The organism is Candidatus Tisiphia endosymbiont of Nemotelus nigrinus (assembly GCF_964026475.1).
Classification (GTDB): Bacteria; Pseudomonadota; Alphaproteobacteria; order Rickettsiales; family Rickettsiaceae; genus Tisiphia.
Genome location: NZ_OZ032151.1, coordinates 1,151,948 through 1,209,618 on the forward strand (window position 1 = coordinate 1,151,948; position 57,671 = coordinate 1,209,618).

A 57,671-nucleotide genomic window follows, 5' to 3' on the forward strand; every position below is an offset into this window, starting at 1 on the left:
AATGATCTTTGCACAAGCGGATATATATACTCAAAATTATACCATCTTCTAGCATCAACAAAATACTCCCCAGACTTAATATATTCTTGAACGGAACTTAATACCTTATCCATTAACCTAAAATAATTGATTACCTTAACTTAGGATTCTAACACATATTAGCAAAGAAGTTATTATTTTTTTGTAAAAATTATTCTTTTAGCCTATCTAAAAAGCTAATTTTGTAACTATATAGCTGACACTAATAAGCCTTAAATGTCATTACGAGAAGTTACTTTACTCATTACTTTACGCATGGCATTTAAAAGTCACAGGGAAAACAGCACGGCGTCATTGCGAGAAGCCACTTTAGACACTGTTAACAAAGCTTATTTAATCGGTGAATAAAGTCTTTTTTGCTGCAAATTATAAGATTTTTTTGAAATAGGTATACTATTCCGGTAAAAATCTTATTAATTTTCGCTAAAAAATCCATTAATTCATCAATCAAATAAGCTTTGTTAACAGTGTCTAGGCGACTAAGCAATCCAAAAATTGCAACAGTATGCTGTTTTTATAGCTACGTCACTTCGTGGCTCGCGATTACGGTTGTTCGTTCTTATAACCTAGCACTACAGTTGTAGACTAAATAAATTATGGAAAATTTGAGAGCTTTCTTTATAATATGGTTTCTAGTTTTTGAAATCTACAATTGTAGTGTTAGCGATACACCGTAAGTTCAATCCTACAGCGGAAATTAACGGATTAACGATACCCCTATTACTCCTTTTAAGCAGTTTCTGCCAACTCTACCATAACTTTTAAGATGCCCTATTATCTATCGGCTCTATGGCATTCCGTTTCTTCCCAACTTCCGCAACTTTTTATAAAGCATAAGGCTGGAAAGAGCATAGATATAAGGGGCGCAGATTTTTAGGCACAACATTATTTGCTTATTTTGGATATATTTCAACCTGGTCTGCTCGCTTGAGATTGAAGGTTTTGTAAATTCTTCTTGCCTCGTTTTTCATGTTGCTTGGTAGCCTATAAAGATCACCTGTTGTTGTATGTCTTAAAATTGAAGATTGTACTCCCATTAATAACTCAACTATATTAGTTACACTGATTTTTTGCGTCAGGGCTACTTTATATTCTATTTGTTTTAGTACAGCAAAACTCATATAGCACATAGCAATATGTGCTTCAATTCGCTTGCTTGTCCAATGGAAAATTGGTCGCATTTGCAAATTATGTTTATTGATTCTAAATTGCGCTTCAATTACCCACAATCTGGCATATTTACCAATGGCTTCTTTGGCACTTATCGTTTTATCGTTGGTAATCACTCCATGCAACCCATCCCACTGTGCATCTTGCTGGATTTTATCTTCATCAAGATAACTTTTATTATTCTCACTTGAAGTATATTTTTTAACTCCACTATTTGAAATAAGCTTTTTTGTACTTCTAGATTCACCAATAGTTTTTTTGATTTTCTCCTGACTAGCTGATTTTTAAAAAATTTAAACCTTAATTATTTAAATTTTTTAAAAATCAGCCTCCATCATAAAAATAATTAATATTAAACTTTTAGTAACATACTTTTGTTTCACTATATTTCTCATCACTTCTCAGTACCGCAAATACTACTCTTGCTAATTTATTTTCCACCGCCACTACACTGGTATTATAACTTCGTCTCTCTTGTAGTTTGAACATTTAATCAGTGAATTTGCTCTTATCATCTGTTACTTTATCCAATTTCTTAGTTCTTAACACCCTAGCTGTAAAAATTGCTCGGACTCCATGGGTTAATAAATTACGTAAATATACATCGCCTCTTTTACTAATTCCTAGAAACCTTTCTTTTCCACCAGTTGAGTGCTGTTTTGGCAATAAGCCGAGCCATGCTGGTATTTCTACCATTTTCAAAATTTGCTGCCAATTGAGGCTGTTAATGCCGTTGCAGTTATTAAACCTACCCCTGGTATTGCCATTAATTTGGCATGGTTCTCATTATTTTTAGCAATCTTTCTCGAATCCGGTGAATAGACAAAACATCTCGTTCTCACAATAACATTTAGAACTTATAGCAATATTAAGAGCTTAATCAGGTTTAACTACATCCCAATTAGCATGCATCAACATAAGATACCAACTCTATTCCATCGCACCTTACTTCATCATTATGGCATTCTTGATTATATTGTTGAGTACAGCTAAGGGCATCATTAATAATATTATCTTCATGTTCAAACATTGAGCTGAAGAATTTTAGGAACTTATTCTGAAAATTACTAAATTCAGATATATTGGTATTTTTAAAATTGCCATCAGCAATTAAAGGAAGGTTCTTGGACAAAGCTACAAGCTGCGCATCATTTAATCCTTGTAAGAATACTTGTAGAAGCTCATATTCCTTAGGCGTTAATTTCATCAAACCTTCTTTTAAAGCATCAACTTGCTGTTCATTTAAGTTTATCGCTAGTTTTGCCTCAAATTCTTCTGATATTAAGCGGTTACTAACAACGCTAGAACTATCTTTACTGTTTTCAATATCACTAGTCAATGACTCACTAGAAACATCAGACTGATCAACATTAACTTCTTCTTCATGAGCTTTTAAAGCATTTTCCCTAATGGCAATATTCTCAACTAATTTTGTACATAATTTTTCAAGTGATTCTTTGTTATTTTCTATATATTTCCTACCAACCTCTTTTAATTTAGCTATATTAGACGGGGCAACATTATCTAATTTTGTACATTCTTTTGGTAGATTAAGTATAATTTCTGTAAATTGATCTTTTTCCGGCAAGTCTCGCCTAACCTCATCCGTGGCATCCTTTTCATTAGCTCTTAAAATTTTATTTACCAGATTTCCCTTAGTTAGCCAACCTATCTGACCGTCAAGTTTTTTTGATGGTATCTCTCGTACATTCGGGGATTCAAAATTAAGAGCACAAATCGTCGTATTTTTTAGCACTTCGCTTTGCTGTTCAGTATTTAACCCTTCCTTAAGCTTTTTTAGGGCTGAAGCGGCTGGGCGATTACCCCATAAACCTCCATCAACAAAACCATCAACAGCTTTAAAATAGGTAGGAGCAGCTGAGGTCCAAAGAGCGGCCAATTTCATAAAAATATCTTTGTCAACAGGATCAAAACTATCAAAAACTTTATTAGGATCATCCGCTTCACCACTTACGTCAAAAGCAGTAATAAAAAGACGAGATAAACTATCACCTAATTTATTATCACCTGCATATTTTTCTAGCATGGCTTTAAGAGGTTTTTGACTATATTGATGCTTAAATATTTTAAGGAGTCCTCCTCCAAACTTTTGTGGGAAAATATCAGCAGCACTATTTTCGAATAACTCTAAAGCTTCTGCTGCCGAAAACATCGGTTCTGTTGACCCTTTTTCTTTAGGGAGTGTCAATAAAATTGCGAGTATTCCACCGACACTAGTACCAGCAATACCACCGTTAAATAATTTGTATATAGGTTGCCCTGTAATTCTTTCAATTTCTGCAAGCACAACCAATTGAGCGATCCCTTTGACTCCACCTCCTGAGAGAGAGAGAACTGTATTTTGTGGTGTTGCCATGATAATAACTCCATAAACTTTAAATATAAGTTAACAACAAATACTATATTAAACCATTATAGCATAATACAATCTCGCTGAAAGATATCAAGTAATAACGATATATAATTGCTAATTATCAGCTACAAATGATTGTATAATAATCACTAATATTTACAAAACTTACGCTATGAGAAAAGATGTTAAATTATGTTGAGTATAATTTACAAAAGCCAAGAGGATAAAATTGCAAGCAATACCAATTAACAGGACAGATTACTGTCAATTTTTATTTGCCCGCAACTTTTAAACTGCCATTATAGCCTCTAAACCCCCTTCCTCTTCTAACCTTCGACAGTTGTGGGCTAAAACCTTCCAAAGCTGCATGTGTAGTTTTAAAGATGACTTTCAGCAAATTGCCAATTAATCATATGTTCTATATAAACTGAAACATAGTCTGGACGTTTGTTGCGGTAATCTATATAATACGCATGCTCCCAAACGTCACAGTTAAGCAAAGGTTTCATAGACTTAGTAATAGGAGTTTCAGCATTACTGGTCTTTACTATTTGTAATTTACCATTATTAGATACTAGCCATGCCCAACCGCTAGCAAATTGACTTATTGCCGCTTGCTTAAATTCAGTAGCAAAATTTTCATAACTACCAAAATCTTTATTTAATTGATCTAACATTATACCAGCAGGCTTTCCTCCACCTGAAGGCTTAATAGAATGCCAAAAGAAACTATGATTCCATATTTGTGCTGCATTATTAAATATGGCAGCTTCATCTGGCTTTATACTTGCGTAAATTATTAGCTCTTCCAAACTTTTTTTTTGTAATTCCTGATTATTTTGTAACAAATTGTTCAAGTTATTTACGTATGTTTGATGGTGTTTCTCATAATGATAGTCAAAAGTTTCAGAGGAAAAATGTGGCACAAGATTACCTTTACCATAGGGCAAATCCGGTAGAACAAAAGGATAGGATTTTTGGTTAGATTGGTTGCAATATATCATAATTTCCTCATATTAATTTTTTTATTTTATTAACAGATAACCCCGTCATTTTAGATATTGTTTCGATAGAATTACCATTAGTTAGCATCTTTTTTATTAATCCAGCTTCGCCAATTTGGATACCTTCTTCTCTATATTTTTGTTCATATTTTTTGAGAGCACTAAATTCCATACGAAACCATTTGATTTGGCCTTCATATGTTTCCCTTTCTTCCTCAGTAAAATTCATCACCTCTAACACTGTCAGAGCTTTTTTAAGACTCGCATCATTTAACTCTTTCGATAAATTGTCTTTGTTCAGCAAATCGTTTCTAGTTAAAAAAGCACTCCATCTGTCAAGGGAGGTTTTCACCTTCTTTACTAAGTCACTTAGCTGTTCTTTTAGATTATTGGTAAACTTATTTAGTTCAATAGTATGCAACTCTAAATCTTTGAAATATAATAAACCACTATTTTTTTCTACGATGTGAAAGACATTGTGATACTTCTCTTCATTTAAAATAGAAGTAAAGTTTAATATATGAATGCCAATCGCTTTTGATAAAGTAGCATAGTCCTCAGCGGTTTTTAATTGCTCAGTATATAATTTAGCCCAATAATACAGGGCTCTTTTATTATAATCAGCTTCATCAGTAATTTGGATTTTGATATTAAATTTTTTTCCATCTTCTCCTTGTGCTTTAATATCTAAAATTGACAATTTATCGCTCTTGAAGTTTTTTGGGTTATATGGATTGAGAAGTTTTACTTCTGTTACTTGATCTTCCTTGGAAACAACTGAATTGATCAGAGAAATAAGCAAATCCTTATTCTCTTCAACACCGAAGATTTTTTTGAAGGCTATATCAACTCTAGGACTGATATTTGACATAAATCTAAATAATATTATTTATTGTAATTAATAATTATAACCTAATTATACAATTTATTAAAGGACATTTTCCTTTTTATAAACGTATATATACACTCAAAATATTTTAAAATATCATCGTAATATTCCATGATAATTCTCTCATCCATAAGAATACATCATTAAGCAATAAAGGCATTCATTACTTATTAAGTATTAAGTTCATTAATACTGACTGAGACTATATCACAAAACTAGCAAAAACACTAGGTTGTATATAGTGACCCCAATTGTCAAACCAAAAAAATAAGTTAATCCGTTTTTAACTATTTAGAAATTAACTATTTTTTATAATTAAAAAATACAGATAATACAAAATTTCAACATAGTTAATTCTCTTTTATTGGCCGATAAACATCAGCTGGTCTTTTATAATTGAGAGATTGATGTCGTCTCTCATTGTTATACCACTTAATAAATTCAGTATTTTCTCTAAATCAGCTATACTTTCAGGCTTATAATAATATATTGCTTCTTGTTTTATTGTTCTCCACAATCTCTCAATATGTATATTATCAAAGCACCTACCTTTATGATCCATACTGATTTTAATATTATGCTCAATTAGACACTGTTAACAAAGCTTATTTAGTTGGTGAATAAAGTCTTTTTTGCTGCAAATTATAAGATTTTTTTGAAATAGGTACACTATTCCAGCAAAAATCTTATTAATTTTCGCTAAAAAATCCATTAATTCATCAATTAAATAAGCTTTGTTAACAGTGTCTAATCTCCACTACACTCTTTTTATCACTAATTAATTCTATAGCTAACTTCGCCTTAAATCCTGGTGCATATTGTTTCTTAATACTCATTTTCTTTCCTTTCAATTTACTTGTTTTTAATAAATTTACTCGGATTAATCTATTTTTTTTGGTCCTATTTTAGGGGGCATTATAGTTTTTTATGGATAAATATTAAACGGGTTAGCTTATAATATTTTTTACAATTTTTCTCTAATAACGCTTAGTGTACAGTATAATTGTTGTATACTCAAATCATTAGAGCTTGACCTTTAGTTAAAAACTGATTATGCAAGAGATTAACAACTAATTATTATACACCATGTTTCTATTAGAGCTAAAAAAAATAAATGGAACTCTTGACACTATGCATTTTATAGGAATCGGGGGAATCGGTATGAGCGGCATTGCCGAAATACTACATAATCTCGGATATAAAGTGCAGGGTTCTGACGTAGCAGAAAATTATAATACTAAAAGGCTAGAAAATAATGGTATTAAGGTTTTCCTTGGTCATCATGCCCAAAATATCACTGATGTTTCATATGTAGTGATCTCGTCGGCGATCAATAAAGATAACCCTGAAGTTCAGGAAGCCTTACGTAGAAAGATACCAATAATTAGGCGATCTGAAATGCTTGCTGAATTAATGAGGCTAAAATGCTCCGTAGCAGTTTCCGGTTCTCATGGTAAGACTACTACCACATCACTTGTTACCTGTTTATTTGAAGCAGCTGGGCTTTGCCCAACGTTAATTAATGGTGGTATTATTAATAATAGATCTACCAATGCATATCTTGGGTCTGGGGATTACCTAATAGCCGAAGCTGATGAGTCTGACGCAACTTTCATTCACATACCATCGACAATTGCAGTGATAACTAATATCGATCCTGAGCATCTAGATTTCTACCATGATTTTGATAGTTTAATTAAGGCTTTTAGGAGTTTTATAACTAATCTACCATTTTATGGTTTTGCAATTGTTTGTATTGATCATCAAGTTGTTAGAAAACTAGTAAATGACATAGTTGAGCGTAGAGTCATAACTTATGGAATAGATTCGGATGATGCTAACATACAAGCCTTTAATTTAGATTCTGATATTGAATCATCAACTTTTGATGTGCGAATTAGTTTACCTAATGTACATGGCGTAACAACTATCGAGAGAATTACTTTACCTACCCCAGGAAGACATAATATCCTTAATGCTCTTGCTGCTATTGCGATAGCTGTAGAGCTTGATTTTGGTATCAAAATTATTAAAAATGGATTTAATAGCTTTAAGGGGATAAAACGCCGATTCACTAAAGTGGCAGAATATAACAATGCTACGATAATTGATGACTATGCTCACCATCCGGAGGAAGTAAAAGCTACACTTGCTACGGCAAGAAATATTGCTAATAAGCGAAATAGTAAGGTTATAGCAATCTTTCAACCACATAGATATTCAAGAGTTAAATATTTATTTGATGATTTTGTAACTTGTTTTTCTGACGCTGACCAGTTGTATATTACAGATATATATGCTGCCGGTGAACAGCCAATAGATGGTATAACGGGAAGAAACTTAGTAAACAAAATCAAAAATACTAAATCCCATGTAATGGTATCATTTATTGAGAATCACGAGGATATAGCTGGCATTATTGCCAAGGAGGCTATGCCAAATGATATAATAATTATGATGGGTGCTGGGAGTATTTCTGCTTGGGCAAATAATTTACATCAGCAATTTGCTAACCTCAACAAATCTGTTAAGTAGATGTTTTATAATTATGGAATTACTTGGTGAATATAGGAATAATTACAATCTAGGTCATCTAACTTGGTTTAAAGTTGGTGGACCTGCGGAGATATTTTTTAAACCATTAGACTCAATGGCTTTAGCAGATTTTGTAGCACAAAACCAACAACAACGACCTATAACTGTTTTAGGGGCGGGATCAAATATTATTATTAGAGATGGTGGTATAGAGGGGATTGTAATAAAACTTGGTCGAAATTTTACCAATATAGAATTAATGCCGGATAATCAAATATCGGTAGGAAGTAGTTGCCTTAATTTTAATCTCGCTAAATTTTGTCAGATACATTCAATTACTGGCTTCGAGTTTCTAAGTGGTATACCAGGTACTATAGGTGGTGGAGTGGTGATGAATGCTGGTGCCTATAACTCGGAATTTAAAGATATTATTTTAGCAATTGAAGCAATAGACTCTAGAGGGAATTTTATCACCATCCATAATAAGGAGATAGGTTTTAAATATCGTGGCAATAATTTACCACAAGATTTGATTATAACTAAGGCGATCTTTAAGACAACTATAGGAGATAGTAATACGATCTTAGAAAAAATGAATGAAATAAATAAAAATAGACTAGCAAGCCAACCGATTAAAGAACGTACTGGTGGTAGTACATTTGCTAATCCAGAAAATCATAAAGCATGGCAATTAATTGACAAAGCTGGTATGAGGGGATACAAAATTGGTGGGGCTTCTATTTCGCAGTTACATTGTAATTTTATGATAAATCACGGTAATGCTTCTGCTCGTGATTTGGAAGATTTGGGTGATCTAGTTAAAAAGAAGGTATTTGAAGATAGTGGAATTAGTCTAAAATGGGAAATTAAACGAATAGGGAAATATGCATAAATATCAAACAAGCTTTATTGCCAATTCTAAGGTTACAATATTAAGCGATAAAGGAAAAAAACATGTGGCAGTAGTAGGTGGCGGTATGTCGGCTGAGCGAGAAGTGTCTTTAGTATCGTCTTCGGGAGTTAACCAAGCTTTGGTAGATAGTGGGTATAAAGTTACTTTTATAGATATGGGAGTAGATATTGCTTCAGTATTGTTGCAGATAAAGCCTGATATAGTTTATAATTGTTTGCATGGCACTTATGGTGAAGATGGTTGTCTGCCTGGATTACTCAATATCCTACGGATTTCTTATACTCATAGTGGTGTTCTTGCTTCTTCTTTAGCATTTAGTAAAACACATGCAAAAGCATGGTTTGTTGCTAATGGTATTAAGATAGCCAAGAGTATTGTAGTTAATAAATCTGATAATATCAGGGACGATCCTATGCCAAGACCATATGTGATAAAACCTATTGCTCAAGGATCAAGTATAGGCGTTGAAGTAATATTTGTTGAAGATGATTTTAATTTTGCTGATTATGATTTTCCTTATGGTGATCAGGTAATGATTGAAAAATATATTAAGGGGCGAGAAATGCAGGTAGCCGTTCTAAATGGCAAGGCTTTAGGGGTATTGGAAATAAAACTCCTGAAACAACGTTTTTATGCTTATGATACTAAATACACAGATGGATTTGCTGAGCATTTATGTCCAGCTCCACTACCACAGAATATGTATAATAAGTTATTAGAAGAGTCGGAAAAAATATATCAAACCATGAATTGCAGAGGTGTAGTTAGAGCGGAGTTTATTTTTGATGAAAGCAAGAATGAATTTTTTACTCTAGAAGTTAATACTCACCCTGGTATGACCCCCTTATCGATTATACCAGAAATAGCTGCCTTACAGGGGATGGATTTCCGTACACTAGTTGAAAGAATTTTAGAAACAGCATGTATTGACACATGAAGAGGAATAAAGCGTCTAATAAGAAGAAAAAAGCCAATATACCGCTGCGACGAAAGTTGGCAGTGTTGTATATTAGAGTGGTATTTTTTATTAAAATTGCCCTAGTGGTTTTGCTGTCTGCATTGTTCTTTACTAGCTATTTTGCTCCTATAAGACAAGAAATTATCCAAAATACTTACGAATTTACTTCTGATATTGGCTTTAAACTTGAAAATGTTTTAATAGAAGGGCAATATAATACCAAGGAAGAAGATATATTGGCTACTTTAAATGCTGATAAGGGTACACCTATTCTTTCTCTAGATATGGGGGCAATAAAGGGTAATTTAGAACGCAATCCTTGGATTAAAAATGTTGCAATTATCGAGAGAAGGTTACCTAACACTATTTACATAAGATTAGTTGAGAGAGTGCCTATTGCTATCTGGCAGTTTAATGGGAAAGTTTTCCTTATTGATGAGGAAGGGTATAAAATTACCAATGATATAGGTATGTTCTCTAATCTTCTACATGTTGTGGGATCGGATGCTAATATTTATACTAGCAAATTAATTAAAGATTTAGCTAGACACCCTGAATTAGCTAAGAAAATCATCTCCTCCGTACGTTACGGAGAGAGGCGGTGGGATTTAAATTTAGAGCAAGGTATAAATGTTAAAATGCCAAGTTTAGGATTTGACCATGCTTTAGATTACCTTGCAGGATTGGATATGAAAAATTTATTATTTAATCAGAATTATAAAACTATAGATTTACGAGATTCTAGTAAGTCTTATATAGAAAAATATTAGAAATTATGAAAGCCCTATTGTCTAATTTTGTGACTCTTGACCTTGGTAGTAGTAAAATAGCTGGTATTGCAGCATATATTGACAAAAGAGAGGATGCAAAAATAGTAAGCCAGATTTTGCATCACTCGAAAGGTATTAAATCAGGAGTCATATTAGATTTAAAAGATGCAGAAAATAGCATAGTTGGAGCGATTTATGCATTAGAAAAAGATTGCGGTAAAAACATAAAAAAAATAACTATATCACTAACAGGCTATGGCACTAAGTCTTATTATGCAAATAGTAAAATAAAACTTTCTAATCAACCAATTTCACAACAAGATATCAAAAAACTTATCAAAAAAGCCTTATTGGAGTTCAAGATTAAAGACCAAGAAATTATTCATTATTTTCCTATAGAATTTACTCTTGATGATAATAATGCTATTGAAGATCCAATCGGGATGTTTGGTAGAGAATTAGGATGTGAATTACATATTATTACAGCAAGTTCTAATATGCTGATGAATATTACCAATTGTTTTGCAAAATGTCATGTTGAAATAAATAATATTATACTAGCAATTTATGCATCAGGAATTGCTTGTCTTTCAGAAGATGAAAAAAATCTTGGCTCTATTATAATTGATATGGGAGCAAGAACTACCTCTTTCGGGGTGTTTGTCTCAGGCAAGTTAATATATACAAGCTACATAGATATAGGTAGTTTTCATGTTACATCTGATATAGCAAAAGTCTTTTCAGTAAGCCTGAACGTTGCAGAAAAACTCAAGATCCTACATGGTAATGCAATGCCATCTTCTCTTGATAAAGATAATATTATTAATTTAGAAGATTTCGAAATGGAAATTCCTGATAGTGGCAGACCGCCAATTACCTCAAAATATCTTGCACAGGTCATCAGCCCAAGAGTAGAAGAAATATTATTGATGGTTCAAGCAGAGCATGATAGAGTTTTAGCAGGCAATATGATCGCGTATCGCATTGTCATTACCGGAGGAGGGGCAATGCTTCGAGGAGTAAAAGAACTAGCAAGCAAAATTTTTGAGAAACAAGTACGAATTGGTAAACCAGAGATATTACCGGGTTTCGCTGAAGATTATAATCCCCATATATACTCCACTGCTATAGGTATGGTAAAAAACCAATCTTTAAAAATACAAAAGAATAATTTTAATGTTACGGATACTAATGATGCTAGTTGGTTTAAAAAATTCCTAATTTGGCTAAAAGAAAATATTTGAAAAGACAAAGCCTATAAACCTGTTTACTAAGAAAACATTAAGATAAGTAATGCGTTTTCGTCAATCATGGCCTGAGGTTGAGATTGTTTTTCGTGGTGATAGTGGATTTTGCCGTCATCAGATGCTGGATTGGTGCGATGAAAATAATGTACAATATATAGTCGGAATAGCCCAAAATACTAGACTTAACAAGCTGCTTGAGCCTACTATGAAACAATCTAACGAAGCCTTTACAATTACTAGGTGTTTAGTCCCAGGGTGTAATGGTGTATATTATAAAGAATTACCATCAAGAGAGGAATTATGGGACAAATATTACACGGCTGTGCCAAAACGACAGAGGCAATACGTTTCGCAATCCAAAATAGTCAAGAGAGCTTAAAGACTTTAGCAAGAAAATATTCTATTAATCCTAAAACAGTTGCTAAGTGGAAGAAACGAACTACATTACAAGATACTTGTATGGGTCCCAAAGAACCATCTTCTACAGTATTAACTTCTGAAGAAGAAGCTATGTGTATAGCATTTCGTAAACACACTTTATTATCTTTAGATGATTGCTTATATGCTTTACAAGTCAGTATTCCCAAGCTTACTAGATCTTCTTTACATAGACTTCTTCAACGCCATAATGTTAGTAGGTTACCGGAAGTAAAAGGAAATAACAAAACCAAGAAGAAGTTTAAACTTTATCCAATTGGTTATTTCCATATAGATATTGCTGAAGTCAAAACAGAAGAAGGTAAACTCTATCTATTTGTTGCTATTGATCGCACTTCAAAGTTTGTGTATGTAGAACTTTTACCAAGATGTACCAAGACAGAAACAGCACAATTTCTTCGTAATTTAATTAAAGCTATACCTTATAAAATTCATACTATTTTGACAGATAATGGTATTCAATTTACTAACAGAACAGTAGATAAGCATGCTTGGATGCATATTTTTGATCGTATTTGCTATGAATACAATATTGAACACAGGCTAACAAAAGTTAATCATCCATGGACTAATGGACAGGTAGAACGTATGAATCGTACTATTAAAGAGGCAACTGTTAAACGTTTTTATTATGACAATCATCAGCAACTTAAACAACATTTATATGATTTTATCAATGCCTACAATTTCGCAAAAAGACTTAAAGCTCTTAAAGGTTTAACTCCTTATGAATTTATCATAAAAACATGGACATCTGATCCAAATAAATTTATTATTAACCCTAACCACCACATCCTGGGACTAAACAATTAGGTTCTGTGAAGTTTTGTAAAAAAATAAATTAAAAAGAAGGAGAGGTAGTGTATTTTCTATTTTAGACAATCAAAAACACTACCGGAATGAATTATCATATAAAAATCAGAGAATGGCAACAAATTATTGAAATATTAAGAAAAAGAAAAGATATAAAAACAAGAAATGAGGATAAGCTTAGACGATTTATTGAAGCAATATGGTACATAACACGTTCAGGATGCCAATGGCGGTTGTTACCGAGTGTTTATGGTTCATGGCGAGCAGTGCATATGAGGTTTAAAACTTGGTCTAATAAAGGAATATGGACCGATTTGTTTGAGCAAGTACAAGCTAATCCTGACATGGAATCAACAATGATTGACGCTACTATAGTTCGTGCCCATGCATGCTCAGCAGGTTATAAAAAAGATAGCCAAGATCAAGAAGCTTTAGGGCGTAGTAAAGGAGGTTTTACTACTAAAATCCATGCCTTAGTTGACGCTCTTGGTAATCCTTTAAAGTTTATTTTAACTGCAGGTCAAAGACATGACATTACACAAGCCAACTCATTGGTTAAAGATATTAAAAATACTATGCTCCTTGCCGATAAGGCATATGATAGCAATGCTTTTATTGAGCAGCTTGAAGAGCAAAATTGTATAGCTGTTATTCCATCAAAAAAGAACCGAAAACAGCAAAGGGAGTACGATAAACATATCTATAAAGAACGTCATTCGATCGAATGTTTTTTTGGTAAAATTAAACATTTTAGACGAATTTTTTCGAGATTTGATAAAACTGCTACTGATTTCTTGTCTTTTTTGCAATTTGTTGGAGCTTTTATATGGCTTCGTTAGAAAACTTCACAGAACCTAAAAGAAGCAACGCTTTTTTAGTGAATTTAAATATCAGGCCGATAGTTGGAGTCGTCAGCGCACGATAGTTGGAAAAGCAGAAGTAACTAGCCTTGGCGAGAATCCAAGATATATAGTAACTAGACACTGTTAACAAAGCTTATTTAGTTGGTGAATAAAGTCTTTTTTGCTGCAAATTATAAGATTTTTTTGAAATAGGTACACTATTCCAGCAAAAATCTTATTAATTTTCGCTAAAAAATCCATTAATTCATCAATTAAATAAGCTTTGTTAACAGTGTCTAATCTATCAGGTAAGCCAGAAGATTTATATGATAAAATTTACTGTATGCGTGGAGATATGGAAAATCGTATAAAAGAGCAACAGTTAGAGCTATTTGCCGATCGCACTTCATGCCATAAATGGTCGGCTAATCAACTCAAACTAATTTTATCGAGTCTTGCCTATACATTAGTAGAATATATACGTGACAAGTTTTTGCAGGGTACTGAATTAGCTAAAGCACAGGTAGGAACGATACGTTTGAAATTGTTCAAAATCGGAGCAGTAATTATTCGCAATAGCAGACGTATCAAGTTTCTGCTATCTTCTTCATATCCTTATCAGCATATATGGAATAATATATTGCAGGTTTTAGCTCTAGAATGAGCTAAATTAGCACTGTTCCCGGTGCTTAGATAAAATGGGGTAAGGGGGGATTTTATCTAAAATCAGAAAATTATCGATTTTAGAGCATTTTTACCCCCTTTTCTCTACTTTGCTAATTTTTAATTTTCAAAATTCATACAACCATACCATAAACCTCTTCTCATGCAATATTCAGGTTAGATTTAGATTACAAAATTCTAGAGTGTGTATATTTCGAAAAGAATATTGCATAAAAACAACAATTTAATTTTTGAGAATTATATCTCAAATTATCTAGTTTTTTGTCTAGACAAAGGGAAAGCTTAAAGAGTACGTTTAATTTATAATTATAATTTTTTATAAAATATAGTAGCTTCTTTTCTAAAAATAAAACGATAAATATACTTTTTACTTTGTATCGCTATGACAATTGAATTAATATTAATTAATTTTTAGTAAATAGATTAATTAGTGGTAATAGATATGATGTTATTTCATATAGTAAAAAATAGATATCTTAATAGATATTTAGTGGAAATATGTATAGTTTTTGTCTCCCTATTTCTTTTATTGCAAGAATTTTATACATCTAATGTTTTAGCGGCAGGACTTAATGAAGAAACAGGACAGTCAACTAATTTATATCTAAATTACTCTTATAATGAAGAAGTAGAAGCAATATGGAGTGCTATTGATAATGCGAATGGCAAATTGAAAAAATTAAAACAAGAACGGTTACAAATAATAAACCCATTTAAAGATATAAACGAGTTAAAAGAGCATATTAATTCATTAACAGCTGATTGTTCAGTGTTGCTTCATCTCAAAAGAAACAGTGATTTCAAGAAACAAAATATCATGGATGAGATATTATCTAGAGAAGAAACAAAGCAAAATATTTCTGTTGAATTTATAAACAATTACTCATTACTACCTAACGAAGAGGAATATATTTACAATCCAGTTCCAAACCCACTATTAGTAAAACCTATCAATACAACAGGACTAGAATATGCTATTGAGCTTCCAAGCAACTTTGACTTGGAGGAACGGAAACAAGCGATTGTTAAACAGTCCTCATCTAGTGTAACCCCTAGTCCTTATGTTAGACTTGAAAGAGTAAACACAGAGTCAGAGAATTTAATAGAAAGTATAAGTATGATAGAAAGTTATGAGTTACAACTTCAAGAAAAAGAAGATATGTACTATCAAAAATCAAATGCTATCCAGCAAAAAGAAACTGAAATCTATGAATTAGAAAAAAAAAGAAAAGCCCTCATTGAATCTGAACATCAGTTAGCAAATATGCCTTCAACTCATCATATTACCCAACCGGTTACAAAAGAAGAGGTGGATACATGCGTTGATCCATATCAAGCGCTAGGAAATAATTTTGGGTTGGAAAGATTGTTTACAGAAAATACTATACCAATAGTAGATAGATACCAATCAGAAAGTTACACGCAAACAAAAGTTAACGATAGAAAGTTGATGGATTCTGAAGATGAGTTATTATCTCTAAGAGGTGCAAATAAAGAAACTCCTGTAACAATAAATTTATTATCATTGCAAGACGAGTTAGAGCTATCTGATCCAAACTATCGAAAAAAAAGGAGTATAGGTAAACATGATAATGCAGATGTTGCTTCAGATGAAATAGTTGAAGAAAGCTTTGGGCTGGAAAGATTGTTTGAGGAAACGACTGTACCAATAATAGTGGAATCTCAAGATTTAATAGTAGAGACAGGTACAGTAACAGAGATACCTCCAATAACAGAGATAGCCTTAGAAACAGCCTTAGTAACAGAGGCAGCTTCAATAACAGAGATAGCTTCGGCAACAGAGATACTCCCAATAACAGAAATAGTCTCAGAAACAGCCTTAGTAACAGAGACAGCTTCAATAACAGAGATAGCTACGGCAACAGAGATACCCCCAATAACAGAAATAGCTCCACTATATGATCCCCCCTCTCTAATAGCAGGACCAGTAGAGCGTCTATCTACTGGTCCAACTACAACAGCTTCTACATCTTCTTTAATTAACCTCAACAACACAGACAATACAAGCAATAATTTATCAGCTATATCATCACCAACAGAATTAAAACTAAATTCTGAAAATCCACTAGATGATTCAAACTTTCCTCAATCCAATTTATTAGATCAAATATTAGATGAAAAAAAGAACTATATCACACCTAATAATTTTAATATTGAGAACAATATAGTAAGACATACTACACTTATAGCATTTGATTACTTGAATTTAATTTCTAATGCTTTAAGTATTAGAAATAATATATTACAACATAATTCTACAGTAAATGTGGTGGAAGCAGGAGATAATGATTATTATATTGGAAAAAGAGGGTGGATTCAATTTGTAAGGTCTATTAGCAAACAAAGGGGAAGTATTTTAGCCTTTAAAAATAATCAGCAAGGTTTCATTTTAGGTTTTGATGTACAACCTCTTGATAAGCTTATTATAGGAATCGCGTATGCTACTGCAAGTTCGTATACTAAATTTCAAAGCATCTTTAATGATCAACAAAATACTATTTTACATGTAGCTGCAATTTACAGCAAATATACACTATTACCAAATATACATCTAAATTCTTATATCAAATATGGTAAAGCCTTCATTCAGAATCTAGGAAGAAGAGAAGGGGCTGCAGTTCATAGCAAGACTAAAGGTGATATAACACGTGCGAAACTTGAAACTTACTATGAACTTAAATTAGATAAATTGTTGTTCAAACCAATAGTAGGAATAGTATTTGATCATTTTTTAATCGGAAATTTTACAGAATATAGGAAAGAGTTTAATATTAATATCCCAGCTAAAAGAGGAAAAAGAATATTACTTGAAACTGGTATAGGTTTAAGTAAAAGCATTTTGGTAAAAAATATTTCAATTATTCCTGAGATTCACTTAAAATTAGACAGTACTCTTTTACTAAAAAATTCAACTGGCATAATTAGCTTTACTAATATAGCACATCAGACCCAAGCAATACCCCCCTCCACACAACCTACAGGATTATCTCCAAAGAATTTTATGTACACTTTAGGAGGCTACGTAAATATGCAATCTGTTTTAGCGCTTGAACTAGCTGCTGGCTATGATTATAGTTTTAAAAAAAACTTTACTACCCACTCTTTCTACGTTAATGGACTAGTTAAATTTTAAATATAGCTAATCAAACTAACATTACTCCCAATTTACAGAACGATTTAAAGATCGTAGGAAAAATTATAATGCCCTCTAGACACTTATATCTTTAAATTATGATATAAGTGTCTAAAAATATATTAATCCGAGTAAATTTGTAAAAAAATAAGTAAATTGCAAGGAAAAAAAGATGAGTGTTAAGAAACAATATAAGTTGTTGTCAAAGATTTTAGTAATTTATTTACACAAAATAAATGATTGACTCTATTTAATTATTATCATTGCTACTTGCTTCTTGTTTTTTACTCAGCTGATTCTGCTCCTTAAATTCCCTGATCTCAATAAGTAACATGTTGATGCATATTTTTATCTCTTCTGAAAAGAATACACTCTGCAATATTTTTTCTTCTTCCTTAGCAGTTATATTAATAAGTTCTTTTAATTTTTGGCGTAATAGTTTTACTTCTTCTATATCGTTTGTAAAAGTATGGGGAAAGTCTTCACTCCTCTTAGCAACATGGTCGATATTGAACCAAATATTGTAAAGCCATTTGATAGAAATCATGATTAAGAGTATCACCACAATGATTATGCCAATTACTGAGAGCAGTAATAGTTGTATTGTGTTATCCATTTAGTTACCTTTACTTTTTATTAATTTCGTTTATTGCTAATTGTTTTCAGGATCATAGATAAACAGAGAAGGTTTTGGATAAAGCTTAAAGACTATGCTCTATATCTATCTTAAAGAATAGTAATTGATGCTAGACGCTGTTAACAAAGCTTATTTGATTGATGAATTAATGGATTTTTTAGTGAAAATTAATAAGATTTTTGCCGGAATAATATAGCTATTTCAAAAAAATCTTATAATTTGTAGCAAAAAAGACTTTATTCACCAACTAAATAAGCTTTGTTAACAGTGTCTAGTAAGGGTGGGTCATCATCCATAATTCTACTCTACTATCTTTGTGTATGGAGTTTGACTCAAGGCAATTTAAAAGTCGCAATTAATAGTAGGAAAATATGTAAAAAAATTTATAAACGTCGTTGTGAGAAACCGTAAAGCGGCTACGTGGCAATCCAAAAGTTGCAGTGGTAAAAATAAATAGCAAGCTGTTTATTTGGATCGCTACGCCACTCCGTGGCTCGCGATGACAATTATAATTTAGTATTTTATATCATTAGTTGTGACTTTTAAATTGTCCTAGAGTTTGACTAGTTGAATAATGGGTTTGACTAGTTGAAGGAATTTGTGTATAATCATGGTTAACACCTCAATAATAGGTTGTAATTTAATAACAATGTTATTGGATTAATTTCACTGGTAAGTACTTCGAGCCGCAAAACTTTTGGGTACTTACCTAGTTTATACCCAGATATAATACTTTTAGTTTTAGCTCATTAATAAGCTTAATACTTGAATATTATACTGGCTTTTTTAGTTTGAGATTTACCAAAATATATTTTTGGTTTTAAAAAAAGTCAGTAATTACTGATGTTTTTTTTACGATCTCATTCTATTTTTGAGAGTTTAGTATAGTTATTTTGAGGTGTCAAGAAAAAATACCCCCAATTTTGGGGTGAGTATTGTTTTTATAAAAATAACTGATTATGAGAATACATGGCTCTTGTTCACCAAATACAAATATTTTTAAAGAAAAAATTAGAGGAAACAAAGTTAAAAAAGAAGGATTTAGCATATAAAATTGATATTCCGTGTTCTACTCTATCTAAGATTATTAATGCTGTAAGAGATAATCCAAAGTTAATAACTATATTAAAAATTGCAAATTATTTCAAATGTTCCATAGATGAAGTTGTAGGTAGGAGTGATTATACACTGCCTTATCAAAAAATACAGGAATTTCTCAATGTATCTCCTAAGGATATTAGTACCAACTTAAGAGAATTTGTCAAAAGAAAATTGAAGCAGCAAGAACTTAGTATATACGTATTATCTAAAAATATTGGGTCTAGTGAAGAAACTCTACCTCAGTTTATGAAAGATAATGGTAAACAAAAAATTTTAGGTAGTGCAGTCATCGTATCCCTAGCAGATTATTTCCAAGTATCACTAGATGAAATGGTTGGTAGAATTAAGCCTACTACTTCTGATAATAGCGAACCTTCTCAACAAAGCTCCAGTAGTGATACAGAGGTGAAATAATATTTATATCACAATACCTCTGTCTTAACTAGGTTCTTAAGACATAAGAACCTAGTTAATTGTTCAATCTTTTGAATATAAGAAATTTTTTCTTGCTGCAAAATTTGATTCTGCTGGTTTGTCTCTAAATAATTATTTGATAGAAAGCCTAATTCTGCATGTAGTTTGATGGTTTTATGATAAAACCAAGCAAATAAACTAAATGAAACAACAGGTCTAGTAAGCAATAATATAGTATAAAACATTTGAAAAATTACTATTTAATTAACGATTTTTGGAATTACTCGATTTTCTAAAGGACCAGTTGGTTTAGCTGGTTCTAATAATTTCGGGGTTAAAGTGAATTTAGTCTTTTTTTCAATAGGTGAAAGGGTAACATGGAAATTATGTGGTTGTTGAATTACAGCATATTTATCCCATTCCGGATAAGCTCTATCTAGATTTCCTTTAAACTCATTAGGGCCATAAACTTCAATCTCACCAAATTGATATTTTCTTAGTGGAAATAATTCATTAACATAAAAAAAATCATTAGGAAATCTATTTAATGTTCTTAAATTACTATGTAGAAATTTGTTGCCTTTTTGTCGGAAGATAAAGATATCTATACATCTTTTATCGCATATTGTATAAAAGTTCTGATGACGAATTTTATAACCTAACTCTATAAAATCTGGTAATATATCTTGTAAGTTGATTTCATCAGCATGCATTATGCCAATATCCAAGTCATCGTCAAAAGGTATAATACCATTATGTCTTACCGCTCCAAGAAGCGTGCCACCCTCAATCCAATAATTTATGTTATGTTTGGTTAATATTTCATGAGTATCTTTCATTAATTGGTATAAATGTAGGGCGTGTTCTGCACTAATTGTATATTTCTGTACTTGTTGGTCGGTAGGAGTCAAATATCTCCATTGGTGATCATAAAACTCTACATAGCCTTGATATAAACCATAAATGATTATAATTATTCCAGCTATTTTAAAGAGATAATTATTTTTCTTAAGTGGTTTGGGCATAGACATTTCTCCTATTTATTTTTAGTGGACTTCTTTCATATTTTATACTATAAGTTGATTTAGTTTAACCATTAAACAATCAAAATATATGAAAGTAAAACCAGTAATTATGGCTGGTGGTCTAGGAACAAGATTATGGCCATTATCGCGGCAAATGCAACCTAAACAATTCATCAAAATATTTGAGAATTTTAGTTTAATCCAAAAAACCTTGATTACCAATAGAACTTTAGGTAAACCAACTCTAATAATTGCTAAGGATTATGAAGTAATAGCCCAAGAGCAACTTAGAGAGCTAGATATAGAAGCAGACTTAATAATAGAGCCTGTGGCTAAAAATACAGCGTCATGTGCAATTATATCAGCTATTCAAGCAAAGAATAATGGTTACGATACGATTATATTACTGCCTTCTGACCATTATATACACGATGTTGATAATTACTTAGATACTATTAATAAATCTTTGAATTATCTCACAAAATTTGGTATTTGTACTATTGGTATTAGACCTAGTTTTGCAAATAGTGAATATGGTTATATTAAAATAGACAAGTTATTAGCAGATGGAATTTACAAAACTGAGCAATTTGTTGAGAAACCTAATATTCAACAGGCACAAAATTATTTAGAAGAAAACGACAAATATAAAAATGGCAAATATTTTTGGAATTCAGGAATTTTTATTTTTAATATAGATTTTATTCTAAAACAGGCTAAATTATGGCAAAGGAAACTTCTTAAACAAGCATATGAAGCATATTATTCTGCAACTAAAAATTATAATAATATAACTCTTGCTTTAGAACCATACATCCATATTACGCCAATTTCTTTAGACTATGCTATAATTGAAAATATTAGTCAAATGATCATGATGGAAGCCAATTTTAGTTGGAATGATATTGGCAGTTGGTATTCTTTATGGCAAATGCAAAAGAAAGATATAACCAATAATTACTGTGAAGGTGATGTTATTAGCATTGATAGTACTAATTCATACATTAGCTCTAATAATAAGCTTACCGCTGTAATAGGAATTGATAATATAATAATTATTAATACTAAAGATGCGTTATTAATCGCAAATAAGTCAGAAATCGGAAAAATAAAGCGGCTGGTGATAGAAATGACAGAAATTGGACGAAAAGAAATATTATGAATTTGCGTGATAATATAAAAAATTATATCAGTAATTTTCAAGAAGAAAATGAATATAAAGAAAGGATGTTAGGTTTTTTAGATAATTGTAAAAATCCGTTTAGTAGAGAAACAAAAGAAGGGCATTTTACCAGTTCAGGATTTTTACTTAATTCTAATAAAACAAAATTCTTATTGATGCATCACCGTAAGTTAGGTAAATGGTTGCAGCCAGGAGGGCATTGTGATGGTAATAGTGACCTTTTAGCTGTGGCAATTAAAGAGGCTCAGGAAGAATCTGGAATTTTAGATATTGAACCAATTTCTAGGCAAATTTATGATATAGATGTTCATTTTATTCCCGGTAATACTAAAGAGCAGGAACATTATCATTATGATGTGAGATTTTTGTTGAAAACCGTTTGCAACGACTGTTTTGTAAAAAATGCCGAATCACATGATTTAAGATGGATAGACTTTGCTTGTAATCATCAAGAGCTTATGCTGGATAATTCAGTGAAAAGGATGATAAAGAAATATATTCAAACCTAGTCATGTATATACGGTAAAGGCAAAAATTTTCCTAACCAAAGCCCAAGTGAAGTAAATAAAATGGATCAAACACAAATAGTAGATAATAAGAAATTAATTATAGACAGCACATTGGTGAGTAAATTGATCGCCAATCAATTTACTCAATGGAAAGATTTGCCTGTGCAACCAGTTGCAGTTGGGGGGTGGGATAACCGAACATTTCACTTAGGTAAACAGATGCTTGTACGCATGCCAAGTGCAGCAAAGTATGCAATGAAGGTAGAAATAGAACAAAAGTGGTTGCCTAAATTAGCACCTTTGCTGCCTCTTTCAATTCCAGAGCCGTTGGCAATGGGAGAACCTGGTGAGGGTTACCCATGGCGATGGTCAATTTACCGCTGGATTGAGGGCGACACTGCTGCATCTTCACATATAGCTAATCAGTGTGACTTTGCAACCAGTCTCGCACAGTTTCTCATCGCTCTGCAACGTATCGATACGACGGATGGACCTTTGCCCGGATCGCATAATTTTTATCGTGGGGGGACGTTAATGACCTATGATGTTGAAACACGGCAAGCAATTGACATCCTGAAGGACAAGATTGAGGCTAGTGTTGCTATTGAGGTTTGGGAAGCGGCACTTGCAACCATCTGGCAGGGTTTACCGGTGTGGGTTCACGGTGACATCAGTGCAGGTAACCTGTTAGTGCAAGAAGGAAAGTTGAGTGCTGTCATTGATTTTGGAGGGTTGGGGATCGGTGATCCCGCTTGCGATCTAGCAATCGCTTGGAATATGTTTGGAAAAAAAAGCAGGGAAGTCTTTCGTGCAATGCTTTTGTTGGATGCCGATACCTGGACTCGCGGTCGTGCCTGGAGCTTGTGGAAAGCCTTGATAATCGTTGCTGGTTTTGAAGGAACAAACGCTGTTGAAGTTCCACAATCTTGGCGTGTTATTAATGAAGTCCTTATAGATTACAAGAATAAGTTAAATTAATGGCAACAAAAAAGTTTTATAGAAATAAAGAAGATTTTCTTTGTGAAATGTGTAGTGAATTCATCCAAGGTAATGGTTATACTAATCATTGCCCAGTATGTTTCTACAGTAAGCATGTAGATGTTAAGCCTGGGGATAGGGCTTCCGGATGTAATGGACTAATGCAGCCAATTTCCTATAAAGTAGATGGTAAAAAAGGTTTGGTCTTAACCCACAAATGTCTTAAATGCCGGGAATATAAGAATAATAAACTTGCTGATACAGATAATGTAGAAAATTTGTTAAATATTTTTAGTTATAGCTAACCTGATTAGCATTTAGCCATAATAAATTGACGTCATTGTGATCTGATATACTCGAATGATTTGGAGAATTGGATTTGAAAATAAGGAACGAGTACACGCATCGTACATGGGGTACGTGAATATGCGAGTCCCTGATATTCTCAAAAACCAATTCTTCAAATCATTTGAGTATATATTTACGTAATTTGTTAATCCATGAAACCCGGGCTATTTTTCCTATAACTTTTAAATGCCATGTGTAAAGTATACCGCATTATATAAAGTATAATACAAAACTAAGATGACACTAAGTGTTTATTATATATTTCTTAACAAAAAGATGAATATTTTTATTTTTGATATATTCTTAAATTTTGTCTAGCAGATAGTCAATTATTTTAAAGAGGAGTCGATCATGAGCAAGAGATAAGACAACTTCTATAGTAATCAATATTATAATAATCCACTCAAGTCTAGTGGAGTGTTTATAGTTTAAGTCGTTTGATAGAATATTGTATAGCTCATGGATCATGTTCAGTCGATGGTTAAGAATATTTTGACGAATTTGGATATCTTGGAACTCTGCAGTCATTAAGTATAAAGGTTCGTAACTAGGGCGACGCCAGAAGAATTCAGGAGTATCTAGTATATCGCTGTGTAAATTAATCGAATATCGTTCGTTAAATAATATGCCAATTTGTTGGGATATTTCTTTTTTTGACAGAGATACACTACCAGTACTGGCTAATTCTTGTTGAATTGGAGTTGTTTTTACAATTAAATTACTTACCGATTTTTCTAGCACACTAAGTTTAACTGACTGAGCTAAAGCATGGGAGATAGATAATTTTATGAAAGTTGATTTATCGGAGAGAATGATTTGATTTTTTTCTTCGTCGATAAATGTTTTATCGGTAATTTCATTGTAGTCAAAATAAATAAAGTCGGAAATTAGCTCATCATTTTGATTAGTTTTAAGAACTGCTATTTCTGCAAGGATCATTTTTTCTTGGCTTTCTTCAGCCCCCCATATAGTAACACAGCCGAAAGGGAAAAAGAAAACATCTATAGGGTTTGAATTTTCTCTTTGTTCTTTTTGAATATATAGTACATCATCGAAATGTTTAGGCTCAAGACCTATCTTATTGAGATTTATTACTAAATCGTTCATCTTATATTCAGAAGTTGTACAATAGGAAGTGCATCTCATATAATAAATAATTTATAGCAAACAATTGTTGCGTCAGTGTAGTATAGTAGTTATAAAAGCTGTAAAGTCAATTAAAATGTGGTAGTTAGTGGTTATGTATGAAATATTAACAAATAGAGCAATCATTGAGGTTACAGGTAGTGATGCGATGAATTTTTTGCATAATTTGACAACTAATGATATAAAAAATAGTGATTATTGTTACACTTATGCTCTAAATAATCAAGGAAGATATTTATTTGATTTTTTTGTATTGAAACTATCGGCAACAAGGTTTTTTATTGATATAAATATTAATCAGTCTGATTTATTTAAAAATCACTTAGTGCAGTACAAGTTACGTGCTAAAATTGAAGTGAATGACCTAACTCACGGCTATCAGGTTATTTACTCAAAGCAACAATTGCAACTTAATAGCTACCAAGACCCCCGTTATAACCAGCTTGGTTTTCGTTCCATTGTTAATAAAGATGATTTTTTAACAACCACCGAAATAAAAGGCTTATATCAGCATGATAAATATAATTTTGCCATAGTTGACGGCTATGATGATTTAATTGCCAGCAGATCTATTCCGATCGAATATGGTGCTGAGGAGTTAAATGCTATAAGTTACACCAAGGGTTGTTATATTGGACAGGAAGTTATTTCTAGAACAAAATACCAAGGAGTTGTAAGAAAAAAAATATTTAAATTATACTCTCCTTCCCCTTCGAATTGGCTCCGTAAAACTGTGGGGGATTCGCGTGCTCACGTACTAGATGTACGCTCCGCTCACTCACCCCTTGTTTTACGTTCCAATTCGAAGGGGAAGGAGAGTATATCTGCTACTACAGGCAGTTCAGATATAGCAAAAGATGATGAGATTATTGCCAATAATGTAAAAATTGGCGTAGTATGTTCAGCTTATCAAAATATGGCGATAGCTTTAATTAGGGTGGACGACGATTATTCATTACAAAATACAGTTGTTACTGTAAAAAACTTATCCGTTTCTTTGTGCGTTCCACCTTGGCGTTATAGTTAACTCTTCCCGATTTCCACAAGGAAGTGTAGAGAGATAGAAAGAGAAGATATTAAAGGTATGATAAAAACATTCCTTGGTTAGCTATACATACGTCTTGATTTGCAATAAAACTCTGATATTATGCAAAATGAAAAATTTAATTGTAATGCATAATTTACAGTTGCATGACAATTAGCAATTTGGATAATCGTAGACTGATGAATGACATTTTCTCTAGTACATTACCTATTCTTTTGATTCCCTTGCTTGGTAGTATTATCAAAAGAAAATGGCTGACTTCTGAAGAGTTTTGGAGAGGAATAGAAAAATTATCATATTTTTTTCTTTTTCCTGTTATGCTTTTCAATAATATATCTGTAGCTGATTTAAATGCATCTTCTATAATAAGACTGGTATTAGGATTAATCATCTCTTCTTCTATTATTGCTATTGCTTTAATCCTTTATCAGAAGAAAACCAACTTTGACAAGATTCAGTTTACCTCAACTTTTCAGGGAGCGGTACGCTATAATAGTTATATCTTTTTTGGTGTTAGTAGTCCTCTTTTGGGGCAGGAGGGGCTTGCGATAGTATCGGTGATTTCATCTTATATGATCATTTTTACTAATATCATATCAGTAATGATTTTTGCACGTTATATCCCTGATAGTTCAGTAGCTAAGTCGCCTAAAGCTAGCTTTATATTAATGCTTAAATTGATACTACAAAACCCCTTGATTATCGCTAGTATCATTGGATTCCTTTTTAATTACTCTAATTTAGAATTACATCTTAGCATTAAGAAAACCTTATCTACCCTATCTGATTCTGCTTTAGCTATAGGTATGCTAAATGTTGGAGCAAGTCTTAAATTCTTCATGCGTGGTACGATTGTGTATAATGTATTATTTACTAGTTTTGTTAAGTTAGTGGCTTTTCCTATTGTTACAATAATTGTATTGTCACTAATGTCAATCACTGGTACTGCTAAATCAGTTGGGGTTCTATATAGTTGTCTACCATGTGCCAGCACTGCTTATGTTTTATCACGTCAGCTTGGTGGGGATCCAGAATCTATGGCATCAATTATTACCTTCACAACACTTTTTTCAATAGTGTCGTTGTCGGTTTTGATGTGGATGAATATCTAACAGTATACGCAAGTAATCAAGGAGTAATATCTATGAGTGAAATGAATAAAATGAATTATCTTAAAGCCTTAGAATATCATAGCCATGGTAAGCCAGGCAAGATTGCCATTGCTGCAACTAAGCCTTTGGATACTCAACAGGACTTGGCTTTGGCTTATACCCCAGGGGTAGCAGCACCATGTCTTGAGATTGCTAAAAATATAGATGATGTTTATAAATATACGGCTAGAGGTAACTTAGTTGCTGTAATAACTAACGGTACAGCCATTCTTGGGCTTGGTGATTTGGGGGCAGCTGCGTCAAAACCGGTAATGGAAGGCAAAGCTGTTTTATTCAAAAAATTTGCTGACATTGATTCTATTGATCTTGAAATAGATACTACTGATCCAGATGAGTTTGTTAATGCCGTAAAACATCTTGGCTATAGTTTTGGCGGTATTAATTTAGAAGATATTAAATCTCCCGAATGTTTTATAATTGAGGAAAAATTAAAAAGCTGTATGCAGATACCGGTTTTTCATGATGATCAGCATGGAACGGCTATTATTGCTGCGGCAGGTCTTATTAATGCGGCTTATATTACAAATCGTTCATTGGATAGTCTGAAAATAGTAGTAAGTGGGGCAGGGGCGGCAGCGATTGCCTGCATTGAATTACTAATTGCTCTTAGTGTCGACAAAAAAAATGTTATACTATGTGATAAAATGGGGGTTGTTTACAAAGGTCGGCAAGAAGGTATGAATGAATGGAAGGAATTATACGCGGCTGAAACTGATTTGCGCACCATGAGCGATGCTATGAAATCAGCTGATGTATTCCTTGGCTTATCTGCTAAAGGGGCGGTATCGAAAGAAATGGTAGCTAGCATGGCTAAAAATCCCATAATTTTTCCTATGGCTAATCCGGACCCAGAAATTACTCCAGAAGATATACAGCTAGTCAGAAGTGATGCGATTATTGCTACAGGACGCTCTGATTACAATAACCAGCTTAATAATGTTATGGGCTTTCCGTATATTTTCCGTGGAGCTTTGGATGTTAGAGCTACTACTATCAATCAGGAAATGAAAATAGCTGCAGCATTTTCTTTAGCTGAATTAGCAAGACAAGCTGTGCCTGATGAAGTTTATAAAGCATATCCTGGTAGGAAAATGGTTTTTGGTCTAGATTACATAATTCCTGTACCGTTTGACCCGAGATTAATTACTACTGTTTCAATGGCAGTAGCTAAAGCAGCTATAGATAGTGGGGTTGCTAAAATTACAGATTTTGATTTCAAAAGCTATGCAAAGGAATTGGAGAGCAGACTAAATCCTACCTCGCATTATATGAATTTGTTATTTGAAAGAATTCAACAATCAGTACCTAAAAGAGTAGTTCTTGCTGAAGGTGAAGAAGAAGAAGTCATTATGGCTGCTATTACTATGCGGGATGCTGGTCATGCTCACCCTATCCTAGTTGGTAGATATGATAAGATATCAGCTGTTTTAAATAAAATAGGCATGAATTATGATTTAGAGGGTATTACCATAATGAATGCGGCTATTAACCAAAATCTTAATAAATATATAGATACTCTTTATAGTCGATTACAGCGTAAAGGCTATTTATATCGTGACTGTGCTAGACTAGTTAAAAGTGATAGAAATATATTCTCAGCTATTATGATAGCTTGTGGCGATGCAGATTGTATGGTTACTGGTGTAACAAAGAGCTATTATAATAGCTTAGATGATATTATGAAGGTAATGGAACCTAAAGAAAATAATAGAATATTAGGATATTCTATTATGATTGCCAAGGATCATAATATAATTATTGCTGATAATAGCGTAACTGAACTGCCTAGTGAGCAAGAACTTGTAGAAATAACCTTGCAGACTGCCAGTATAGCAAGAAATATAGGGATGACGCCAAAGATTGCGCTACTTTCTTTCTCAACTTTTGGTAATCCAATGAGAGAAAAGGCAAATCGAGTAAGAGAGGCTGTTAGAATCTTAGATAGTATGAATTTGGATTTTGAATATGATGGTGAAATGTCAGCTGATGTTGCTCTGAACCCCAATTTACGTAATTCCTATAAATTTTGTCGGTTATCAGGCCCTGCTAACGTCTTGATTATGCCTGGTCTGCATTCGGCTGCAATCTCAACGCAACTATTGAAAGAATTAGCTAGGGGGGTTTTTATCGGACCAATAATTAATGGTTTTGAATATCCGGTGCAAATAGTACGAATGGGGGCATCAGCAAGTGAGATAACAAAAATTGCCACATTCGCTTGTATAGATGCAATAAATCTTCATAGACCTTAGCCCGGATATTGCATGATAGAAATGAACCAATTGTGCTAGCCCTTGTCTCATGAGGGCTACAGGCTAAAATATATAAAATTTTAAATATACAATTTGTATTTTTGCGCAATTCTTCCAAACTCCTTATATTACAAGGGGTTCAGAGATAAATATTGATACCTTCATGCAATATCCGGGTTAGACACTTAATATCTTTAAATTATGATATAAGTGTCTAGTTAGAACGATAATTTTAATTTTAGTGAACCTTGATGGCTAGAATATTTATTATTAGAAGCTAAATAATCATATACTGCCATAATTTCTATTGCTCCACGTTTTATAATAATAATTCCACCAATTTTGTAGTTGTATTTAGCCGGTTTTTCAAGCAACAATACTTCTTCTCTATTGTTAGATATAGCTAACAATATTTGTATATGCAGATTTTTTTGCTTATTATGTAAAAGTCTCTCGGCTTCCATATGAATCCCAGGAATCAACTTAGTAGTATCATTAATCTTCATTGGTATAATTGCTTCAATCCCCATAATCCCGGAAGCCTTTTGGTTATTAGTAGTAGCAACCGATATATTTTGTTTTTCAAAATTTTCATTATATCCAGCAATATTATACCACCCACATTTAAACCCAATATATGGGGTAATTAATATTGTACCAAACCTTGACTTGCGAGCAATTATTACTTTGCTACTATATAAAGTATTAGCAAATTTAGTTCTAGCTAGGTGATTTTGTGAAGGCAATTTTACAGAAATATTACCCGAAGCAAGAGAAAAAAATCCCTGTAGTATCAGTTTATCAGACAAATTAGTTTGGCCATATATAGATATTACGTGAGTATGAGCAACAACTTTGTCAATACGATTATTGTATTTGAAATTAGAGAGAACATAGTTATAAGCTCCTCCAATAATGTTACCACTTGGCAGTTCTATATCACCGCCAATAGCGGTGGCACTGGTTCTACCACTATACCTATTTAACATATTTTCTCCATTATATTTGGCTATACCCATTATTCCACTAATCCACAAATTTTTAGGAACAATATTATCCTCATCACCGCCAGCAAGGATGGTAAGATTGCTTAAATGTCTTAGGTTGGTTAATCTTAAATCAATAGTTGAGTTTGCAAATTCATAAGACAATATAACTATTTCATTCATAGCTAAGGCAATATTTTTTATTATTTCTTTTTGTTTTTGTAATAGTGCTATGTCTTCGGTGTTAGTTGGTATAATAATTGGAATTAGTGTTATAACTTCTGCAGCTGCTACTGGCGGCGGTGCTGACACCTCTTCTTTTACAATTTTTTTCCGCTCTTTCTCTTGCAGTTCTTCACCTGCAACTTCTCTTGATGTTGGCACTATAGCTGCAGTTTCTCCTGATACTTCTACAACTTTTATAGGTGATGCTATTACTACATCTGCTCGTGGCACTTCTTCTGGTATTAGTGCTTCTTCTACGTCTACTGCTACTGGTGCTGATAAAGGAAGTCGCGCCTGTTCTTCTTCTAATAATGGTTCTTCTACTATCTGGTGTTGCAATTCTTGCTGCTCTTGGATAGGATTATTCACTACATCTGCTCGTGGTTCTTCTTTTTCTATTGCAACACCTGATCTTGGCGCTTTTGGAGGTGGTAGTATTAATTCTGATTCTTCTGTCACCTGACGTTTCTGGCGTAGCAACTCTTGTTGTTGGATATGAATAGGTTCAGTGTCTTGGTTGGTTGCTGACCCGTTTGGGATATTGGTAGAATCTAATGATTCAAACAAATTATCGAGACTATCATTAATATCAACAAGAGAATCTGTATCATGATCACTTAAGTCTAATACCTTATAATTGTTATGATCATGTAAGTTTATTTCTTTATAAATATGGAGTCTATCATTCCTATCAACGAGAGAATCTGTGTCATGATCACTTAAGTCTATTTCCCAATTATTACAATTTACATCATTATCACTAGAGTCTCTTAATAAATTATTTGTAGATGCATCTGCTACTGCTGCTGGAGGGGTCGTATCAACATTAGATGGCTGTGATATTGGCTTTATAGGCTCAGTGTCTTGGTTACTCACTAACTCGCTTGAAATATTGGTAGAACCTAATTGTGCTAACAAATTATCGGAGCTATCATTAATCTTAACAGGAGAGTTTCTTTTACCATAGTCTATTAGTAATATAGAGCTACCGGGAATTAGTATTCTAGGATTCTTTTCAAAATCTTTATAAATATTTAATAAATATTTAAGTGGTTGCTTACCAGTATTTTTATCGGGCGAAGGATATCCTAAGGCTACAAAAACATAGAGTATAATAATATGAGCATAGATTAATGTGGAACATTTTATTATCTTATTCTTTCCTGTAGAGAATTTATATAATATTCGCATATTGACCTTGTCTCCAATTTATGCTCTTAGTTAATAAAAACCCCCATTTAATAAGTGGGTACTCAAATGTAACTAATAAGCAACAATTTAAAGGGTAACAAAGGCAATCTCTATTGTCTAGAAAAAATATTATGTTATTGACAATTTTAGCGCTTGTTCTAGGAGACTTATCAAAGATGACTAATTAATTACTTTAGTCATCTCTGATGGTCTCCTAGGTTGGTAAATTAAAATCAATTGACTGTAGATACTACAAGTTTTTTTGCAGGAAAAGTACAGCTAAAAACCATATAGTAATCAAACAAACCCAAAGACCGCCTCTAATGTCATATGTACGTCTAACTAGAATTTTTAGAGCTTCTTCAGTCTTTTTAGCTTCTTTTATACAATCTGACCTCATAGCAATTATGTAACCCGATATAGTCATAATCTTACTATATAATTGTTTTATATCTTTATCATCTTTTCCATTGGATGTTTTCTTATCAAGATCATTTTGCACAAAACCCCCTAACCATAATTATAAATAAAATATTCCTATCAATTATGGGATAGAATAGTTTAGGTTGCATTTTTAATAAAAAAGTTACCATATAAGCAAAAATATATTTGATTATCAGATAAATATTGTATATATTCATTGAAGTATTTCCTTGTGTAACGGGGATTTATGGATAATTAACATTATGTATGTTCAACTTATATATGTGAGTAAGGGTTGAATTTATATATTAATTATGTTGTTTTTTAAAAATTTATCTTACTAAAAGAATTCTTTAAGTTCATTTGGTAAGATAAATAATTTTACTATGGCAGTTTTTGCTTGTCAAAAAAAACCGTTTTTCACGGATTAATTTTTTAAAAAATTATGTTTAATGGGCTGGTCTGAAAATATAAAAGATTTCCTTGCGGAAGAACTAAAGAAGAGAGGACTAAAAGTAAGTGAACTAGCTGAACACGCAGGCATTCCCCAAACTACCATGAGAGGAATGTTAGAAAATCGACGCCCTGAAATAAAAAACATAATCAAGCTTGCCAATTATTTTGACTGCTCTATTGATAAAATGTTAGGTAGAGAGGAATTTGTCTCTAGCGAAAAGCAACAATATGCTCAACTATCTCCTGAAGAATTAAGTGCTAATTTGAAAAGTTTCATCAACAAAGAACTAGTCAAGAACAATTTAACTCAATATGAATTAGGATCGAAAATTGGTCGTAGTGATGACGCGGTCCGACCTTTCCTAAGAGAAGGTGATAATAATCAAAAAATGCTAACTACTGAAACAGTGGTAGCTGTTGCTGATTATTTCAAAGTGTCTATTGATGGGGTGCTAGGCAGAGTTCCACAACTTGCAAAAGAGCAACAGCTAGCAAAACCCTTAGATAACAGCTTAAAAAACTTAACTCCTGAAGCTCTAAAAGCCGCTCAACTTATTGGCAAATCTATTGAAAATAAGGTTTCTGCTGATGGAAAAGCTGCTTCTACCCATGTTAGATCTGTAAATAAGATGCCATCTAATGACAGAAGCAGGTAAACCCTTTTCTAAATAGTAATTTAATGCAAGAACGTATCAGCAGTATTAGAGAACTGTTTGCTAAGTATAAAATAGATGGCTATATAGTACCGTGTAATGATCAATATCTTAGCGAATATGTCCACGAAAGTGCTAGGCGACTGCAATATATAACCAACTTTAGCGGATCCAATGGTATTGCGGTGATCTGCAAAGATAAGGCGGTATTTTTTACAGATGGTCGTTACCTAGAACAAAGTAAACATGAGCTAGATCAAGAAATTTTTAAGATTTTTGATATTAAAGATTTACCATATTTCTCTTGGGATGATTATTTAGGTAATGATGGTGTATTGGGGTATGATTCAAAACTCTTTACTAATGTTAAATTACAAATATTTTCTAAAATAAAATCCCGTCTACATAAAATATCTGATAATTTAATAGATCAAATTTGGCATGATAGACCAGCAGAACCATCATCAAAAATATATATTCATGATGATAAATTTTCTGGTCAATCATATAGTAACAAAATTACCATATGTCGCAATCTGCTAACCAAATATTTTGCAGATACAATGATTATTACTTCAGCAGATTCAATATGCTGGTTATTAAATCTCAGAGCAAGTGACATTCCACATTCACCATTGATGCTTGCTATAGTTCTGATCACTCAAGACCAGCTATATTTATTCACTAATCCAAATAGAGCTAGTCAAGATATTGTGATTGCTCGCCCTGATGTAACTATCTTACCGGAAGAAAAATTTGCTGGTATATTGGATCAGGCTAATAAGGTTCTCGTTGATGAAAATTTTGCATCAAGTTACATTATGGATTTGTTAAATAATAAGCTAGTAGAAAAAATTAACGATCCTTGTCAATTATCTAAAGCACTTAAGAATGATATTGAGATTAAGCACGCAATTAATTTTCATATCAAGGATGCAGTGGCACTATGCGAGTTCTTTGCGTATTTGTTTGAACTAGAAAATTTACAAGAGCGAACGGAATATGATCTAGGAGAAATATTAGCAGAATTTAGGTCTAAGCAGGATCAATATGTTATGGATAGTTTCCCGACTATATGTGGCTTTAAGGAAAATAGTGCCATAATTCATTACCATGCGACAAGTCATCAAGCAAAAAAAATCTTAGGTAAAGGTATATTACTAATTGACTCTGGTGGGCAATATAAAGGTTGTACTACTGATGTAACCAGAACCTTGGCTATAGACAACCCTACCGAGGAACAAAAATTACGCTATACTCAAGTTCTTAAGGGGCATATTGCTTTATCGACAATTAAATTTCCGGTTAATATTACTACAGGAAGCCATTTAGATGTTCTAGCTCGACAGTTTTTGTGGAGAGATGGACAAGATTACCCACACGGTACGGGTCATGGTGTTGGTAGCTTTTTAAATGTTCATGAAGGACCACAAAATATTAGTTTACGCAGTAACGTTATTCTACAACTGGGTATGATTGTGTCAAATGAACCGGGTTACTATAAAGTCAATGAATTTGGCATTAGAATAGAAAATTTGATGTATGTCAGAAACAGCTTACAGGATGTAAATTATCTAGAATTTGACACTCTTACTATTGTTCCTTATGCAAAGGAGCTAATAGATTGCAAAATGCTAAACGAAGATGAAATAAATTATATAAAACAATATTATCAAAAAATAAAACAACAAATTTATCCCCTACTGTCAATTAGAGGACAGAAATGGTTAAACAATCAGTTACTCTTCTATAGCTAATACTACAGTTGTAGATTTAAAATTATGAATGTTAAACTATTGATTATGTGTAATTTAAGGTTGAGCTATGTTATAGTTTTTAACTTTTGACAGTTGTGACGCGAATACCCCAAAGTTTTGGGGAGTCAATTCTTCAAATCATTTGAGTATATATAGAAATTTATTCAAGGTCTAAGGCACTAATCCCATGTTGAGTTTTATCCCATTTGAAAGGCGTAAAAATAATCTGCCAAATAGCCTTGTAACTTGCTATAGTATGCAGTAAAAAATACAAAGGCCATACCAACAAGACAGTAATATCTAATACTCGAAAATTAGTTATTTTTCCTTTTTTGCTCAGTAAGATAAAAAAAGCACTACCATAAAGATATGAGAAAGCAAAAAAACTATTAACTATCCACAAATAATCAATTATAGGCAATCTATTAATTTTAATAGTTAGTATTAGAAATGGTAAACAACAAAAACCATAAGAAGAAAGACCAATAAAAATGAAAATAGTAATTATTTGATAAAATTTAAATCTTTTATATTTGTCTTTTTGGGCAAGGAATACCAAAAATGTTTGGATAAATCCTTTGATCCAACGAGATCGTTGATTTATCCAACTTATAATATTTATAGGTGATTCCTCTAAAGTATAAGAATCAATCATATGAACTTTATAACCAAATGAATATAATCTAATTCCTAAATCAGCATCCTCAGTAACATTATAAGCGTCCCATAAACCTACTTGTTGTAAGGCGTCAACCTTAAAATGATTGCTAGTTCCCCCAAGAGTTACCGGTAAGTTCATCAAACTTAAAGCTTTCAGAAGATATTTAAACCACAAACAATATTCTATACTAAAAAGCTTAGTTAGTAAATTCTCATTTTCGTTATAAAAATTAAGTTTAGCTTGCAAACACCCATATTCTTCCGGTAAGTCATCAAAGGCTACTACTGCTTTCAGGAGTTGATCGGGGTCAGGTCTATCTTCCGCATCATATATTACTACATATTTTCCTTTACAATATTGCATGGCATAATTAAGAGCTTTGGGCTTAGTTCTAGGTAGACTGAATGGCACTTTAATTAAATGTATATAACAAGGCAATTCATATAGAATTCTTTCCTTGTTCATCAAATAATCATCTGCTTCAACAATGATTTTGACATCTAATTTATGTTTAGGGTAATTAATATTAGTGATACAACTAATTATCGACTTTAGTTTGCCTGATTCTTTATATAACGGCAGTAAGATAGTATAAATAGGTAGGGAATCATTGGAGTATATATAACTATTTTTAAAAGCTATATTTGGCGTAATTACCACTTGGTTAAATAGTATAATTTTCAAAATATTTTGTGAAAAATAACAGATAATATTAATTGTATGAAAAAGATGTTTAAAATTAAGTAATATAGCAAAATATACCAAAAAAAATATGACAATTGACTTAGTGTAGCTGATATTTTTTGCTATCATGTATAATGAGATAAATTCAAGAAAATATTTAGATTTAATGATGTTCAAATGGCTGAAATTTCGTTCAAGTAGCTGATAAAACTCATTCTTTCTAATCAACTTAATTGGTACGTTATAATATATTGCTGATAACTTCCTTAAATAAGCTAGGTCATTTATAGCAAGTACCTGATTGCTTTCATCATTCTCATAAATGAAATAACCATTCTGAACATATTGATCAATTTTTGAGTAATCGTAAATCTTAACCTGAGTTTCTTGTGTACTTAATCGTGGCAATAGATTATAGTTATACAGAATATCTATAATTATCTCATTACTAACAATTCCTTCTCCGATTATCATATTAAGAAAATCATTCTCAGCAGTGGTCTCAGCTAATTTAAACTTAATATAGGATATTTGTAAATCAGTAATTAGCTGTTCTTTTACTAAGATATCTAATAACTTATCTAAAAATTCTATATTTAGGTTCTTTATATATCCAGCCATATTGAAAATATTACTCCTGATATTTTATAACGCTGCTTAATCAGGCTTTTATCGACAAAATATCCTATTTGTGTTGTTACACTATTCTTCTTTAGATTACCAAATTTAATCTTTTTTGCAATCGAAAGTTGCTTATATAAAGTTTTATTATAAATATTACCGTAATTTGTTCTATTGTAATATTTAGCAAAGCTTACTAACATGATACCATTTTGAAATTCAACGCCCTTAGATATTGAAAAGCTATAATGGCTTCTTTTGCCATATGGATTATTTAGGTCTTGTCCAAAGCTCAAAATACCTTCAGCAAATACTGAAGTTTCACCTAAAATTGTCTTAATTTTTTTGGATATTGCTGATAACAATAATAATTCATAAGAAAATAGCTGCTCGCAACCATCTTGAGCCATATATATTCTTGGCTGCACAGAGACTACCCGACTAACATCCTGAAAGAGCCTAATTTTATAAAATATACCAATTTCTTTATTGTCAGATAGGTAGTGCATATCATTACTTCCCTGAAATTTATTTTCTTTATAAAGCAATTGAATACCTAAATTTTGGTTGTTATTAACACCATATTCGATAGCAAAAATTCTCATTAATTGGTCTTGGTATGAAGATATTTCTCTTGAAGTGCGTTCTAAGGATTGAATTTGGTAAAATAACTTATTATACAGAGCGGATGAATTATTAACTAACTTGATACGTTCTTTTAAATCTGCTAATTTACACTGAATTTGTATAAAAAGATCAGCTCTTATTTGCTTAATATTCTCAGAATTTTTGTTACTATTAGCAATAGTAGCCATATATCTGTACTTACCTGCATCAATTAACCAAGCTGATCCATAAGCATTATTTACTATGGAAATTATACACAATAATATAAAGATGATAGTTGTTCTCACCTAAATAGCAACTAATAATTTAAATTTACTAGAATACAACCTATTATAAATTTAGTAAAATTAAATAAAGTTAATAAGCAGATATTTTAGTAGCTCACCTTATGCATAATCCACACGGCAATTTAAAAATTGCAGAAAAGTACAAGGCGCTATTGCTGTTAACAAAGCTTATTTAACTGATGAATTAATGGATTTTTTAGCGAAAATTAATAAGATTTTTGCCGGAATAGTATACCTATTTCAAAAAAATCTTATTAATTTTCGCTAAAAAATCCATTAATTCATCAATCAAATAAGCTTTGTTAACAGCAATTATCTTTTATCTAAATTTTCAAAAAAATAAAAATATTTATCTAAATAACAAAACAACGTTTTTGTTGAATAAGTTTATGGCATACTTCAAGTAGTTTACGCATGCATGCAACTATAGCAACCTTTTTAGGTTTAAAATTGTTAACAAGCCTATCATATAAAGCTTTCAAATATTGAAAACCATTTTTGACACCGTTTTTACCAGCCAATACCGCCATATATAAAGCATATCGTGGTATTTTTCTGCCACCTCTAATAAATCTTCGTCCTTGCTTATTACCACTATCACGGGCATAAGGAGCTATCCCTACAATTGCTGACAATTCATTACTACTATAATTTTTATTCCCTAATTCAGGTAAAAAACTAATTAGTTTTTTAGCTACGCATTTACCAATACCAGGCACACTCTCTAATATTTTTACCTTCTCTTTCAACTCTTCTGACTCATCTATTACTTCACTTAATTTTTTATCAAGCTCAGCTATTTCATTCTGTAAAAATTTAATGAGCTTTTCTATACTCTTTTTATCAATACCATCAATACTATGATGTAGCCTCTTCTTTTCATTGCTAAGCATTAATACTAAATCTTCTCGCCTTTGCTGATATCTCTTCAAAGTATCGGATTCAACTTGATATAAATAATTAGCTGAAAGCTGCATCTTATCGCCATAATATGCTAATTTAAATGCGTCCTTCTTATCAGTTTTACACAAATTCACCGATTTACTAATGAATTAAAGCTATATGTATTGACTTTATGTACCTGTTGTTTATTATTATACAATTTTTGGCAAATATCCGCTTCATAACCTCCAGTAGGTTCACATACTATTAGCTTAATTTCTTGTTCTTTTGTTAATTTTATCAGTTCTTCATGCCCTAACTTATCGTTGGAAAAACGATTATATATCGGTTTATTGTTAGACTCATATAAACATATATCTAACCATTTTTTACTTACATCTAGACCTATTATTTTACTCATGATATAATCTCCTTCATCTTATTGTGCAAGGCTGCTGTTTCCAGCACCTTCTGCAATTTGTTCAAAGCAAACTTTGTAAGAGGGTACTTATTCTGTTTACGACTATTTCAGTCCAGTGTCTATCAAGTCACCCTCTTACAATTACTTATATCATAATTTAAAGATATAAGTGTCTAGCAACAAATTGTAAATAAAACACTCAAATTTCCTATAATTTATTCAATCTACCACTGTAGTACTAGATGTATCATTAAAATTAAAACTCACTGTTTGCTTTGTCGTTGCTAAAGTAGCTCCGCTTCCAATGATAATATTCTTTCTTGACAAAATATTTGTGGGTAAAAGTAAGGCTAATAGATTGGAGATAAGGATATACTTCTTATCTCCAATCTATTAGGAATTAGCTTTAACATAAATTTGTTGATATATATCAAAACCAGCTGGATTTAGCTTATAATCAATTTCTGCTTGCTGCAAATGTTTCAGCGTTGTAATGCAATCATCTAATTTAAGCTTATTTACAGCTTTTTTAAAATTTGGCACATATTTGTAGAAAATTGGTGGAGATAGCGATTTTATAGCCATATCTATAGCAACACCAGTTTCTAATTTACTCAATACGGTGTATAAATTCAGATAATATCTGATTAATGCTCTGATAATTAGCACTTCATTAATATTTTGTTGTTTTAACTTATTGAATTCTTGTAAAAAGTTATCAGTATCCCTTGAGGAAAAATAAGCACATAAATTATCCCCATTTCCCATAAAATCATCACTAACTACCTGCCGCGCATTATCTAAGGTAATTTGCTCTTTATCAAATGTAAAATTTATTAATTTATCAATTTTACTAACTATTGTTTGGTGATCACCTTTTAGACAAGATATTAAATAGTCCATAGCATCTTGTCTTATAACCTTACCCACAATATTACATTTATGTAATATTATCTTAGTAACTTTTTGTTCATCATCATGATAACAAGCTAGAGACGCTAAATAAGTTTCAGTTTCAAAGAATTTACGTATGCTAGAAGCAGTTGATAATTCATCAGCAATAAACACTAAGAAATGTAATGAATCTTTACTAAGAGCCAATTTTAAAGATTTATCTATAGATTCACCAACTGACCTTACTAGAATCAATTGTTTCTGCATAAAGAAATTTTGGGTATTAACTAAAGTATCAAGCGCTTGAGATTTAACATCTGAATATTCTATAGAGGTTTTTAATAAATCAAATTTCTTCAACAAAGTCTTACAAACTTTATCTATATACCCCTTATCTGGCCCATAAAGTAACAGAGCTTTAATTTGCCTGTTATCTATCTTATCAAGTAGCTGAATAATTTGTGATAGGTAGAACTTCATTTTTAATGCTATTTTGTTTAAAATACAAAATTAATCTTTCCAGTATCTCAACCGCCCCTTGCTTTGCAAGTTCTTCCAATGCTTTCTCATTATCTATATAGCTATGATAAGGCGAAGAAGCTGTACTATAAGAGGTTATATGGCGAAATGTACCTGAAGTAACTGGTTGATTAGTTATAATATCAATTAACCTATATTGAATAGTTTGACTTACTGCTTCTCTTAACACATCAGAATTCTTCTGAATAATAAGCGGTAAACTTTTGTTGGTAAATTTTACCTTCAATAAATACTTTGTTGTTGATATTGTAGATTTTGGTAAAATACTAGATAAATAGTAACAAAATTCTGCACCTCCAATAGAGTCTATTGGCTCAATTTCAATAGCACTTAATTGGTTTAATTCCTGTGGACTGTAATTATTACTATACACAGGTCTTAAAGTACAAGAGGTACATAAAAATAAGCAGACAATTAATAATAAATTCAAGCCGCTATTTATCAACTATTAGCTCCTTCTTGTTTAGTTCCCTCCTGGGATTGTCCTCTATCATTTTCATCCACTTTGTTTTTATTATAATTACGTCTTCTAGCAGGACGAGTATAATTTGATTTCTTATCAAGATATTTACGATTTGACTTAATGGTATCAATACCATTTGTTCCATTATCTAACTCATTGTCTACTACTTTATTGTCTAGTACAACATTATTAACTTGTTGACTAACGACAACTTCCCCTTTATCAATTTTTACCGTTATATTTTTATTTAACTCACTGCTAGTTTCTAACTTATCAGATGTTTTCCATTTCTGCTTCTTCCTATTAGTATTTAAATTAGTAGGTGGCTCTTTACTAATCTTTTCTTCTTGATAATTAGAGGACTGATTTTGAATTAATGGTTTACTAGCAGTCCCGGCATGGCTAGATTTTTTTGGCAATTTTATTTTTTCAATTGAATAATTATCAGAAGTAGCAGACGAATCAACGTGAAAATTTAACTTTAAATTATATTTTTCTTCAATTAAAGCTATTTCTGAACGCTTATTATTCAGTAAATAAATAACTGAATGAATATTAGCAAAAATATTTACTAAATCGATATTTTCATTAAAAATTTCATTCTCTACCGTACGTAAAATTAACATAGCATTTGACTCATCAGCCCTAACAAGTCCTTTGCCGTTACAATAGGAACAAATCGATGAATTTGATTCCAAAAATGATGGTCTTAATCTTTGACGAGACATTTCAAGCAAACCAAATTGGCTAATATTAGCAGTTTGAATTCTTGCCCGATCCCTACTTAGAAACTCTTTAAAAGATCTTTCAATAATCCTACGATTTCTAGTATCATACATATCGATAAAATCAATAACCACTAAGCCTGATAAATCTCTTAATTTAATTTGTCTAGCAATTTCTCTGGCAGCTTCTAAGTTGGTCTTTAATGCCGTTTCTTCAATATTTCTTTCAGCAATTGCTCTGCCTGAGTTAACATCAATTGAAATAAGTGCTTCTGTTGGGTTTATTACTATATACCCACCAGAAGGTAACGCAAAAACTGGTTGATATAGCTTTGCTAGCTGTTCCTCAACAACAAATTTTGTAAAAATTGGTATTTTATTTCTGTATTCTTTGAGCTTACCGAGATCTGTAGGTAATATATCCCTCATGAATTTCACAGCATTTTGATATGACTCATTACCTTGTATGATTAACTCTTTAACAGTATGATCACACATATCACGTATGACCTTTTGAATTAACCCATCTTCTTCATGTATAAAACAAGGGGCTATAGATTTAAGGGTACTCTCTCTAATTGTATTCCATAATCTTACTAAATAATCATAATCTCTTTTTATGTCTAAAGTAGTACAGCCAGCACCAGCAGTACGAATTATGATACTTGATGCAGTACTGCTATTGCCTGAAGTTATTTTACTAACTATATTCTTAAGCCTTTTTCGTTCATCAGCATTGGATATCTTACGTGATACACCATTCTGCAAGGGAGTATTAGGCATTAAAACACAATATTTCCCAGCAAGAGACATAAACGTCGTAAACGACGCCCCTTTATTACCTCTTTCCTCCTTAGTAACTTGTACAAGCAGAACCTGACCTTTCTTTATTACTTCTTGAATTTTATATTGCTTTTGTTTATTAGCTTCCTCTTTATCACTTTTTTCTACACTTATTGTTTCAATGTCATTATCCAAAACATCTAAATTAAATTCTACCTGAATTTTTTCGTCCACTAATCTTTCTATAGCATTTAAATCAATTTCTTCACTGTCTATTATTGGATTATAATCTCTCTTTGTTTCAGATTCTACAAGATCATCTTGGGTAATATCTGAAAGAGAAATTTCTTGTAGCTTATTTATAGAAGGCAAAGATTTAAGATCAGATGCTGGTATATTATAATAATATGGGCTAATTTCAGTGAAAGGTAGAAACCCACTCTTGTCCGGACCGTAGTCAATAAAGGCCGCCTGCAAAGCAGGCTCAACCCTTATAACTCTTGCAAGATATATATTACCCTTGTTTTGTTGTTTTGTCGCAGTTTCATATTCAATATCTTCAATATTGTTATTCTGATTTAGTAATACTACCCTTGTTTCATTAGGAAAGTTAGCATCAACTATAATTTTCTTACTCATTAATTTTTTACTCGCAAATTTCCAGGTAATATTGCTAGGATATGTAAACTTAGCAATATTAAAAAATATCTATTTATTATAACAATATTTAATATTAAGTTTTAAATTGAGAAAACATTTATACTTAAAGTACACTAACCTAAACAAATAACTATAACTTAGAAATTTCTTAACTATTTTACGCAAATCCGCTGTTCTATAAATCTAAATTTTATTCATGGTTATAATAAAATTAATTAGACAAATTTTAATGAATAAGCTAATGTACTCTTGGTTACACAAACTTCTTAAACGTCTCTCTATTAAGAAATTTATATACGATGTAATCTAGTTTAGCAAACAATTATTTATGACCAAAAATAATCATTTAAAAACAGCTTTGCTATTGTTTGTTAGTGTATTTCTTTTTGCATGTATTACTTACATCAATGCACTAGTAATACCAGATTTTTTAGTAAGTAAAGGTCTATCTGGAGAGCAACTAGACCATATCGAATCAATCGAAATGTTAGGTTATATAATAGCTGGTTTATTCTTAACTCCATTAATTAATAAAATCAGTGATAACAAAACTACCATTGTTAGTCTAGTCTTACTGATAATAGGTATATTAAACCTAATTATGATTAAGGATTACACCCTCCTTAAAATCAATTTCATTGTAATGGCATCTGCCTACTACACCTACATAACCACAACTATCATCAAAATAGTGGAGTTAACCAATAACTATAAATACTATAAATATTTTGCTCTTATTGTCTTTTCCTTGTTATGGATAGCTGGACAGTTTACCGTTGATTTACTAGCTGGATTTCTAGAATCAGCGATAAATGGGCTATTATTATGTACATTACTTTATAGCTTCATTATTATAACTTGCTTACAAAGAGAGAATATTAACAAAAATACAACTTTAGTTTCTAGATTTTCATTCTTAATTGAGAATATAGAATTACAGGTTCTAACAGGCTTTATGGTATCTTACATTACTTTTGATATATTGTGGTATTATGAAGAATTTGCTTTAGAGAAACACTTTCCTGTATCAAAAATAGACACTATTACCCATTATACTCTTATAAGTATATTTTTCTTGATATCGCCTGTCGTTTTATCATTAAAAATAATCAACAAATATCTTGCTAATTTAATATTGATAGTTATCCTCTTAGCCAGTTTTATTCTTTTACCAAATTATGGAGTAACTTTAATAGGCAACATCTATATCCTTTCTACAATTGGCGTATGTTTATGTGCTATTTTTATTTGTAATATATTAATATTATCCGGTAAATTTGAAGCCCAAGATTTGAGAACCGCACTGGCAATATATTTTACTATGTGTGCTATTGGTATGTATTCTGGAGCTTTATCTTCTTATATATCTCATGGGCTTTATGATGGACAAGGTTTTCTATTCTCTACATATAGTGTTGTTGGAACTTTTGTACTTTATTATTCTTGGTATTTTTTTAGACGAAAATTATATAGATTGCACGTCAATTAGAGATGATTATAATATCCTGAATTGAGGTAAATCATAATTATTATGAAAAAAATTACACTTGGCTTAATAGCTGAATATGTAGCTATTGTTATTTATAAAATTAAATTTTATCAGATTCTCTATCATCGTAAAAGATATTATGTTGGCGAGATTGATATTATTGCCCTGCGTGGCAAACAACTTGTTTTTATAGAAGTAAAAGCAAGGCGTTCTGATATTGATGATAGAATATTATCAACCCATCAACAGATGAGAATAAAAAGATCTGCAAGTATATTTTTAAGCACTAACCCAAAATATCAAAATTATCATATTAGATTTGATCTAATAATTATTAAACCTTACAGTATACCAATTATTATTGAGAATGCGTGGTAATAGTCATACCCTATGTTTTTTATTCTATCATGAAACTAGACACTGTTAACAAAGCTTATTTAATTGATGAATTAATGGATTTTTTAGCGAAAATTAATAAGATTTTTGCTGGAATAGTGTACCTATTTCAAAAAAAATCTTATAATTTGCAGCAAAAAAGACTTTATTCACCAACTAAATAAGCTTTGTTAACAGTGTCTAGACACTTATATCATAATTTAAAGATATAAGTGTCTAGCAGCTTTTGCTGCCTTAGGGGGGCAGCTGCTTTAGATGTTGCGTCACTTGTTAGTTTTCGTGGTTTTAATTGACGCCTAGCATTTTGGCTTAGTTCAGCAGTAGCATTGGTCGGTTCTGTAGCTAGAACAATATTGAGAGAAACGCCAGAATTTGTTGATACCAAACGTCGAGTAAAAAATTTTTTTCCTTTCAATTTATTTATTTTTTAACAAATTTACTCGGATTAATCTATTTTTTGAGTCCATATTTTATGGGGGCATTATATTTGGGAGTATGGGTTATTATGATTCCGATAATTATTTGTTTCGCACACGGATTATTTCATTTTGAAAAGTTGACAAAAGAGTCTGGGAATTATTTCCAAAGTCACGAGAAGCAGGTTGGTTAGCCGAGAAATTTTGGTAACATAGCGTTATTAACTTTTGTTCTGCTGCTGGTACTTCCAAGTATGCACAAAGAATTATAAAATATTCTATTGTTTCCTTAATGATTTTTTTAGCTTTTTCTGGTGATTTAACACTTATAGTTTGCAAGTTGTGAATTCGATCGAAGATTTTAATAAATGCTACATCAAATTTTTTCTGTTGAAATAATAAATCCAAAACCTCTTGGGAGCTGATCTTCCCATATGGTTTGATTCTGGTTAAATCTACCACTTGCCTGGCAATTTGCTCACCAAATACCATAGAAATCAGCTTTTCACTCAAATCCGTATCTTCAAGAGTATCATGCAGTAAACTGGTGATGATCATATCGTTCCTGAAATATTTGGGCAATTCTAATGCAGTGTATTCGGCAACCATATACGCCACCTCTATCGGATGGGAATAATAAGGTTCGCCGGATTGTCGTATTTGGCTGCCATGATATTTTTTGGCATAATAGATACCTTTTTTAACCATATCAATATCTATAGTTCTAGGTTCTGTGAAGTTTTCTAACGAAGCCATATAAAAGCTCCAACAAATTGCAAAAAAGACAAGAAATCAGTAGCAGTTTTATCAAATCTCGAAAAAATTCGTCTAAAATGTTTAATTTTACCAAAAAAACATTCGATCGAATGACGTTCTTTATAGATATGTTTATCGTACTCCCTTTGCTGTTTTCGGTTCTTTTTTGATGGAATAACAGCTATACAATTTTGCTCTTCAAGCTGCTCAATAAAAGCATTGCTATCATATGCCTTATCGGCAAGGAGCATAGTATTTTTAATATCTTTAACCAATGAGTTGGCTTGTGTAATGTCATGTCTTTGACCTGCAGTTAAAATAAACTTTAAAGGATTACCAAGAGCGTCAACTAAGGCATGGATTTTAGTAGTAAAACCTCCTTTACTACGCCCTAAAGCTTCTTGATCTTGGCTATCTTTTTTATAACCTGCTGAGCATGCATGGGCACGAACTATAGTAGCGTCAATCATTGTTGATTCCATGTCAGGATTAGCTTGTACTTGCTCAAACAAATCGGTCCATATTCCTTTATTAGACCAAGTTTTAAACCTCATATGCACTGCTCGCCATGAACCATAAACACTCGGTAACAACCGCCATTGGCATCCTGAACGTGTTATGTACCATATTGCTTCAATAAATCGTCTAAGCTTATCCTCATTTCTTGTTTTTATATCTTTTCTTTTTCTTAATATTTCAATAATTTGTTGCCATTCTCTGATTTTTATATGATAATTCATTCCGGTAGTGTTTTTGATTGTCTAAAATAGAAAATACACTACCTCTCCTTCTTTTTAATTTATTTTTTTACAAAACTTCACAGAACCTAGTCACTTGCTGGTTTAGCTCAGATAGTTTGCTCAGTAACTTCTCCGCATATTTACAATTTGCATATTTTTTTTGCCAACTATACTTTCGATTATCAAGCACTTTCATAAAATAACCTATAATAACCTGAGTTCGATGTAACTTGTTACATCGAACTCAGGGGTGTATATAGAAACAATCAGGCTTAAAGCGGTTTGACACCTAATTGTTAAACATTAGTTTGATAATAATCTTATTTTTATACTATATAAAAATAAGATTATTATCGTAAATCAGTTAAAATATATTCGAAGAATCGCTTCAAGAATGCATTTTTCCTTATAACAAAGCCAATTCGATATAAGAATTATTAATTCTTCCAACAAACTGCTACACAACATATTGATTTTCAGGATTTTCTGCTGTTAAAGTAAATCCTAATTCTTTTGCACGTTTTTCAAGAGACTGTACTAATTTGGTCTTGTATTTTTGTTCATAATTACTTATACCTTGCTTCTTCTTCTAAGAAACTGCACATATTTTGGTAGTTTCTTCCATTTTGTTACGTGGTGCGTAGCACCAATGTTTAGGCTTATATCGAATTGAGGTTACAATATTAATTATATCATCAATTAGTTTAAATCAAGAATTACAATACTTCTACTATTTTATTAGATTATTTACAAAAATATTTATCTTTTTGTAAATAATCTATAATAAAGACTTAGTGCTAGCTTATTTTTGAGATATAATTTATTTAATCAATAGCTCTTTAAAAGTATAAATCATCAGGGCAGTTTTTAATGCTTTGGAGAGGGAAGGAAGTGATATGAAGAGAAGGAGTATAAACAGCTATAATATGGATGAGATAGTATAATGTCATTTTGGATTAAACCAAGGAAAGCAATTAAAGGTTTTGTTAATAAGTGAATTCATGGTGGCATATATCTTTCTAGTGATGATAAAAGAAGGCACGTGTGTAAGTACTAGGACTCACAGAATCACCATAATAAATTATGCTCGTGAAGCACAAAATACTATCAATAATCTATCGCGTAAAGGATCGGTTGGTTCAAAAAATAGCTCATTAAGAAGTACTGTCATATGAACATACAGCATTAGATCAAAATTTTCTAAAAAGATACCTATAGAAAGTAACCCGATAGCAGATTTTTGTTCTTTTGTCATGCTAGTCTGCTGGTTAGAGATAATTCTGGTATTTTCTTGAACAAGTTCACTCATAATTAACTCAAGTAATTGTTTTTTTTTCGGCTAACCAACCAATAGGATAATCCCCACACTCTTTTGCCAGTTTTTCAAAATGACGTAGCCCATAGGTAAAACCGATAATTAGAGGAATCATAATAACCCATAATCCCCAATGACCAAAATAATTAGTAATGTAGATAAAACCAAAAGAAGTAATAATATGTATTAAAGCTCGAGATATAGCAAATGTCATGCTAATACAGGTAAACCGTTTAAATACTGGAAATCTTTTATAAAGAATGGGACCGGCAGGACCTAAACATTCATATAATAAAACCATAACCAATTGCATCAAAAATAATTGATAAGGAGAATTAACATAATTCAATAAATATGGACAAAATATCATAAAAATAGAACATATGACCAGTATAATTTTTATGGTTAGTAATGGGTATATTTTTAAACTTAAATAAGATAATATTGATATGGTTAAAAATGCCATTAGACAAACAATAAAATTATGCTGAATAATCTCAGCCGTTGTATAACCAAAACTAGTTTTTAAAATATTAGCACAATATATATAAAGAAAATAAAAACATACCGGTGAAGCACTTTTTAATAAAAAGAAAGCTATTATTGTTTTTTTATTAACTTTTTCTTGCCACATCGGGTTATATGCTAGGCTAGCCATATCAGTATTAGTTTTTTCAAAAACTTTTTTGATTCGACGTTTGGCATCAGCAAATTCTGGTGTTTCTCGCAAGGTTGTTCTTGCTACAGAACCAATCAATGCCACCGCGGCACCAATCCAAAATGCTAGACGCCAATTAAAACCATGTGAAGTAACAAGTGAGGCAATACCTAAAGCAGCTAACCCCCCTAAGTCACAACAAACCCCCATTAATCCAACACTTGCATATTGTACTGGTGGCTTAAGCGTTTCGGTTAAATAAAGTTGCACCCCGGTCATTTCTCCCATAGAAGATATACCTTGTACAGCTCGACAGATGGTTACTATCCAAGTAGCTGTTACCCCTATCTGGGCATAAGTAGGTAGATTAGCCATCACTAGACATGTCACAGCCATCATAAAAGTTGTGATGATCACCGTAAATTTACGTCCTATATTATCGCCCAACCAACCAAATATTACTGCCCCAATAGGTCGAAAACAAAGGTAGTGCAAAAAGCAAATGACACCATTAAAGAGGTCGTATGAGGATCAGTTGGTTCAAAAAATAACTCATTAAGAAACGCTGCCATATGGACATATAACATTAAGTCAAAATATTCTAGGAATGTTCCTATGGACAGCAAGCCAACAGTTTCCCTTTGTTCTTTTGTCAGGCTAGTCTGATGATTGGGGATAATTCGGGTATTTTCTTGAATAAGCTTACTCATAATTAACTCAATGTTGTTGACTTTGAATAGTTTATATTTCTCCAGTGATTGTAGGATGTAATCCTTAATTTATTGATTCCCTAACGCAATCACTATCCCATTAATATAACTCTTAAAAAAAATGTAGGCAAGAGTAATATATTAAGGAATAAAAAAAATAAGCAATCCTGCAAAAATAATGAAAATTGCTATTAGTGGAGCATAAAAATCTGTTATATTTGTTATATATTAGTTAACCCTAGGAAGATACAGTATTAGTAGCAACGAGAAAGAACAGCAAGGCATCATATGAGTAAGATTATATTTTTAAATGGATGCGGCTCTGCCGGCAAAACATCTATCGCAAAATCAATACAATATTTAAGTAAGGAGTCTTGGCTTACTTTTGGTGTAGATAGTTTTATCAACATGATACCATACTCCTCTGATGATAAGATGTCTACCGAATATTTTACCTTTGTGCCAGGAAGAAACGAACGTGGTCCAACCATTCGAGTTGAGAGTGGTATAAAAGCTGAGCAACTCTTTGGGGTAATGCCAGATTTTGCCAATCTGCTTGCAAGCCGAGGGAATAATATTATTATTGATGAAGTCTTATTTGATGATTCCTGCCTTAAATCTTATATAAAAACCTTGAGTAGCTACATTGTCTATTTTGTTGGAGTTTTCTGTGATCTTTCAGTGATGCAGGAGCGAGAAATTCTACGCGGTGATCGGGATATAGGTTTATCGAATGATCAAATAGACAGAGTACACGCAAGTAGTTTGCGAGAATATGATTTAACAGTTGACACTACCTCAAGAACAGCTTTTGAAACTGCCAAACAAATTCTAGAGTTTATCGATAACAATCTTGCTCCCCAAGGTTTTATGACTATGCGTAAGAGGTTATAATAGCCAACCTGAATAAGTTCTTGATATTGCCATGAGTTTTCCTAAATTATTGCGAGGAGCTACTTTACTAGCGAAGAAGCAATTCAGAAAAGTGATTTGAAAGACTATAAATGATTACAGAATGTTAATATATAAACGTTATATAATAAGAAAGATAATACCATCCTTGATAATAATTATTTTCTTGGTTACTAGCCTTGTGTGGATTACTCAGATATTAAAAATGTTGTACTTAATTGATAAGGGAATAAAAGCTCAGGATTTCTTAAATTTAATTATTTTAGTTATACCATCTTTATTGTTTATTTTGTTACCTTTTGCAACTGTTGTTGCTATTATCTATACTTATAAAATTTTGAGTGAGAGACGACAGATAATTATTTTGCAAAATTTGGGATTAAGTAATATCCAACTAGCTAGTCCGGCATTGATTGTATCTCTAGTGGTTACGTTATTTTCTTATTATATTTCGACTAGTTTATTGCCATTATCTTATAGTACGCTTAAATCAGAGCTTACTTTCATGAAGAATAATTATGCATCCAATGTGCTAGATGAGAAGACATTTAATACAATTTCTAAAGATATAACAGTTTATTTTGATAAAAAATTACCTGATGGTACTATGAAAAGTTTGATCATTTTTGATAATCGCAAGCGGGATAATCATGCAATCTTGTTTTCTAAATTAGGGATGTTTAAAATATATAATAACAGTTCGTCTTTTCAGTTAAAAAATGGAATTAGGCAGGCATATGATCATAATGGTAATTTAAATAATTTATCATTTGATGTTCTAACCGTAGAATTAGTTAGTAATGATGGTAAAAAATTGGCAAGGGATGAATATAATCGAGAAATCAATGAGTATTATATTGATGAATTGTTTAAACCCAACAATATTTTATCAGAACAGAGGAAGATTAAATTAATTGCTGAGGGGCATCAAAGATTGATTTGGCCTATGTATAATTTTGTACTGGTTTTTCTAACATTATCTGTTTTTTTACAGCAGCCTTATAATAAAAAGTCTAGTTTAAGACAGATTTTAATTACCGCACTTTCTGCCATAATTATCACATACTTACATTTTTTATTACAAAATCTTGCTTCGAAAGATTTAAATTTTATCTTTGCTTGTTATGCGAATATTATTATTGCTATTATTTTAAGTCTATATTTATATTTTCGTAGAACTATATGAGTTTCCAAGATTTACCGCAATTCCTAGACACTTATATCTTAAAAATGTGATATAAGTGTCTAGAGCATATAACACATTTATTTTTATTAATTTGACTATATTAATAACTTATGCTTTAAATATATTATTAATCAAAATAATTATTGTTATGGAATAATTAAATTTAGTAGAAGAAAAAATGGTAAGCCTATAACTGTAATAGTTTCTGATAAAGGATTTCATGAATTGGAAGCCTTTTAAAATAACAACTATTAAAACTTGCTATTGCTGAAGGATTAGACGACATAACAAAAAATATAATACACAAGTTATAAGGGTGTTTTTAACAACCTAGATAATGAAGAACAATGATTCAATGTAAATTTACTGAGTGCTAAACGTGTTCTTGAATATATTATAAATTATACCCTAAAACATTGGGGAAAACAGCAAACCATAAAATATTTAGGTTAAGTTAATGGTTAATTCATTTTACACTAGAGAGGAAATATTATTTAAATATAATAATCATCATTTATTTACAAGACTTGGAGATATAGAAGCCCAAGTTTTCTTTACAAAAACATCTTGGACATTTAGATGGGAAAGGTTTTGTACAAGAAACAAATGTGAAGTAAATTATTGGTGTGAAAATAATCACTGCTCTTTAGATGATCTTGACACTACGGAATATTGTAATACATGTCCACAATATGTAGTGGAAGATATTGAAGAACAAGCATTCACAGAAAATCAACATACTCTGATACTACAACCAACAGATATTGAGGAAGTAAGACAAAATATTTTACACGATTATCAATCTCTTTCACACAATGGACTGAATAACCAATACCTTTATAGAATACTGCATGGCAAGTGGAACGAATCCAAAGACTAATACTCAAACTATTTAGGAGATTTAATATAGATGACAACTCATGAGTTCTAATAATTGTAGCATCAATCATTACAGTTTCCATATCTGGAAAATCTTGTATCTTTTCAAATAAATATTGCCAAATTCCTTTATCACTCCAGCTTTTAAATCTCATGTGAATACCACGGCAACCACCATATATTGAAGGCAATAAACGTCACTGATAATCAGTACGCATTATATACCAAATCGCCTCTATAAACTTTCATATTTTGCTTTAATATTATTTTTTCTGTAACATTATATTTTCTTCTGTAATATTAAAAAAATCTGTTCCCAAGTTCTTGGTTTTATATGATAATTCATTCCAGTAGTATTGTTATTTTTTCAAAATCAAACATATACTACCTTTCTATTCCTTCAATATTTAGTTGAAACCTTCACACAGCCTAGATATAGAAGATATAGAGATTCCCGTCTATGCGGAAATAACATCTTTTTCGTTCTAATATGAAAATGGATATGCTCAAATGATTTGGAAATGAGAGGCAAGTAACATAATATCAAAACGCTACACAACAAAACCCATTAATTTTTTAATTGTAATAAGAGTTTTAGTAGCGGTAATCCTAGCTTTATCTGCTCCTTTATGTAGTGTAGTTATCAGATAATCTTGGTTTTTCATTAGTTCTACATATTTACTATGAATGGGAACTAGAGTTGTAATGATAATATCAGCTAGATCATCCTTAAATTTGGCAAAACCGGTATTTTGGTACTGTTCAACTACTGTGTCAACATTAGTACAAGATAAACTGCAGTAAATGTTAATTAAATTGCTGATTTCTGGTCTATTCTGAGGATCGTAACTGATTTCAGCTAAATGATCTGTTTTAGCCTTTTTAATTTTTTGGTAAATTTGATCCTGACTATCATTTAAATTAATACGAGATAAATCAGATGGATCAGATTTACTCATTTTCTTACGACCATCTTTTAAGCTCATTATTCTTGATGAACCTTGAATTAATTGTTCAGGTAATTTTAGTATCTCACAATCAAACTTTCTATTGATAATAGCCGCAATATCTCTTGTAAGTTCTAAATGCTGTTTTTGATCATCACCAACAGGAACTATATCAGCTTCATATAATAATATATCAGCTGCCATCAATACTGGGTAAGACAATAATCCTAAACCAGCACTTTCCTGGTCTTTTCCAGCTTTGTCTTTAAATTGAGTCATGCGTTTTAACCAACCAAGTGGGGTAACACAATTTAATATCCAAGCAAGTTCAACATGTTCCTTTACCATACTTTGGGCAAATATGGTAGTTTTCTCTGGCACAAGCCCTGTTGCTATATATATAGCAACAGTTTGCAATATAGAAGAGTTTAGTTCTATAGGTGAACGATTTATAGTAATAGCATGCAAATCGGCTAAAAAGAACAAACAATTATACTCATCCTGCATCTTTGACCAATTGACAATTGCCCCGAGATAGTTTCCTAAATGCAGAGCTCCGGTCACTTGACATCCGGATAGAGCTGTTTTTTTCATTTAATTTCTCCAAATAAAATTAAAATATGTGAGATAAACATTATAATTCTTATCTATCGCATGTAAGATAGTATACTCCAAAATTTTTATCCACTAAGTAAAAAAGCAATTAAATATAGGATAATTTAATTAATATTTCTAGATTTTTGATGGATCGGTTAGCTATACATCGAATTCGGGTTAATATATCTCCTGAGAATTATCTTTTTCTGGTGGGATACTATGGAAAACATCATTATCTTGGTTTTCTTGTTGATAATCTAATGTTTGTATATCATGAATTTTAAATGCTTCCATAACACTGCCAGAAGAAGTAATTTTACCGGTTTGCGGATTTACTGGTAATAATTTAATTGATTCTGGTATTTTGAACGTAAGTGAAGGAATATCAGAATATGCTCTTTCCATAAAATCAATAAATATCGGCAAGGCAACAGTTGAGCCTGTTGCAGTTTTTCCGAGTGTTTTTGGTGTATCGTAGCCAATATATGTTCCTACAACTATTTTGGGAGTAAAACCAATAAACCAAGTATCCATACTCTCATTGGTGGTACCACTTTTACCAGCTATAACCTTACCAAGTTTTTTTGCAGCTATTGCCGTACCTCTTTCAACTGCTCCAGTAAGAAAGGAGATAATCTGGTAATCACTTGCCTCATCGGTAATCATTTGACAATCTGGTTGAGATAGGATAGGTGGTGATAAGTTATCAGTAAGCTGGGAGTCAGATACATTACAATTCTCACATTCTCTACTGTCTCTACGATAAATTATTTTACCGTTACGATCTTTAATGAGTTCTACAAAATGAGGGGTAACTTTTTTCCCTGAATTAGCAATGATCGCATAAGCAGTGGTCATTCTTTGCAAAGTGGTTTCGAGTGAACCAAGTACCATAGAATAAAATTTCTTTGGCTCATTATTAATGCCGAATCGCTTAATTATTTCAGCAACTTTATTTAATCCTATAGCTTCTGCTACCCTGACAGTAATAAGGTTTCGTGATTTCTCAAGACCGGTACGCATAGTAATTGAACCCAAAAAATCTCCTCTATAATTTCTAGGTTTCCAAACTGGCATGCCAGAGCCTTGTGAAATCTCTGTTGGACCATCTTCAAAAATTCTATTTGGTTGGATGGCATTTTCTAAAGCAGCAAGATAAACAAAAGTTTTACTCAGTGATCCTGGTTGTCGTAGTGCCTGAGTAGCACGATCAAATTTACTAACCGTAAAATCATATCCACCAACGCTGGCAAGTACCTGGCCTGTTGCAGGATTCATCACCATAATAGCTCCATTAACAGTCGGAATCTGCCGCAAATAGTAATTAGCATTTACTTTTTCGACTACTATAACATCACCTTTTTTCAAGAGAGTTTTTACTGATTTAAGATCATTTTTTGCCCACTTCATTTCTGATAGCACTATTTTTGACTGACTCAAGTCGCAAAGACCAATTTCGGCTTGATTATCCAAAACATTTAACACAACAGCTAATTGATATTCTAAAATGGCTGGTGGCTTTGTTAGTTTATTTAAATTATCTTGCCAGTTATTTATATCTATATTAGTTATAACCCCTCTAAAACCATGTTTTCTGTCATATTCCCTTATGCCTTTCCTAAGAGCATTTTCCGCAGCTTGCTGCATATTAGCATCAAGTGAGGTAATGACTGTTAACCCTCCGGTATAAAAATATTCTTTACTGCCAATTCTGCTAATGACTTCTTCCCGTACTTGCTCAGCATAATAACCAGCTGTAACGGTTTCGTTGCGATCCCGCTTTTGTAAAGTAATTGCAGTATCTATTGCCTCTTTAGCTGTTTCTTGCGTTATATAACCATCTTCCAACATTCTCATAATGACATAATCTCTACGCTCTTTTACCCTGGCATAATTTTTCTCCGGGTTAAAATTTGATGGAGCCTTTGGTAACCCAGCGATAAAAGCTGATTCAGCAAGGGTTAAATCGTCAATAGATTTATTAAAATAGTTTTGAGCAGCCATGGCAACTCCGTACGATCCCCTACCAAAAAACGTTTGATTAAGATATAGCTCCAAAATTTGATCTTTAGTAAAGGTTTTTGAGACCATATATGATAAAATCGCCTCTTTAATCTTACGTTCTATCGATACCTCAGAGCTTAATAAAAAATTCTTAACTACTTGTTGGGTAATAGTTGACCCTCCTTCCACTCTACGACGGTGTACGATATTAGAGATATTTAATATTGCTGCCCTGATTATACTTATAACATCAACTCCTGGATGTTCAAAAAAATTCTTATCTTCTGCTGAAATAAACGCCTCTATAAGAGAGCGTGGTACACTACTAATAGGTACAAAAACTCTACGTTCCAAAGCATATTCCTCCATTAATTTTCCATTTTGGGCATATACTCTTGTTACCGATGGTGGATGATAATCGGCAAGTTGAGAATAGTCCGGTAAATCTTTAGAGTAATGATACAACAAATATATACAAGCACTAAGTGCTATCAGCCCTAATATTATAAATAATTTACAAAATACATAAAAAACTTTGAACATTGTTATATCAATTTTATTACAGGGCTTTGGGAGATAACGTTTTTTGTTTTAGAATATAATTCTCCAAATCATATAGTACAACAACATATTCTTTAATTTTACTTGAGTTTTTACGTATATAGATAACCCGTGTGACAATAATAGATCATTGCTTCTTTATTCATATAATAAATATTCAGCAATAAACTTGGATGGATTTTCTATTGGATCTAATATTTTCTTAAATTCTTCTCTGTTACAGGTTAATTCAAATAACTTGCATTTTATTTTCTTAAAATAACTATTATTTTCTTCTCTTTTAGAGAAAGCCGAATAATTATTTTGCCTGATATAATCTATATATCCTGTTATATCATTTGGATCATATGCTAAATAAACATATTTTTTTAATTCACGTGATAATTTATTACTATTAAACTCATTATTCCAGCCATTACTTAAGTAAATTATAGGCTTATCCGCTACAACCACTTCTGCAAGAGCAGAAGTTCCATCACTTATTACAATATCTGCAGAAATTATATCACTTACTAAAGGAACATTG

The 57,671-nt window shown here is 31.8% G+C and carries 50 protein-coding genes and 5 pseudogenes (2 of these 55 running past the window's edge); 26 read left to right on the forward strand and 29 right to left on the reverse strand.

All coding sequences use genetic code 11. From position 1 onward, the window contains the following. From AAGD39_RS05460 to AAGD39_RS05495, 8 genes and pseudogenes are all read right to left on the reverse strand, one after another. Window positions 1-113, reverse strand: partial view of a VirB8/TrbF family protein gene (locus AAGD39_RS05460; RefSeq protein WP_341756373.1) — the start only. Its footprint begins 583 nt before the window's first position; only the first 113 of its 696 coding nucleotides appear in the window; the start codon lies at window positions 111-113; the stop codon falls past the left edge of the window. 819 nt (window positions 114-932) lie between these two features. Then, on the reverse strand, window positions 933-1,325 hold the full coding sequence (locus tag AAGD39_RS05465; RefSeq protein WP_341756374.1) for a hypothetical protein: 393 nt from the start codon (window positions 1,323-1,325) through the stop codon (window positions 933-935). A 244-nt stretch (window positions 1,326-1,569) separates the two neighbouring features. After that, window positions 1,570-1,698 (reverse strand): hypothetical protein, encoded by a 129-nt coding sequence (locus AAGD39_RS05470; RefSeq protein ID WP_341756375.1) that lies wholly within the window; start codon window positions 1,696-1,698, stop codon window positions 1,570-1,572. A 77-nt stretch (window positions 1,699-1,775) separates the two neighbouring features. Continuing rightward, window positions 1,776-2,000 (reverse strand): annotated as a pseudogene (locus tag AAGD39_RS07055) (transposase); the annotation flags it as partial. A 110-nt stretch (window positions 2,001-2,110) separates the two neighbouring features. Beyond that, a complete protein-coding gene (locus AAGD39_RS05480) occupies window positions 2,111-3,586 on the reverse strand; it encodes a patatin-like phospholipase family protein (protein WP_341756377.1) in 1,476 nt (491 codons plus the stop codon). Window positions 3,587-3,960: 374 nt separating this feature from the next. Beyond that, window positions 3,961-4,587, reverse strand: coding sequence for a superoxide dismutase (locus AAGD39_RS05485; protein WP_341756378.1), 627 nt, complete (start codon window positions 4,585-4,587; stop codon window positions 3,961-3,963). A 7-nt stretch (window positions 4,588-4,594) separates the two neighbouring features. Then, complete coding sequence (locus AAGD39_RS05490; protein ID WP_341756379.1) at window positions 4,595-5,458, reverse strand: Rpn family recombination-promoting nuclease/putative transposase; 864 nt, start codon at window positions 5,456-5,458, stop codon at window positions 4,595-4,597. A gap of 368 nt (window positions 5,459-5,826) precedes the next feature. Then, window positions 5,827-6,053: pseudogene (locus tag AAGD39_RS05495) on the reverse strand (integrase core domain-containing protein); the annotation flags it as partial. Between the two features lie 509 nt (window positions 6,054-6,562). On the opposite strand from AAGD39_RS05495, the gene murC reads away from it, so the two are divergent. The 11 genes and pseudogenes from murC to AAGD39_RS05545 all read left to right on the forward strand — a co-directional run bounded on the left by murC (window position 6,563) and on the right by AAGD39_RS05545 (window position 17,830). After that, window positions 6,563-8,011 carry a UDP-N-acetylmuramate--L-alanine ligase gene (murC, locus tag AAGD39_RS05500; RefSeq protein WP_341756380.1) on the forward strand — a complete coding sequence of 483 codons (1,449 nt, stop codon included), beginning with the start codon at window positions 6,563-6,565 and terminating at the stop codon, window positions 8,009-8,011. Between the two features lie 13 nt (window positions 8,012-8,024). Continuing rightward, window positions 8,025-8,903, forward strand: a complete 879-nt coding sequence (gene murB, locus AAGD39_RS05505; RefSeq protein WP_341756381.1) for a UDP-N-acetylmuramate dehydrogenase — start codon at window positions 8,025-8,027, stop codon at window positions 8,901-8,903. After that, window positions 8,896-9,861 carry a D-alanine--D-alanine ligase gene (locus AAGD39_RS05510; protein ID WP_341756382.1) on the forward strand — a complete coding sequence of 322 codons (966 nt, stop codon included), beginning with the start codon at window positions 8,896-8,898 and terminating at the stop codon, window positions 9,859-9,861. Before murB ends, AAGD39_RS05510 begins: the two co-directional genes overlap by 8 nt. Further along, a complete protein-coding gene (locus AAGD39_RS05515) occupies window positions 9,858-10,652 on the forward strand; it encodes a cell division protein FtsQ/DivIB (protein WP_341756383.1) in 795 nt (264 codons plus the stop codon). The genes AAGD39_RS05510 and AAGD39_RS05515 overlap by 4 nt, the downstream gene beginning before the upstream one ends. A 5-nt stretch (window positions 10,653-10,657) precedes the next feature. Continuing rightward, complete coding sequence (ftsA, locus tag AAGD39_RS05520; protein ID WP_341756384.1) at window positions 10,658-11,896, forward strand: cell division protein FtsA; 1,239 nt, start codon at window positions 10,658-10,660, stop codon at window positions 11,894-11,896. A gap of 58 nt (window positions 11,897-11,954) precedes the next feature. Next, window positions 11,955-12,278: pseudogene (locus AAGD39_RS05525) on the forward strand (transposase); the annotation flags it as partial. Continuing rightward, a complete protein-coding gene (locus tag AAGD39_RS05530; RefSeq protein WP_341756386.1) occupies window positions 12,200-13,150 on the forward strand; it encodes an IS481 family transposase in 951 nt (316 codons plus the stop codon). The pseudogene AAGD39_RS05525 and the gene AAGD39_RS05530, both read left to right, overlap by 79 nt. An 86-nt stretch (window positions 13,151-13,236) precedes the next feature. Next, entirely contained in the window at window positions 13,237-13,989 is a 753-nt protein-coding gene (locus AAGD39_RS05535) for an IS5 family transposase (RefSeq protein WP_341756183.1), read from the forward strand. Window positions 13,990-14,068: 79 nt separating this feature from the next. Beyond that, window positions 14,069-14,140, forward strand: a pseudogene (locus AAGD39_RS07060) (hypothetical protein); the annotation flags it as partial. A gap of 144 nt (window positions 14,141-14,284) precedes the next feature. Beyond that, on the forward strand, window positions 14,285-14,656 hold the full coding sequence (locus AAGD39_RS05540) for a transposase (RefSeq protein ID WP_375359766.1): 372 nt from the start codon (window positions 14,285-14,287) through the stop codon (window positions 14,654-14,656). Between the two features lie 462 nt (window positions 14,657-15,118). After that, window positions 15,119-17,830, forward strand: a complete 2,712-nt coding sequence (locus AAGD39_RS05545) for an autotransporter outer membrane beta-barrel domain-containing protein (RefSeq protein WP_341756387.1) — start codon at window positions 15,119-15,121, stop codon at window positions 17,828-17,830. 250 nt (window positions 17,831-18,080) lie between these two features. Here AAGD39_RS05545 and AAGD39_RS05550 read toward each other — a convergent pair whose 3' ends face one another. Continuing rightward, window positions 18,081-18,446 carry a hypothetical protein gene (locus AAGD39_RS05550; protein WP_341756388.1) on the reverse strand — a complete coding sequence of 122 codons (366 nt, stop codon included), beginning with the start codon at window positions 18,444-18,446 and terminating at the stop codon, window positions 18,081-18,083. A gap of 990 nt (window positions 18,447-19,436) precedes the next feature. Between AAGD39_RS05550 and AAGD39_RS05555 the strand changes: the two genes are divergently transcribed. Then, on the forward strand, window positions 19,437-19,982 hold the full coding sequence (locus AAGD39_RS05555; RefSeq protein ID WP_341756389.1) for a helix-turn-helix domain-containing protein: 546 nt from the start codon (window positions 19,437-19,439) through the stop codon (window positions 19,980-19,982). 8 nt (window positions 19,983-19,990) lie between these two features. Here AAGD39_RS05555 and AAGD39_RS05560 read toward each other — a convergent pair whose 3' ends face one another. Both AAGD39_RS05560 and AAGD39_RS05565 read right to left on the reverse strand, forming a co-directional pair. Beyond that, entirely contained in the window at window positions 19,991-20,227 is a 237-nt protein-coding gene (locus AAGD39_RS05560; RefSeq protein WP_341757275.1) for a hypothetical protein, read from the reverse strand. Window positions 20,228-20,242: 15 nt separating this feature from the next. Beyond that, window positions 20,243-21,007 carry a LicD family protein gene (locus AAGD39_RS05565; RefSeq protein ID WP_341756390.1) on the reverse strand — a complete coding sequence of 255 codons (765 nt, stop codon included), beginning with the start codon at window positions 21,005-21,007 and terminating at the stop codon, window positions 20,243-20,245. An 88-nt stretch (window positions 21,008-21,095) separates the two neighbouring features. Between AAGD39_RS05565 and AAGD39_RS05570 the strand changes: the two genes are divergently transcribed. From AAGD39_RS05570 to AAGD39_RS05585, 4 genes are read left to right on the forward strand one after another with little or no spacing between them, the layout of a single operon-like run. Next, complete coding sequence (locus AAGD39_RS05570; protein ID WP_341756391.1) at window positions 21,096-22,169, forward strand: mannose-1-phosphate guanylyltransferase; 1,074 nt, start codon at window positions 21,096-21,098, stop codon at window positions 22,167-22,169. Then, complete coding sequence (locus tag AAGD39_RS05575; protein WP_341756392.1) at window positions 22,166-22,699, forward strand: NUDIX hydrolase; 534 nt, start codon at window positions 22,166-22,168, stop codon at window positions 22,697-22,699. The genes AAGD39_RS05570 and AAGD39_RS05575 overlap by 4 nt, the downstream gene beginning before the upstream one ends. A 60-nt stretch (window positions 22,700-22,759) precedes the next feature. Beyond that, window positions 22,760-23,677, forward strand: coding sequence for an aminoglycoside phosphotransferase family protein (locus AAGD39_RS05580; protein WP_341756393.1), 918 nt, complete (start codon window positions 22,760-22,762; stop codon window positions 23,675-23,677). Further along, the gene (locus AAGD39_RS05585) at window positions 23,677-23,982 is read left to right on the forward strand and encodes an RNHCP domain-containing protein (protein WP_341756394.1); all 306 of its coding nucleotides are present in this window, start codon (window positions 23,677-23,679) and stop codon (window positions 23,980-23,982) included. Before AAGD39_RS05580 ends, AAGD39_RS05585 begins: the two co-directional genes overlap by 1 nt. Before the next feature lie 346 nt (window positions 23,983-24,328). On the opposite strand, the gene AAGD39_RS05590 is transcribed toward AAGD39_RS05585, so the two are convergent. Continuing rightward, window positions 24,329-25,132, reverse strand: a complete 804-nt coding sequence (locus AAGD39_RS05590; protein WP_341756395.1) for an RMD1 family protein — start codon at window positions 25,130-25,132, stop codon at window positions 24,329-24,331. A gap of 133 nt (window positions 25,133-25,265) precedes the next feature. On the opposite strand from AAGD39_RS05590, the gene AAGD39_RS05595 reads away from it, so the two are divergent. The 3 genes from AAGD39_RS05595 to AAGD39_RS05605 all read left to right on the forward strand — a co-directional run bounded on the left by AAGD39_RS05595 (window position 25,266) and on the right by AAGD39_RS05605 (window position 29,640). Beyond that, on the forward strand, window positions 25,266-26,198 hold the full coding sequence (locus tag AAGD39_RS05595) for a YgfZ/GcvT domain-containing protein (RefSeq protein ID WP_341756396.1): 933 nt from the start codon (window positions 25,266-25,268) through the stop codon (window positions 26,196-26,198). A gap of 197 nt (window positions 26,199-26,395) precedes the next feature. Further along, a complete protein-coding gene (locus tag AAGD39_RS05600) occupies window positions 26,396-27,328 on the forward strand; it encodes an AEC family transporter (protein WP_341757246.1) in 933 nt (310 codons plus the stop codon). A 32-nt stretch (window positions 27,329-27,360) separates the two neighbouring features. Further along, on the forward strand, window positions 27,361-29,640 hold the full coding sequence (locus AAGD39_RS05605; RefSeq protein WP_341756397.1) for an NADP-dependent malic enzyme: 2,280 nt from the start codon (window positions 27,361-27,363) through the stop codon (window positions 29,638-29,640). Window positions 29,641-29,858: 218 nt separating this feature from the next. Here AAGD39_RS05605 and AAGD39_RS05610 read toward each other — a convergent pair whose 3' ends face one another. Both AAGD39_RS05610 and AAGD39_RS05615 read right to left on the reverse strand, forming a co-directional pair. Further along, window positions 29,859-32,042, reverse strand: coding sequence for an autotransporter domain-containing protein (locus tag AAGD39_RS05610; protein WP_341756398.1), 2,184 nt, complete (start codon window positions 32,040-32,042; stop codon window positions 29,859-29,861). Window positions 32,043-32,292: 250 nt separating this feature from the next. Continuing rightward, on the reverse strand, window positions 32,293-32,544 hold the full coding sequence (locus tag AAGD39_RS05615) for a hypothetical protein (protein ID WP_341756399.1): 252 nt from the start codon (window positions 32,542-32,544) through the stop codon (window positions 32,293-32,295). A gap of 373 nt (window positions 32,545-32,917) precedes the next feature. Between AAGD39_RS05615 and AAGD39_RS05620 the strand changes: the two genes are divergently transcribed. Continuing rightward, on the forward strand, window positions 32,918-33,577 hold the full coding sequence (locus AAGD39_RS05620; RefSeq protein ID WP_341756400.1) for a helix-turn-helix transcriptional regulator: 660 nt from the start codon (window positions 32,918-32,920) through the stop codon (window positions 33,575-33,577). 23 nt (window positions 33,578-33,600) lie between these two features. Beyond that, window positions 33,601-35,331, forward strand: a complete 1,731-nt coding sequence (locus AAGD39_RS05625; protein ID WP_341756401.1) for an aminopeptidase P family protein — start codon at window positions 33,601-33,603, stop codon at window positions 35,329-35,331. Window positions 35,332-35,491: 160 nt separating this feature from the next. On the opposite strand, the gene AAGD39_RS05630 is transcribed toward AAGD39_RS05625, so the two are convergent. The 7 genes from AAGD39_RS05630 to AAGD39_RS05660 form a co-directional block, all read right to left on the reverse strand. Continuing rightward, window positions 35,492-37,297, reverse strand: a complete 1,806-nt coding sequence (locus tag AAGD39_RS05630) for a glycosyltransferase family 2 protein (protein WP_341756402.1) — start codon at window positions 37,295-37,297, stop codon at window positions 35,492-35,494. After that, a complete protein-coding gene (locus tag AAGD39_RS05635; RefSeq protein ID WP_341756403.1) occupies window positions 37,282-38,211 on the reverse strand; it encodes a hypothetical protein in 930 nt (309 codons plus the stop codon). Before AAGD39_RS05635 ends, AAGD39_RS05630 begins: the two co-directional genes overlap by 16 nt. Before the next feature lie 353 nt (window positions 38,212-38,564). After that, the gene (locus AAGD39_RS05640) at window positions 38,565-39,248 is read right to left on the reverse strand and encodes a transposase (RefSeq protein WP_341756404.1); all 684 of its coding nucleotides are present in this window, start codon (window positions 39,246-39,248) and stop codon (window positions 38,565-38,567) included. Next, a complete protein-coding gene (locus AAGD39_RS05645; protein ID WP_341756405.1) occupies window positions 39,245-39,514 on the reverse strand; it encodes an IS110 family transposase in 270 nt (89 codons plus the stop codon). The genes AAGD39_RS05640 and AAGD39_RS05645 overlap by 4 nt, the downstream gene beginning before the upstream one ends. Window positions 39,515-39,907: 393 nt before the next feature. After that, window positions 39,908-40,888 carry a DNA polymerase III subunit delta gene (gene holA / locus AAGD39_RS05650; protein ID WP_341756406.1) on the reverse strand — a complete coding sequence of 327 codons (981 nt, stop codon included), beginning with the start codon at window positions 40,886-40,888 and terminating at the stop codon, window positions 39,908-39,910. Then, window positions 40,851-41,393, reverse strand: a complete 543-nt coding sequence (locus tag AAGD39_RS05655) for a hypothetical protein (protein ID WP_341756407.1) — start codon at window positions 41,391-41,393, stop codon at window positions 40,851-40,853. Before AAGD39_RS05655 ends, holA begins: the two co-directional genes overlap by 38 nt. Continuing rightward, window positions 41,390-43,558, reverse strand: coding sequence for a ribonuclease E/G (locus AAGD39_RS05660; protein WP_341756408.1), 2,169 nt, complete (start codon window positions 43,556-43,558; stop codon window positions 41,390-41,392). Before AAGD39_RS05660 ends, AAGD39_RS05655 begins: the two co-directional genes overlap by 4 nt. 349 nt (window positions 43,559-43,907) lie before the next feature. Between AAGD39_RS05660 and AAGD39_RS05665 the strand changes: the two genes are divergently transcribed. Together AAGD39_RS05665 and AAGD39_RS05670 are read left to right on the forward strand one after the other, a co-directional pair. Further along, window positions 43,908-45,068 carry a hypothetical protein gene (locus AAGD39_RS05665; protein ID WP_341756409.1) on the forward strand — a complete coding sequence of 387 codons (1,161 nt, stop codon included), beginning with the start codon at window positions 43,908-43,910 and terminating at the stop codon, window positions 45,066-45,068. Between the two features lie 42 nt (window positions 45,069-45,110). Further along, the gene (locus AAGD39_RS05670) at window positions 45,111-45,446 is read left to right on the forward strand and encodes a YraN family protein (protein WP_341756410.1); all 336 of its coding nucleotides are present in this window, start codon (window positions 45,111-45,113) and stop codon (window positions 45,444-45,446) included. Window positions 45,447-45,982: 536 nt separating this feature from the next. Here AAGD39_RS05670 and AAGD39_RS05675 read toward each other — a convergent pair. The 5 genes and pseudogenes from AAGD39_RS05675 to AAGD39_RS05695 all read right to left on the reverse strand — a co-directional run bounded on the left by AAGD39_RS05675 (window position 45,983) and on the right by AAGD39_RS05695 (window position 50,059). Then, the gene (locus tag AAGD39_RS05675) at window positions 45,983-46,636 is read right to left on the reverse strand and encodes an HD domain-containing protein (RefSeq protein WP_341756411.1); all 654 of its coding nucleotides are present in this window, start codon (window positions 46,634-46,636) and stop codon (window positions 45,983-45,985) included. Then, window positions 46,624-47,376 carry an IS5 family transposase gene (locus AAGD39_RS05680; RefSeq protein WP_341756183.1) on the reverse strand — a complete coding sequence of 251 codons (753 nt, stop codon included), beginning with the start codon at window positions 47,374-47,376 and terminating at the stop codon, window positions 46,624-46,626. Before AAGD39_RS05680 ends, AAGD39_RS05675 begins: the two co-directional genes overlap by 13 nt. Window positions 47,377-48,502: 1,126 nt before the next feature. Continuing rightward, window positions 48,503-48,685, reverse strand: a pseudogene (locus tag AAGD39_RS05685) (hypothetical protein); the annotation flags it as partial. Window positions 48,686-48,692: 7 nt separating this feature from the next. Continuing rightward, on the reverse strand, window positions 48,693-49,796 hold the full coding sequence (locus tag AAGD39_RS05690) for an MFS transporter (protein ID WP_341756412.1): 1,104 nt from the start codon (window positions 49,794-49,796) through the stop codon (window positions 48,693-48,695). 11 nt (window positions 49,797-49,807) lie between these two features. Beyond that, window positions 49,808-50,059: a hypothetical protein gene (locus tag AAGD39_RS05695; protein ID WP_341756413.1), complete on the reverse strand. Its 252-nt coding sequence runs from the start codon at window positions 50,057-50,059 to the stop codon at window positions 49,808-49,810. Window positions 50,060-50,347: 288 nt separating this feature from the next. Here AAGD39_RS05695 and AAGD39_RS05700 point away from each other — a divergent pair, with 288 nt between their 5' ends. The 3 genes from AAGD39_RS05700 (at window position 50,348) to AAGD39_RS05710 (ending at window position 53,037) form a co-directional block, all read left to right on the forward strand. Continuing rightward, window positions 50,348-50,953, forward strand: coding sequence for a chloramphenicol phosphotransferase CPT family protein (locus AAGD39_RS05700; protein WP_341756414.1), 606 nt, complete (start codon window positions 50,348-50,350; stop codon window positions 50,951-50,953). 121 nt (window positions 50,954-51,074) lie between these two features. After that, on the forward strand, window positions 51,075-52,157 hold the full coding sequence (locus AAGD39_RS05705; protein ID WP_341756415.1) for an LptF/LptG family permease: 1,083 nt from the start codon (window positions 51,075-51,077) through the stop codon (window positions 52,155-52,157). Window positions 52,158-52,614: 457 nt separating this feature from the next. Continuing rightward, a complete protein-coding gene (locus AAGD39_RS05710) occupies window positions 52,615-53,037 on the forward strand; it encodes a hypothetical protein (RefSeq protein ID WP_341755144.1) in 423 nt (140 codons plus the stop codon). A 550-nt stretch (window positions 53,038-53,587) separates the two neighbouring features. Here the strand turns inward: AAGD39_RS05710 and trpS are convergent. From trpS to AAGD39_RS05725, 3 genes are all read right to left on the reverse strand, one after another. Further along, window positions 53,588-54,577, reverse strand: coding sequence for a tryptophan--tRNA ligase (gene trpS / locus AAGD39_RS05715; RefSeq protein WP_341756416.1), 990 nt, complete (start codon window positions 54,575-54,577; stop codon window positions 53,588-53,590). 180 nt (window positions 54,578-54,757) lie between these two features. Continuing rightward, a complete protein-coding gene (locus AAGD39_RS05720) occupies window positions 54,758-57,127 on the reverse strand; it encodes a penicillin-binding protein 1A (protein ID WP_341756417.1) in 2,370 nt (789 codons plus the stop codon). A gap of 156 nt (window positions 57,128-57,283) precedes the next feature. After that, window positions 57,284-57,671 carry the 3' portion of a hypothetical protein gene (locus tag AAGD39_RS05725; RefSeq protein ID WP_341756418.1) on the reverse strand. 908 nt of this gene lie beyond the right edge of the window, so 388 of the gene's 1,296 nt are visible here — the last part of the coding sequence; its start codon lies off the right edge, out of view; it ends in the stop codon at window positions 57,284-57,286.

What these genes read in the sequence shown, in the direction of transcription:
- AAGD39_RS05470 (WP_341756375.1), bottom strand. Translation starts at nt 1,698, where the DNA reads ATGTTCAAACTACAAGAGAGACGAAGTTATAATACCAGTGTAGTGGCG.
- AAGD39_RS05480 (WP_341756377.1), bottom strand. Translation starts at nt 3,586, where the DNA reads ATGGCAACACCACAAAATACAGTTCTCTCTCTCTCAGGAGGTGGAGTC.
- AAGD39_RS05485 (WP_341756378.1), bottom strand. Translation starts at nt 4,587, where the DNA reads ATGATATATTGCAACCAATCTAACCAAAAATCCTATCCTTTTGTTCTA.
- AAGD39_RS05490 (WP_341756379.1), bottom strand. Translation starts at nt 5,458, where the DNA reads ATGTCAAATATCAGTCCTAGAGTTGATATAGCCTTCAAAAAAATCTTC.
- murC (WP_341756380.1), top strand. Translation starts at nt 6,563, where the DNA reads ATGTTTCTATTAGAGCTAAAAAAAATAAATGGAACTCTTGACACTATG.
- murB (WP_341756381.1), top strand. Translation starts at nt 8,025, where the DNA reads ATGGAATTACTTGGTGAATATAGGAATAATTACAATCTAGGTCATCTA.
- AAGD39_RS05510 (WP_341756382.1), top strand. Translation starts at nt 8,896, where the DNA reads ATGCATAAATATCAAACAAGCTTTATTGCCAATTCTAAGGTTACAATA.
- AAGD39_RS05515 (WP_341756383.1), top strand. Translation starts at nt 9,858, where the DNA reads ATGAAGAGGAATAAAGCGTCTAATAAGAAGAAAAAAGCCAATATACCG.
- ftsA (WP_341756384.1), top strand. Translation starts at nt 10,658, where the DNA reads ATGAAAGCCCTATTGTCTAATTTTGTGACTCTTGACCTTGGTAGTAGT.
- AAGD39_RS05530 (WP_341756386.1), top strand. Translation starts at nt 12,200, where the DNA reads ATGGGACAAATATTACACGGCTGTGCCAAAACGACAGAGGCAATACGT.
- AAGD39_RS05535 (WP_341756183.1), top strand. Translation starts at nt 13,237, where the DNA reads ATGAATTATCATATAAAAATCAGAGAATGGCAACAAATTATTGAAATA.
- AAGD39_RS05545 (WP_341756387.1), top strand. Translation starts at nt 15,119, where the DNA reads ATGATGTTATTTCATATAGTAAAAAATAGATATCTTAATAGATATTTA.
- AAGD39_RS05550 (WP_341756388.1), bottom strand. Translation starts at nt 18,446, where the DNA reads ATGGATAACACAATACAACTATTACTGCTCTCAGTAATTGGCATAATC.
- AAGD39_RS05555 (WP_341756389.1), top strand. Translation starts at nt 19,437, where the DNA reads ATGGCTCTTGTTCACCAAATACAAATATTTTTAAAGAAAAAATTAGAG.
- AAGD39_RS05560 (WP_341757275.1), bottom strand. Translation starts at nt 20,227, where the DNA reads ATGTTTTATACTATATTATTGCTTACTAGACCTGTTGTTTCATTTAGT.
- AAGD39_RS05565 (WP_341756390.1), bottom strand. Translation starts at nt 21,007, where the DNA reads ATGCCCAAACCACTTAAGAAAAATAATTATCTCTTTAAAATAGCTGGA.
- AAGD39_RS05570 (WP_341756391.1), top strand. Translation starts at nt 21,096, where the DNA reads ATGAAAGTAAAACCAGTAATTATGGCTGGTGGTCTAGGAACAAGATTA.
- AAGD39_RS05575 (WP_341756392.1), top strand. Translation starts at nt 22,166, where the DNA reads ATGAATTTGCGTGATAATATAAAAAATTATATCAGTAATTTTCAAGAA.
- AAGD39_RS05580 (WP_341756393.1), top strand. Translation starts at nt 22,760, where the DNA reads ATGGATCAAACACAAATAGTAGATAATAAGAAATTAATTATAGACAGC.
- AAGD39_RS05585 (WP_341756394.1), top strand. Translation starts at nt 23,677, where the DNA reads ATGGCAACAAAAAAGTTTTATAGAAATAAAGAAGATTTTCTTTGTGAA.
- AAGD39_RS05590 (WP_341756395.1), bottom strand. Translation starts at nt 25,132, where the DNA reads ATGAACGATTTAGTAATAAATCTCAATAAGATAGGTCTTGAGCCTAAA.
- AAGD39_RS05595 (WP_341756396.1), top strand. Translation starts at nt 25,266, where the DNA reads ATGTATGAAATATTAACAAATAGAGCAATCATTGAGGTTACAGGTAGT.
- AAGD39_RS05600 (WP_341757246.1), top strand. Translation starts at nt 26,396, where the DNA reads ATGAATGACATTTTCTCTAGTACATTACCTATTCTTTTGATTCCCTTG.
- AAGD39_RS05605 (WP_341756397.1), top strand. Translation starts at nt 27,361, where the DNA reads ATGAGTGAAATGAATAAAATGAATTATCTTAAAGCCTTAGAATATCAT.
- AAGD39_RS05610 (WP_341756398.1), bottom strand. Translation starts at nt 32,042, where the DNA reads ATGCGAATATTATATAAATTCTCTACAGGAAAGAATAAGATAATAAAA.
- AAGD39_RS05620 (WP_341756400.1), top strand. Translation starts at nt 32,918, where the DNA reads ATGGGCTGGTCTGAAAATATAAAAGATTTCCTTGCGGAAGAACTAAAG.
- AAGD39_RS05625 (WP_341756401.1), top strand. Translation starts at nt 33,601, where the DNA reads ATGCAAGAACGTATCAGCAGTATTAGAGAACTGTTTGCTAAGTATAAA.
- AAGD39_RS05630 (WP_341756402.1), bottom strand. Translation starts at nt 37,297, where the DNA reads ATGGCTGGATATATAAAGAACCTAAATATAGAATTTTTAGATAAGTTA.
- AAGD39_RS05645 (WP_341756405.1), bottom strand. Translation starts at nt 39,514, where the DNA reads ATGAGTAAAATAATAGGTCTAGATGTAAGTAAAAAATGGTTAGATATA.
- holA (WP_341756406.1), bottom strand. Translation starts at nt 40,888, where the DNA reads ATGAAGTTCTACCTATCACAAATTATTCAGCTACTTGATAAGATAGAT.
- AAGD39_RS05660 (WP_341756408.1), bottom strand. Translation starts at nt 43,558, where the DNA reads ATGAGTAAGAAAATTATAGTTGATGCTAACTTTCCTAATGAAACAAGG.
- AAGD39_RS05665 (WP_341756409.1), top strand. Translation starts at nt 43,908, where the DNA reads ATGACCAAAAATAATCATTTAAAAACAGCTTTGCTATTGTTTGTTAGT.
- AAGD39_RS05670 (WP_341756410.1), top strand. Translation starts at nt 45,111, where the DNA reads ATGAAAAAAATTACACTTGGCTTAATAGCTGAATATGTAGCTATTGTT.
- AAGD39_RS05675 (WP_341756411.1), bottom strand. Translation starts at nt 46,636, where the DNA reads ATGGCTTCGTTAGAAAACTTCACAGAACCTAGAACTATAGATATTGAT.
- AAGD39_RS05680 (WP_341756183.1), bottom strand. Translation starts at nt 47,376, where the DNA reads ATGAATTATCATATAAAAATCAGAGAATGGCAACAAATTATTGAAATA.
- AAGD39_RS05695 (WP_341756413.1), bottom strand. Translation starts at nt 50,059, where the DNA reads ATGAGTAAGCTTATTCAAGAAAATACCCGAATTATCCCCAATCATCAG.
- AAGD39_RS05700 (WP_341756414.1), top strand. Translation starts at nt 50,348, where the DNA reads ATGAGTAAGATTATATTTTTAAATGGATGCGGCTCTGCCGGCAAAACA.
- AAGD39_RS05705 (WP_341756415.1), top strand. Translation starts at nt 51,075, where the DNA reads ATGTTAATATATAAACGTTATATAATAAGAAAGATAATACCATCCTTG.
- AAGD39_RS05710 (WP_341755144.1), top strand. Translation starts at nt 52,615, where the DNA reads ATGGTTAATTCATTTTACACTAGAGAGGAAATATTATTTAAATATAAT.
- trpS (WP_341756416.1), bottom strand. Translation starts at nt 54,577, where the DNA reads ATGAAAAAAACAGCTCTATCCGGATGTCAAGTGACCGGAGCTCTGCAT.
- AAGD39_RS05720 (WP_341756417.1), bottom strand. Translation starts at nt 57,127, where the DNA reads ATGTTCAAAGTTTTTTATGTATTTTGTAAATTATTTATAATATTAGGG.